We start from the raw sequence: 49,133 nt of genomic DNA on the forward strand, positions 1-49,133 counted from the left end.
GCACACGAGCCCACCCGAAAACGAGCTTGGGCGGCCCCGGCCCTCATGGCCGGGGCCGCCGAGCACGGACCCAACCGTCTGCTGCGCAGGAAGTCGAACAGCCGGTCGCCTGTGGAACTGGCAGGTCGATCGAAAGCGGGGGCTGGAAGGTCCGGGCGTCCGATGGAGCCACAGTCGACGCCGGGATGGACCTTCTACATGACAATCGGGTCAGTGGTCTTCGTGGGAACTCGGCAGAGCCCCTCCGCCGCCTGCGGGGTGGTCGTCCGATCCGTTTTGTGTCCTGGTCCGGGCGATACGAGGGTGTAGGTCATGAAGCCGGAACGCTCGCCGGTCGGGATGAACCCCGCCTTGCGGAGGACGTGGCCGGAGGCGGGGTTGTCGGCGCGGTGTTTGGCGCGGACCTCTGGCAGACCAAGGTGGCCGAAGGCGAGTGCGAGGAGCCTGCGGACCCCTTCGGTTGCGTAGCCCCGGCCCCAGGCGTCCGAGCGCAGGATGTAGCTGATGGCGGCGACCGGGTGGTGCCGGTGGAGCTTGATGACGCCGACGAGGTCTTCGTCCACGGCCAGGCCGAGTACGTACAGCGTTCGTGGCGACTGCGCGGCAGCGGCGACGATGTCGCGCAGTCGGTGGTGGGCCTCGTCGGTGTCCATCGGTGGTCGGCCCAGGTACTTGGTCGACTCCGTGCTGTAGATCCGCAGGAGGGCCTTGGCGTCGTAGGGGCCCAGTTCCCGTAGCTCGATCACCCGTCCACCGCTTCGGTCGACTCGGCCAGTTCGGCGGCGGTGGGCCGGTCGTCGGGGGCGGCCAGCAGGACGTGGCGCAGCCGGGTCTGGAGGGCGGGCCAGGGCATCGCGGTGGACATCGGGACGGTCCGGTGGGCGATGGCCTTGCGGATCTCGTCCACCGGCGTTTCGGTTTCGAGGCCGGCGGTCGCGTAGTCCAGGGGCCATGTGCCGGTGACGCAGGTCCACAGGGTGGCGGCGAGGGCGTAGACGTCGGCGGTGAGGGTCGTTTGGACGGGTTGGGGGCCGTTGATGATCCGGGCGGCCAGTTCGGGTGCGGTGAGGTGGATCATCGTGCCGTTGAAGGTGGTCCACGGGGTGCTGTCGATCCGCCGTGTCCAGGCGAAGTCGAGCAGGCGTACCGTTCCGTCCTCGCCGTGGATGCCGTGCGCGGGCTGGAGGTCGCCGTGCACCCACCCTGCGGCGTGGAGGTCGGCGACGGCACGGCACAAGCCCACGGCGGCGGCCAGGGCTTCTACCTTCCGGCAACCGTCCTTGCGCACCGGGCGGAAGATCTGCCACGTGGAAGGTCCGGTCAGCCACGGGGTGACGTACCAGACGCCGTCGGTGCAGCGGCCGGAGGTCATGGTGTAGCCGGGGAGTTGGTCGAGGACGGAGGCTTCGCGGGCAGTGGCCTCGGCGGCCTCGCCGGTGCCGAGCTTGATGCTCGCCGCGCCGTGCGGTCCGGTGGCCTTCCACACCGCCGAGCCGCGCCGGTCGCTGATCTTCGTCAGCTCCGGCGGCCCGCAGAGGGCCTCCGCGGCCTTCAGTGCTTCTGCCGCCTCGGCAAGGAACTCGCCCATTGTCTGACTGCCTTCCACTCGCAGGGGATGTGCTCGAAGACGTCCCGGCCGTCGTCCGCCGCGATAGCGAGCGCTGCGGCGAGATCGGGCGTCCCCGTGAGGAACTTCGGGTCCAGGGGACGTACTCCCGCCCGCACCGGGAGGAACGAGAACGGCGGCGGCGGGATGTCCTGCCCGCGCCGACCGCGCTCGACGGCGCCCTGGGGGAACTTGCCGAACATGACTCCGACCGGGGCGTACAGGTGCTTCAACGCCCAGTGCGGCCAGGCCATCAACTCACGGTGGTCGACCCCCTCGCAGCGCCCGGTCAGCACCACGTTCTCGCAGGCGAGGATGCCGTAGGGCCGGGGCATCAGCGGGCGGACCCACTCAGCGGCCTGGACACCGGCGTGGAACAACTCGGCTTCCACCGCGTACCGGTGGCTGCCCGGGGCGATCTCGTAGACGGTCCACCCGGTCATGCACCGCCGGACGGACGGCCCGAGGAACGGGCAGTGCTCGGCCAGCCCGGCGAGGTAGCCGTCCACGTCGAAGCCGGCCGGGTTCTCTGTCCGGGCTTCGGTGAGGCGGAGCGCCCCGGCGGTCGGCCGGGACGCCCCGTCGGACAGTGCGGTGATCACAGGTGCGACGCCACCGGGACCAGTTCGTCACCGTCGCCGTCACCCGGCTCGGGCGAGCAGTTCCACTCGGCCCGGACCTCGCCGCTCTCGCGGTAGCGGGCCAGAGCCTCGGCGTTGACCGTGCCGTCGGCGTCGGTGAACCAGACCTCGGGCAGCGGGCCGTACGCCTCCTCGTAGGCGCTCACCCAGGAGACGACGCCGGTACCGGAGCTCTCCACGTGGACGAGCGTGCGGCCGGCGTGCCGGAGCGTGAACGCCTGGTGCGCGGCCGGGTCGGCGGCCAGCCGGTGCCACGCGGCGTCGATGGCGGCGGAGAACATCTCCGGCGCGGTCTGACCGGCGTCGATCCGCCGCGCGGCGACGGTGAAGAACCTGCCCAGCTCGTCCAGCTCGACGCCGGACGTGGTGGAGGTGGTCATGAGCCTCTCCAATCGGAGTCAGCGCTGCCCGCCCGGACGGGGGCGAGCAGCTGTGAGGGAACCCGGCCCGGTATGACTTGTCCTGACGGGCGCCGGATTTCATGGCCGCTCGGGGAGCGAGCGGTGCCGGGGGTAGCTGCATCCAGTGAACGGTGCGGGAGTTGTCGGGAACCAGAGCAGAAGTTGAGCATTGGTCAGGCATAATCAGCTCACTACCCTGCGTGACCTGGAGCCCTTCGAGCCGAGCGGGGGCGGTTGTGACTCCGAGGAGGAAGCGACTCGCGCAGCGCCGCAAGGCACTGGGCTACAGTCAGGAGGCGTTCGCCGGCGAACTGGGAGTGGCAGTCTCCACGGTCACCCGTTGGGAGGCCGGCGCGACCAACCCCCAGGGGTACGTGCACTCCAAGATGGCAAAGGTCCTCAGGGTCACCCCCGAGGGTCTGGCGGACCTCCTCGCACCAGAGGTGAAAGCCCCTGACTGTTCGGTGGCCTACACCGCCGCCCCGCCTCTTGGTGATACTGACGACATGAAGCGTCGCGATGTCCTGAGCCTGCTCGCCACGACCGGCGCGCTCATCGCCCTGCCAAGCGCCGAGAGGCCCTCGCCCCGATCCGGGACGGCCACGTCACTGACAGAAGCCGGGCCGGAGGTGAACGCGCACCTGTGGAAGCTGTTCGGGCTCTCCGACTCCAAGCAGGCCGTGTACCCGATGGTCAAACATCAACTGGGCCTACTCGCCGAGGGGCTGGGGGGAAGCCAGAGCGACGAATCGCGCCGACAGCTCTGTTCGATGGTGGGAGATCTGTATCAGCTCGCGGGTGAGATCTTCTTCGATGCGAACCGGTACACCGACGCGGCTCAGTGCTACACGCTCGCCGCGAGCGCGGGCAGGGAAGCCGGCGCTTTCGACCTGTGGGCCTGCGCGCTGACGCGGCACGCCTTTGTGGAGCTCTATGAAAACCGTTTCGCCGTCGCGGCTCCGATCCTGGCAGCGGCCTCTCAGGTCGCGGAACGAGGAGACAGCCAGCTCTCGACCCGCTACTGGGTTGCGGCGGTCCAGGCGGAGGCATTCGCAGGTCTCGGCGACTTCGAAGCGACCGAACGGGCGCTGGGTACCGCCGAGCAGGTGCACGATCTGTCCGGCCGGCCGCACAACGACGGCTGGCTCCGGTTCGACGGTTCGCGTCTCGCCGAGGAACGCGGCACCTGCTACCTCGCCCTCGGCCGACCGGATCTGGCAGAGCAGGCACTGACATCCGCGCTCTCCCAGCAACTGTCGCTGCGTCGCAGAGGAGCGGTGTTCGCGGAGTTGGCGGCCCTCGGCGTCGAGCGCCGCGATCTGGATCAGGCGAGTCACTACACTCGTGCTGCCCTGGAGTTGGTCGACCGGACCGGCTCGGGTTACCTCGGCAGGAAGTTGCACGCGGTCAGGAGACGCCTCGTTCCGCTCGTGGCCGATGGCCGGGCCTCGGCTCTGTACCAGCAGATTTCGGCGCTCGACAGCGCCGCCTGACGAAGGAGTACCGCATGTCGTCCGACGGGCAGATCTTCCGCGAAGCGTGGATCGCCGGTGTGTCGAAGCACTACCCGGGCGAGCCGAAGGCAGGCTATGTCGCCGCGTGGGCCGAGACTCCCGAGTGGGAGCGCGAGTGCGCGGCCGCCGTCTTCGGCCAGGTCCGTGACTTCATCGTCGTGAGCGGCGGCAGCACGTCCAAGCTCACCCGGGAGCAGAAGGGCCGGTTCGTCGCGACGTGCTGGATCGCCCAGATCCACAAGCACATCGAGAATCCGAAGCCGGGCTATGTCGCCGACTGGGCGGATCTGCCGTCATGGCAGCAGGAGACCGATGCGGACATCTTCGAGGCGATCGAACGCGTCCACGCTTGAGCCCCCTGCTCCCACTGCTGCCCTCGGCCGGCGGCGGGAGCGGCTGCGCGGGGAGTGGGGGGGGGGGCGGTGACGCGGGGGGGGGGGGGGGGGGGGGGGGGGGGGGGGCCCCCCCCCCCCCCCGCGGGGGTGGGGGCGCGCGTGGGGCGGGAGGCCGGGCTTCGCGCGAGAAAGGTTCGCACTCCGCGTAATCGGTGTGCTACTTTCCGCATCATCAACAGAACATAGGAGACCCCGGCGGTGGTGGAACACCCCGGGGTCGGGCACCAGGAGCAGAACCTCCAGATGCAGATTCATCGTAGCGCGCACGTGCGCGCGTTCACCGTTCTTCCCAACGGCCTGTTGCAGGACCGTCGGCTCAGCTACACCGCTCGCGGCCTCCTCTCCGACCTCCTCTCCCGCCCCGACGGGTGGCGGGAGGACGGGCGGCAGATGGCGGACAGCAGTCCGCAGGGACGGGGCGCCGTGCGGCGGGCGCTCAAAGAACTGAAGGACGCCGGGTACTACCGGGTCGACAGGGTCCGGATGCCCGACGGCACCGTCCGGTCCGAGGCCCACGTCTTCGACACCCCGCACCGCGCACCGGCTGTCCCCCGTCCGGACTCCGGCGGAGGAGGCACCGGCGGCGCTGTCACCCCTTCCGTAAAGGACCCGGGACAAGAACCCACCCTCCCGGATGAACGGACGCGGGCCGCCGTGGCCACCCTGTTCCGGGTGATCCGGCCCGAACCCCGTCTGCGCCTCGGCGAGGCCGAGGCGCGGGCGCTGGCCCCGCTCGTCTCGCAGTGGCTGGAACGGGGATGCGGCGAGGCCGAGTTGGCCCACGTCCTGCTCCCCGGGCTGCCACAGCCGATGCACTGCCCGGCGGCGATCCTCCGCGACCGGCTCCAGCGCAAGCTGCCGCCGGAACGCCCCGAAGCGCCCCCGCCGACGCCGTACGCCGAATGCGGCCGCTGCCACGACCCGGTGCCCCGGCCCGGCATCTGCCGCGCCTGCGCGGGCCTCGGTACGAGAACCGTCGCGGTCGGCAGCGGGGCCAAAGCCACCGCCTGCGGCGTCGCCCGGGCCCGGGCTGCCCTGCGCGGGTGCGGGCCCCTCGCTGCGGCGGTCGGCGGCTGAGGCGGGAACGCTCAGCGCATGCGCGGTGAGCCAAGCACGGGAAGTCGGCCCGGCCTACTTTCCGCGCTGAGCGGCCCGCTCTGCCGTTCGTTGCCGCTTCGGCCTGGCCGAAGCGGCAACGGGCAACGGGGTGGGAGGCGGTGTGCACGGTGCTCGGCCGCCGTTGCTCGAAGGTCCCGGAGAACAGCAGGTGTTGGGGCGGACGGCCACTGCGCCGGATCCGCCGGGTTACGGGCGGGTTCCTGCCGCGTCGACGACGGCGCGGGCGAGGACGGCCATCCGGCCGGTGGTGTCGCCCTTCCTGACGGTCGCCGCGTCGGTGAGGGCCACGGTGCGCTCGCCGAGGAAGGCGCAGACGGTGCGGTCGAAGATCCACTGTGACTCGGCCTCCCCGCCGCCGTCCCGTCGGGCGACCGCGCCGTCGGGGATCCTCGCCACCGCCCGGGCGGCCACCGTCACCGCCGGGCCGTTGTCAGTGCCGACCGCCATGATTCCCCCATGATCGAGACCGCAGCCCCGCTCTTCTCCCCGTCCGCGTACGCCGTCGCCGTCGCCACCGCCGTCCGGGCCGCCGCCGCGTACTACAGCGACGGCTCCACCCCGCTCGGGGACGACGAGTACGACGCCCTGCTGCGGGCCATCGCCGCCTACGAGAGCGCCCACCCCGGCCAGGCCCTGCCCGACTCGCCGACCGGAAAGGTCGCCGGCGGCGCCGCCACCGGCGACGTCCCGCACAGCGCGCCGATGCTCTCCCTGGACAACGTCTTCTCCGCCGAGGAACTGGAGTCCTGGGCCGCCGGCCTCGAACGGCGCCTGGGCCGGCCGGTCGCCGCCTGGTGCGTGGAGCCCAAGCTCGACGGCCTCGCCATCGCCGCCCGCTACCGCGCCGGGCGCCTGCAGCAGCTCATCACCCGCGGCGACGGCCTCGCCGGCGAGGACATCACCCACGCCGCCGACGCCGTCCTCGGCCTGCCCGCCGAGCTCACCGAGCCCGCCGACATCGAACTGCGCGGCGAAGTCCTGCTCACCCAGGAGCAGTTCGAGCACGCCAACCGGGTGCGCGCCGAGCACGGCGCCACCCCCTTCGCCCACCCCCGCAGCGGCGCCGCCGGCACCCTGCGGGCCAAGGACCGCCCCTACCGGATCGAACTGACCTTCTTCGCCTACGACGCCGTCGGCCCCGAGGGCCTCGACCACAGCGCCCTGCTGGACCACCTCGCCGCCCTCGGCGCCAACACCGCCGCCACCACCGATGCCCGCCCGCGGCACTGCGCGGGCATCACCGAGGTCCAGCAGCGGATCGAGGAGATCGCCGCGCTGCGCGCCGAACTGCCCTTCGGTATCGACGGCGTGGTGGTCAAGGCCGACCTGGCCGCCGACCGCGCCGAGGCCGGCCTGGGCTCGCGCGCCCCGCGCTGGGCGGTGGCCCGCAAACTGGCCGCCCAGCACAAGGTCACCCGGCTGCTCGGGGTGGAGTGGAACGTCGGCCGCACCGGGATCATCGCCCCGCGCGCCGTCCTCGAACCCGTCGTCATCGACGGCGTCACCGTCACCTTCGCCACCCTCCACAACCCCGCCGACATCGAACGGCGCGGGCTGATGATCGGCGACCAGGTCTTCGTCTACCGCGCCGGCGACGTGATCCCCCGGGTGGAGGCCCCGGTGCTCGACGCCCGCACCGGCGCCGAGCAGCCGATCGCCTTCCCCGAGGCGTGCCCGCGCTGCGGCGACGCCATCGACACCACCGAACAGCGCTGGCGCTGCACGCGCGGCCGCAACTGCCAGGCCGTCGCCTCCGTCCTCTACGCGGCCGGCCGCGACCAGCTCGACATCGAGGGCCTCGGCGGCACCCGCGCCGTCCAGCTCGTCGAAGCCGGCCTGGTCGCCGACCTCGCCGACCTGTTCACCCTCACCCGCGAGCAACTGCTCACCCTGGAGCGGATGGGGGAGACCAGCGCGGACAACCTGCTCGCCGCGATCGCCACCGCCCGCACCCAGCCGCTCAACCGGGTCTTCTGCGCCCTCGGCATCCGCGGCACCGGACGGACCATGTCCCGCCGCATCGCCGCGCACTTCGGCAGCATGACGGCGATCCGTGCCGCCGACGCCGAAACCCTGGCCGGCGTCGACGGCATCGGCACCGAGAAGGCCCGCGTCGTCGCCGCCGAACTCGTCGACCTCGCCCCGCTGCTGGACCGCCTCGCCGCCCTCGGCGTGGGCACCGCCGTCACCGCCCCGACCGCCCCCGCCGCCGCGGCGGGGGAGCGCGGCACCGGCGGCGGGAACGGTACCGGCGAGGGGAGCGACGACGGTGGCGACGGCGGACCGCTGGCCGGTGAGGCCGTCGTCGTCACCGGCAGCATGACCGGCGCCCTCGCCGACCTCTCCCGCAACCAGATGAACGAACTGATCGAACGCGCCGGGGGCAAGGCCTCCTCCTCGGTCTCCAAGCGCACCACCCTCCTGGTCGCGGGCGAGAAGGCCGGCTCCAAGCGCGCCAAGGCCGAGGAGCTCGGCATCCGCATCCTCACCCCCGAGGAGTTCGCCACCCTGGTGGCCACCCACCTCCCGGCCTGACCACCTCCCGGCCTGACCACCGCCCGACCGGCGCCCGGGCCCCGAACGGCCCCCTCCCGCCACCGCCCCCGGCGGGTCCTCGCCCAGGACCCGCCGGGGGCGGCGTCGTTCGCGGGGGCGACGCACGGGCGGAGCAGGGGACGGGGAAGGCCGTGCCCGAGGCCCCGGCACCGTGAGCCGGTCGTGAGGAATTCGTGACGGCCTTGCGCAGGATCGTCTCCGGGCCGGGCGGCGTCCACCGCGTGACGGAGCACCACCGCGCGACGGGGAGCACCACCGCGCCCCGCCCGTACCCGCGCGGTTCCGGTCGCAGGAGTGCGGACCATCCACCCAGAGCACGGAGGAGAACAGATGACCCTCATCCACAGGACGCGCCGGCGGACCCTCGCCGCCTCGGCCACCACCGCCGTCGCCGTCGGCCTGCTGGGCCTCGGCGCCGCCCCGGCAGCCCACGCCGACACCCTCCCGACCTTCTGCAACCCGGCCGTGGACCGCACCACGATGGAAGCCTTCAACGTGCAGGTCACCCCGACGGTCACCGACTTCCTGATCGTCAACGTCGCCCCGGGCACCACCGGACAGCACAGCGACACCCTGAGCCGGGTCAGCTCGGTCACCACCACCGTCGACAACAGGACCGAGATCACCGCCTCGGCGGGCCCGCTGTGGCTCAAGGTCGAGGCCAAGGTCGGCTTCTCGGTCCAGAAGACCACCTCCAGCACCACCAGCCAGACCGTGAGCGACGTCTGGAACCTCAATGACCCCGGGCGCTACGGCCTCTACCGGGGGACCCGCGTCGTCACCGGCCAGTACGTCAACCGCGTCTGCGCCCAGACCGGCGGCCCCACCACCGGCATCTGGGTCACCTCCTCGCCGACCCCCGGGACGTTCACCACCTACGAGTCCCCGGAGATCGGCTCGGTCGGCTGCGCACCCGCCCAACCGGCCGGCACCGTGCGCCGGGCCGCCCAACTCCTCATCAGCAGCTGCTGACCACCGTGCCCACCGACCCGACGACGACGGAGGAAACCGTGACGAACCCGCAGCGACCCGCGACCACCCGCCGGGGAACGGCACTGCGCGCCCTCGGCGCCGCCGCCCTGGCCCCACTGGCCGGCCTCACCCTGTTCACGGCCCCCGCCTCGGCCGCGCCCCAGGGACTGTCCTCGACCGAGTGGCACCACTACGTCTGCGACGACGGCTACTACCGCATCAAGACGCCGTTCGGACAGCTCATGGAGAAGAGCCTGGTCAGCTCCTGGAGCCAGGTGGTCCAGAACCCCGACACCGGCAGCTACAACCAGCAGTGGAAGCTGTGCCACTACGAGAACGACAGCGACCTCTTCATCTTCCGCAACCGGTCGAACGAGGACGCCTGCCTGGGCATCTGGAAGCAGAACCCGACCGACGCGAACGAGGGGCTGGCCGACGGCTCCAACTTCAACGTGTCCACCTGTTCGGGGTGGATCTACGGCAACCTGCAGTTCCGGATGCTGCACACCTCGCCCGGCTCGTCCGAGGTGATCCTGCGGGTGGGCCACAGCGGGAGCTTCGCCGCGGTCGCCGACCCGAACGGCGCCGCCGGTTCGGTCGTCGCCCAGTACTCCTACCGGGCGACGCTGTTCACGCTGGAGCACCTCGCCGCCTGACGTGCCACCGTCCGGGCTCCGCGCCGCCCCCGGCCGCGACCGCCTCCGGCGGGTCCTCCCGAGGACCCGCCGGAGGCGGCGTCGTTCGCGGGGGTGACGCACGGGCGGCGCGGGAGAGCGGCGACGGCCCGCCGGCGCTACGGGGGGTTGCCGTTGGCGGCGAGGCGGGCGCTCATGTCCGCGTGGGCGCGCTCGGAGCGGGTGTTGGCCGGGTCGTGGACGAGGCGCAGGTAGTCGTAGAGGATCCCCACGCACGCGTCGCGGGTGGAACAGGGCGCGTCGGGGACCAGGTCGAGGCCCCTGGTGATCTCCATCAGCCGGCCGTCGGCCGCGGCGTACACCGGGTGCCAGACGAGCCGCACCGCCGGGTCGAGCGCCATGACCACCCGCAGCTGCGGCACCTCCTGCGCGATGAGGACGCTCTCGGGGTCGTAGGCCCGCAGGAAGATGTGGACGGGGCCGCGGGCGCGGCTCACGAAGGCCTTGGACAGGACGTTCCACATCGGCGTCTTGAGCATCCAGTCCGGGGTCAGGGCCAGCCGGTCGACCACGCCGCCGAAGGCGGTGGCCTCCAGCGGGGTGTGGCCCTTGGCGAGGGCGTAGTCGCTGATCTCCCGGCCGCCCGACCACAGGGCCAGCGTCGGCGTGTCGATCTCCAGGTGGTCGCCGACGACCTTCACCAGCTCCTGGTACCAGCTGTTCGACGCGCGGTGGTCGCGCTGGTCCTGGCGCTCGGTGAACCGCGCCATGGCCTCGTCGTTGAGCCGTCCCTGGTCGGCGATGCCGCCGAGGACGAGCTGCCAGGCGATCTCCGTGACATCCCCGGAGAAGCCCGCCCGGGCCATGTCCTCGCGGAACGTGCCCCACTCGCCGTGCCCGGTCGGGTCGGCGGCGTCGCGCCGCGCCTGCTCCCTGACCCCGGGGGCCTCCTGGCGCTGCAGCCGGCGCGTCACGGCCGCGTTGCCCACCGTCCGCTGGAGGGCGGCGAGTTCGGCCGGGTACGGCGCCCTGCCGGGGGCGGCGGGCAGCGCGGCCGGGCCCGGCGGCGTACGCCTCCTCGGCGCGGCCCCGGGCACCGGCGGCACCGGCGGCACCGAGTGTGTCACGGCCTTGCGCACGCTTCCCGGCCCTCCCGTTTCGCCGTCCGGCCCCCGGCCGTCGAGACTACGGCCCCGGCGCGGGCGTCCACGAGGGCCGAAAGGGCAGAGCGGGGGCAGCGCCCGGGGGCGATGCCGACCCGTGGCCGCGCACGGCCGTCCGGGTGGACGTAGGACCAAAAGCCGATGTCCCCGCGCCCCGCGCCCCGGTGGAATGGCCGGATGGATCACGCGCCACACCCCGACCAGCCCCCCGCCGGCCTCACCGCCGCCCAGCGGTCCGCCTACCTCGACCGCATCGCCCTCCCCGACCCCGGAGCGCCCTCCCCGCAGGCCCTCGCCCGGCTCCAGCTCGCGCACCTGCGCACCGTCCCGTTCGAGAACCTGAGCATCCACCTCGGCGAGGGCGTCGACCTCGACCCCGCCGCCCTGCGGACCAAGGTCGTGACCCGCCGCCGAGGCGGCTTCTGCTACGAACTCAACGGCTCCTTCGCCGCGTTGCTCACCTCACTCGGCTACCGGGTCAGCCTGCTGGCCGCCCGCGTCTTCGACGGCGAACGGCTCGGCCCGCCGCTCGACCACCTCGCCCTGCGGGTGGACCTCGACGAGCCGTGGCTGGTCGACGTCGGCTTCGGCCGCTTCAGCCGCCACCCGCTGCGCCTGGACGAGCGCGGCGAACAGGCCGACGCCGAGGGCGCGTTCACCCTCGTCCCGACCGGCGGGCACGGCGACCTGGACGTCCTGCTGGACGGCGTGCCGCAGTACCGCCTGGGCCCGCGCCCGCACGAACTCGCCGACTTCGCCCCGACCTGCTGGTGGCAGGCCACCTCGCCGCACTCCCACTTCACCCGCTCGACGACCTGCTCGCTGCCCACCGCGGACGGCGGCCGGGTGACCATCAGCGGCAACCGCCTGATCACCACCGCCCCGGACGGCGGGCGCACCGAGCGGACCCTCGCCGACGACGAGGCCCTCGCCGCCTACCGCACCCGCTTCGGGATCGCGCTGGACCGACTCCCGGCCCGGCCGGTCCTGCCGGTCCTGCCGGTCGTCCCGGTCTCCTCGGGCTGAGCGCTCGGCGGCCGCCGCCGCGCCGGAGCCGCCCCGGAGCCGCCCGGTTCCGGGGCGGGCGAAAACCGGTTGCCGCCGGGCCGCCCGGCGGCGAGACTGCGGTCCGACCTGCCCGGCCGGTGCGGCCGCCGGGGTGTCCCGCCCGTCCGGCCCGGCCGGATCCGCCCACCTGCGAAACCGGGGTCGCCCACGTGTCCACCGCCCTGCTCCTTCCGCGCGCCCTGCGCCCCGGCGACCTGGTGGCGGTGGCCGCGCCGTCCGGTCCGCTGGACGCCGACGCCCGGCCCTTCCTGACCCGCGGCACCGCCGTCCTGGAGGAACTCGGCTTCCGGGTGCGGGTGTGCCCGTCGGTAGCCGAGGGGCGCCGGCACTGGTGGGCCGCGGCCCGTCCCGCCGAGCAGGCGGCCGAGTTCAACGCGCTGCTGCGCGACCCCGAGGTGCGGGCGGTCGTCGCGCACACCGGCGGGCAGGCGGTGACCGGCTGGCTGGACCAGGTGGACCTGGACGCCGTACGCGCCGACCCCAAGCCGGTGCTGGGCTGCAGCGACGTCTCCCAACTGCTGCTGGCCCTGCACGCCCGCACCGGACTGGTCGGCGTGCACGCCGACATGGCCACCTACGGCCTCGGCGGCTCGTGGAACGAGCGCTTCGCGGGCGGGCCCGGGCAGGGCCCCGAGGAGGACGGCGCGCGCCGGGCCCTGCGCGAGGCGTACCTGCGGGTGCTCACCGCCCCCGCCCCGCCCGGGGCGCTGCCGGCGCTCTCGCCCTGGCAGTGCTGGCGCGCCGGCCGCGCCCGGGGCCCGCTGATCGGCGGTCTGCTCAACCGGCTCGTCGCCCTCCAGGCCACCCCGTACGCCGTCCCCGCAGGCCGCTTCGACGGCGCGGTGCTCTTCTGGGAGGAGGTGGACCGGCCGCTGTCCGCGGTCTGGAGCGACCTGCACGCGCTGCGGCTGTCCGGCGTCCTGGACCGGATCGCGGCGATGGTGGTCGGCACCCCGCACCGGGTCGGCGCCGCCGACGGGACGGAGCCGTCGCTGCGCGAGGTGGTCCTGGACGTGCTCGGCCCCCGCCCGCTGCCCGTCCTCGCCGGCGTGGACCTCGGCCACGCGGGCCCCAACCTCCCGCTGCCCCTCGGCGTGCGGGCCGAGGCCGACGCCACCGCCCGCACCCTCACCCTGCTCACCCCGGCGGTCCGCTGACCCCCGCGGGCCCGAACGGCCCCACCGGCGCAGGGCGTCGGCCCCCTCTGCCCTCGGCGAATCCGCCGCGGGCAGAGCGGCCGCATCCGGGGGCCCTCCCGGGGCGAGAGTGGAGTGGACGGCGAGTTCCGCGCCCCCGCCCCGACAAGGAGTCCCGATGGCCCCGCTCACCACGCCCCCGCCCCGCGCGGCGGAGGGCGACACCCCGCCCAGCGCCTTCGACGACCACCTCGCGGCGCAGCTGCTCGCCCAGCGGATCGTGCTGCTCGGCACGCAGGTCGACGACGTGTCGGCGAACCGGGTGTGCGCGCAGCTGCTGCTGCTGTCGGCGGAGGACCCGCGCACCGACATCAGCCTGTACATCAACAGCCCCGGCGGCTCGGTCACCGCGGGTCTGGCCGTCTACGACACCATGCGGCTCATCCCGAACGACGTCTCGACGCTGGCGATGGGCTTCGCCGCCAGCATGGGCCAGTTCCTGCTCACGGTGGGGGCGCCCGGCAAGCGCTTCGCCCTGCCGAACGCGCGGATCATGATGCACCAGCCCTCGGCGGGCATCGGCGGCACCGCCGCGGACATCGAGATCCAGGCGGAGAACCTCCGGTTCACCAAGCGGGCCATCGAGCGGATCACCGCCGAGCACACCGGGCAGAGCGAGGAGACCATCGCGCGCGACGGCGACCGGGACCGCTGGTTCACCGCCGAACAGGCCAGGGAGTACGGGCTCGTGGACCGGGTGGTGGAGTCGGTCGCCGACATCCGCCCGGCCGCCTCCCGCCGACGGATCGGACTGTGACATGGGCTCGTACACGGTTCCCTACGTCATCGAGCGCACCGCGCAGGGCGAACGCACCTACGACGTCTTCAGCCGGCTGCTGAACGAACGGATCGTCTTCCTCGGCACCGAGATCGACGACTCGGTCGCCAACGTGGTCATCGCCCAACTCCTGCACCTGGAGTCGGAGAACCCGGAGCGGGAGATCTCGATCTACCTCAACTCGCCCGGTGGATCGTTCACTTCACTGATGGCGATCTACGACACGATGACCTTCGTGCAGGCGCCGATCTCCACCTTCTGCGTCGGCCAGGCCGCCTCCACGGCGGCGGTGCTGCTGGCCGGCGGGGACCCCGGGCGGCGGTTCGTGCTCCGGCACGCCCGGGTGCTGCTCGGTCAGCCGGCCAGCGGCGGCCGGCGGGGGACGGTCTCCGACCTCAGCCTCGCGGCCAAGGAGATGGTCCGCATCCGCGCGCAGGTGGAGGAGGTCCTGTCCCGGCACACCCACCACGACGTGACGACGCTGCGCGCGGACATGGACCGGGACAAGGTGCTCTCCGCCGAGGAGGCCGTCGCCTACGGGATCGCCGACCAGGTGCTGAGCCGGCGCTTCGCGTCCGGGTGAGCGGCGCGCGGCCGGGCGAGGACAGGGGGGCGTGCCCCTGCCGTCACCCGGCCGCCGCGGAGCCGCGCCGCGGTCAGGCGACGAGGCAGAGTCCGTCGTACCGCCCCGTGGGCGAGGTGCGGCCCCGGCCCGCGAGGCCCCGGCCCGTCCGGTTCCGGTCCGCCAGGCCCTGGCCGACCCGGCTCGGGGCGTAGCGGGCCAGTTCGTCCTGGGCGAGCGAGAGCAGGTCCGCGAGGCCGAGCCCCAGCGCCCGGGCGGCTGCCGCGAGCACCTCGGAGGAGGCCTCCTTGCGCCCGCGCTCCAGCTCCGACAGGTACGGCATCGAGATCCGGGCCGCCTCCGCGACGTCCTTCAGCGTGCGTTCCTGGGCGAGCCGCTCGCGCCGCAGCACGTCGCCGACGACGTCGCGCCACAGCGGCTCCCGGCGCGCGGGCGTCCGCGGGGGGCGGGACTCCCCGCCGGACGCGGGCGGCGAGGCGTGCGGGCGCAGGGGGATGACGCGGGCTTCGTTCGGCGCTTGAGTGCTCACCCCTTCAGCCTAGGGACCGGGGGCCCGGGGGGAAGAGCGCGGCGTTCTGCCCTGGGTGAATCCGCCGGCCCCGCCTCGCCCGCCCCTCCCCGCCCGGGCGGGCGCCGCCTGGCGGCCGGGTGCTCACCCGCAGGACACCGGACTGTCGCAGGCCCGTGGTAACCATGGGGCCGTGGACACCACGCCGCCGTCGACGCCTCGATCCCGTACGTGTGGATGGACTGCAAGGGCCTGGTCCTCCCGCACATGGCCCGCACCGTCCTGCGCATCGTCGCGGACGAGCTGCGCAGGGCCGGGGTGCGGCAGGCGCACCTGTTCAGCCCGGAGCTCCCGGACGACCGGGACGGGTCCTGAGGCGTCGTCCTGGGCCCGCAGCCGCCCGTGGACCGCGGCGTCGGAGCCCGGGGCGGGCCCCTGTATGTTGATCACTCGCCGATGCTGTCGGCGCCCCGTCCCAGGGGGTTGACGCGCGGGCCCGGCACGAGGGGGCGGCCGTGTCGCGCGGGGCGGGTCGCCGCCGCCGGGGAGCCGGGAACGACCCGAAGAAACCCGGGAACGACCCGGAGGCACCCGGGAAGGTCCCCGCCCCGGGGCCGGACGGCAGCAGCTCATCGTCTCGACGTTTCCGAAGGATCCCGCATGACCGTTCCCGTCCCGCCCGACAGCAGCCCGCGGTCCGCCGGGGAACCGGCTGCCGCCGACCCGTGGGCGCCGCTGACCCCGGGCCGGGGCGAGACCGCGGCCCCCGCGTCCGTCACCGCCCCCGCCCCCGCCGGGGCCCCGGGCGTGCCGCCCGCCCCCGGCGTGCCGTACTGGTACCCGATGCCGATGCCCGCCCCGCAGCCCCGCAACGGCCTGGGCATCGCCGCCCTGGTGCTCGGGATCGTCGGTGTCGTCCTCGGTCTGGTCGTCATCCTGTTCTGGCTGTCCTGGCTGCCGGCTCTGCTCGCCGTCGTGTTCGGTGCCATCGGTCTGGGCTACGCGCGCAAGGGCACGGCGACCAACCGGGGGATGGCCCTGGCGGGCGTGATCCTGGGCGTCACCGGCCTGCTGGTCTCGGTCGGCGCCGGGGCGGTCGTCGTCTCCCGGGTGCAGGCGGTCAACGAGGAGCGGCGGGCCGAGGCGGACGCCGCGCGCGCCCGCTCCGAGGCCGCGACCAAGGCCGCCCAGGAACGGGCCGCCCAGGAGAAGCAGCGGATCGACGCCGAGCTGAAGCGGATCGAGGCCGAGAAGGAGAAGGCGGCCGCGGAGGAGCGGGCCCGGCACCTGTCGTTCGGCCAGACCTACACCTACGGGGACGGGCTGAAGGTCACGACGGCCGCGCCGGAGCCGTACTCCCCGCTCCTGACCGTGTACCAGCCGCCCAAGGACGCCACGATCGTCCAGCTGAGGATCACCGTCGTCAACACCGGATCCCAGGAGCTCCCGCTCAACGGATCGGGACTGCCCACGGTCAGGGACGCCAAGGGTGCCCTGCTCTTCTCGCTGAGCGACGGCAGCGACAAACTGAAGCTCATCACCGGCTCGCTGGCCCCGGGCCAGGAGGCCACCGGCGTGTACGCGTACGCCCTGCCGAACGGCACGGACCGGATCTCGGTCGAGTTCACCTACGGGCTCCTGCTCCAGCGCAAGACCGTCGCCTGGACCGGTCCCACCGGCTGACCCGGCTGACCCGGCTGACCCGGCTGACCCGGCGCCGCCCCGTCCCACCGGCCCCACTGGCACCACGGGAAACACGGTTCCCACCGGTCCGCCCCCGCAGGCAGTCTGACGGCATGTCAGGCGAGTCACGAATTGGCAACCGAGGGCCGGTCCGCGGCGATACGCCTGTGGCGGACCGACCGGTTCCCCTATTCTCCATCCGGCGCGGCGCACTCCCGCCGCGCCGGAGGACTGGGGGCGCGGTGGTTCTGGACGGACGGGCGGCTGTTTTCAAGGACGTCGTTCCCTCGCTGGTCGGCCTCGAACTGTCGGGGCCCGAACCCGGGGGCGGCACCCGGCTGCGCGTCCCGGCCGGGATCCCCCTGCTCGTCGAGTGCTCCGGCGGGCGCCTGACCGGCAGGACCACCCTCCTGAAGACCCTGGAGGTGCGGTACGCCGAGCGCCTGCCCCAGGCCTACGCGGACCTCGGGCGCGCGGACTTCGGCCGTCCCGGCCTCGCCCTGCCCGCCGAGAACGAGGCCCCCCGGCTGAGCAACGCCTCCCACACCTCGGACCTGCTTTTCCACCTGCGGTACGAGTTGAGCCGGCGGGCGAACAGGTTCGGCGCGGGCCTGTCCTTCCCCCGGCTCACCCAGGGCCTGCTGGCGGTCACCAGCTGGCAGACCGTCGGACTCGGTGAACTGGAGGCCGCCGGCCGGCGCCTGGAGAGCCTGCTGCGCGAGAGCCAGCCCGACGCCCAGGTACGCCGGGACAAGGTGGCGAAATGGATCAGGCAGGTCGCCCCGAACCTCGGCACCGCGGCCGGGCTGGGCCCCGGGGTCAACGAACTCGTCGCCTCGCTCGCCGACATCGTCGCCACCGAACTTCTCGGCGCCCGCGCCAACACGAACGGCCTGCGCTGGTGGGCCGAACGGCGGGTCAGCGCCCAGGGCGAGGCGAACGTCCAGCTCTCCGAGCTCGCCCGCGGCTTCCGCGGCAACCCGCACGACCGCGAGCGCGCCGAGCGCCACCTGATGGCCGCCCTCCTGGCGGACATCGACGACCACTACACCTGGGTGCGCCTGAGGAACCGGCTGCCGCGCCCGCTGCTGCTCCTGGACAACGCCCACACCCCGCTCGGCCGCCCGGTCCTGGACATGCTGACCGAGGTCTGGCACGAGGAGACGGTCCGGACGCGGCCGGGCGTGATCGTCACCGTCCTGGCACCGGAACCGGCCACCCCCGACCCCGAGGGCAGCACCGCGACGACACGCAACGCCACCGGCCCGTTCTGGCGCGAGGACCGGCCGCGGACGCCGGCCGGCTGGACCCTGCGGCTGCCGCTGGCCCAGCTGACCCTCGACGAGGTCACGTGGATGTTCGGCACGGACCACCCCGGGCCCGACATCGCCCAGTCGATCCACCGCCTCAGCGCGGGCCGGGCCGGGATCGCCCACGCCCTAGTCCAGGCCGCCCGACGGGCCGTGCGCCTCGGGCAGAGCCCCGACCCGCGCACCCTGTTCGACCTGCCCGCCGAGGACGAGCCCGGCACACCGGCGCACGAGCGGCTGCTGCGCCTGCTGGTCCCCGACGACATCGCCCGGGAGCGCCTGACCAACTTCGCCCCGGCGCTCGACGAGGACGCCGCCCACGCGCTCGACGCCCACTACCCGCCCGGCGACAACGGGACCCTGCGCGTCCAGACGACCAGAGGGCTGCTGCAGCGCGACCACTGGGGCGTCCACCCGTGGCCGGGTATCGGCGCGCCGTTCGTCGGCGACCCCACCCTGCGCGCCCTGCTCGGCCACCGCCTGGTCACCGCGCTCGACGCGACCCCCGGGGCCGAGCGGTGGCACGACATCCACGAGACCCTCTGCGACCGCTACGCCCCGCAGGCCGCCGCCCCGCAGGCCGGAGCCCCGCAGGCCGCCGCCGCCCCGCCCGACGACCGCTTCCTGCACCACTCCCTCGCCGTCCTCGACACGGGCACCGTCGCGCGCGCCCTCCACCGGCGCCTGGCCGACCACGACACGGCCGGCTGGCTCACCGCCCTCAACCTGGTCTGCGCCGCGCCGCACCCGCCCCGGAACCTGACCGTCCTCGCGGCCCGGCCCGAGGACTGCCCGGCCTGCGGGGGCGCCGGCACCCCCGTGCACCAGGCGGTCGAGTTCCTCGTCGACGCGCTGTGGCAGCAGTCGCACCCGCTCGCACCGCCCGACGAGCGGCTGATCGGGAGCGTCCAGCTGCAGCTGCTCACCCTGGCCCAGCTCGCCGGGGCCGCCCACCAGACGGTGTTCTTCCACGCGTACGAGACCTGGCCGCAGCTCCTGCGGCGCTGGGTCCAGGCCCCCCACCTCCCGATCTGAGGAGACCCCGACCATGAGCCTGCTGCCCGAAGGGCCCCTGAACCGCGCGCTGGCGGCCGCCGTGGCCGCCGCCGTCCTGGCCGCCGGGGGCTACCTGGGATACGAGTACCTGCTGGTCGACGACCCCTCCTGCGCCCCCGGCGTGGAGCAGCGCGGGGACCGGCACGAGTGCGTCGGCGTCACCGACGGCGCCTACGTCTTCACCGACGAGCTGAAGCAGGTCACCGCCCGCATCAAGGCCGAGAACGACCGCGTGGCCGACAGCTCGCCCGTCACCGTCGCCCTGATGATCCCGATGACCTCCGCCGCGCCCGCCGAACGGCGCGAACTGGTCGAACAGGTGCAGGGCGCCTACCTGGCCCAGCACTGGGCCAACGACGACCGGAACAAGAACAAGCGGCAGCCCCCGATCCGGCTGGTGCTGGCCAACCCCGGCCGCGGCTACCTGCAGTGGCGCGCCGTCGCCGACCAGCTGGCGCAGGCCGCGACCGACGGGAAGCAGAACCTGCGGGCCGTCACGGGCATCAACATCAGCATCGCCGAGACCGAACAGGCCGTGCGCTACCTCACCGCGGACAAGCACATCCCGGTCGTCGCCGGCCCCATGACCGCGGACGACATCAAGAACACCGCCGCCGACCCGCGCCGCTACCCGGGACTGGCACGCATCGCCCCCGGCAACGCCGACCAGGCCGGCGCCCTCACCTCGTACGGGGCGGCCATCAAGCCCGAAGAGGCCCTGGTGATCGAGGACACCCGCGACAACGACAACTACCTCGCCACCCTGCGCCAGACCTTCGAGAAGCTCACCAAGGGCGCCCCGAACGCCCCGGAGACCTACCAGTCGCCGCCCGACTTCAACGACGAGGGCAACCTCGCCAACGACTTCCACCAGATGGTGCCGAGCATCTGCACCTCCGCCGCCACGACCCTCTACTTCGCCGGCCGCCCGGTCCAACTGCGCCAGTTCCTGGTCGAACTGGGCAACCGGAAGTGCAACAAGCACTACACGGTCATCACCGGCTCGCACGCCTCCACCCTGATGGTCGACGAGAAGTTCGCCGACAAGTGGGACGCCCTCAGCACGGGCGCCGGCATCACCGTGCGCTACACCGCCCTCGCCCACCCCGACACCTTCGGGGAGAAGAGCACCGAGGGCCCCGGCGGCTCCAAGACCGCCTCGAAGGAACTGGCCGACCTGCTGGCCGAGCCCGGCACCAAGGCACCCGACGCGATCGGCCCCGCCGACCTGCGCGACGGCCGCGTGATCATCACCTACGACTCGGTCTCCACCGCCGTCGCGGGCATCCGCAACCAGACGGTGGGGAACGTGACAACGCCCTCGACGGACGACGTCGTCCAGAGCTGGCGACGGCTGCACGGCGACAACCGGGTCGACGGCGTGAGCGGCTGGATCTGCCTCGACCAGTACGGCAACCCGTACAACAAGGCCGTGCCCGTCGTCCACCTCGACCCGGTCACCAGGAACGCCGTCCTGGACGCCCTCGCCTGGCCCCTCGGCCACGCCCCCGACCCCAACTGCTCGATCGGCAGCGACGGCTGACCGGGCCGCGGCGCCGCGGCCCGGCCTGCGCCCGACGGCCCGGGCCCACCGGTAGCCTGCCCGCGTGGACCCCGCGACGCCGCCACCCGCAGCACCGGACCCCGCGACGCCGCCACCCGCAGCACCGGACCCCGCGACGCCGCCACCCGCAGCACCGGACCCCGCGGCACAGGAACCCGCGACGGACCGGCCCGTGCTCTACGAGCGGGCCGGCCACGTCGCACGCGTCACCCTGAACCGACCCCACGTGCTCAACGCGACGGACCAGCGGACGCACGCCGAACTCGGCGCGGTCCGGGACGAGGTCGAACGCGACGACGAGGTGCGGCTGGTCGTGCTGACCGGCGCGGGCGAGCGCGCCTTCTCCGTCGGACAGGACCTCAAGGAACGGGCCCGGCTCGACCGCGAGGGACACCCGCCGACGAGCTGTACGCGCCTCGGGGCAAGAGACTGTCAAGTGCTGAGGGTTTCCGCCCCGTCACGGTCCGCCACCGGCCGGCCCGGTGCCCGCCCCGGCCCCGGCGCGGGAGCGCGGCCCGGGAGAGGCCCCCGGACGGCAAACCCCTTGGGCGGGCGCATGGTTGGCCGTGCGATATCCCGGCGGCCGGGGCGGTGCGGCGCGTACCATCGGACGCCCGCCGTCAGGTCGCGGACCGGCGCGCGGGGCAGCGGGCGGCCGGGGCGGGGACAGGGGTGGCGTGTGACGAAGAGTGATGTCCGGCGGGGCGTGGTGCGGCGCGGGCTGACGGCGCTGGCCGTCTGGTGGCTGTGGATGCCGCTGGTCGCACTGCTGGTACGGCTGGTCAAGCACACCGTGTTCGGCGGGTTCGGGCAGCAGGACCAGAGCTACGTGCTGCTGCTCGAGCGGGAGTTCCTCCCGCACGGCGGCGTGCTGGACGCGGCGCCGCTGTTCTGGCTCTGGGTCGCGATCGGGCTGTGCGGCACGGTGGGCGTGGTCGCGTACGTCGCGCAGGAGTCCGGGGCCGGCTACGGCGGGTGGCGGGTGCGCCTGGCACTGGCGGCGGTGCTGCTGGCGGTGGCCGGCTCGCTGGTGCGCACGGGCACCGGACTGTGGGACGACGACAAGGACGCGGGCCGCTTCTACGCGGCGGCCACCGTGCTCGACGTCCCCGCCGGCGGGGCCGGCACACCGCGCTCGGTCCTGCCGGTGACCGAGCACACCCGCGCGGGCGACGGCGCCCGCTGCGACCTGGTCGGCACCGCCGACGTGCCGGCCTGCGTGAAGACCGCGCCGATGCCGGACTTCGACTTCGAGGCCCGCACCGCCTCCTACGCGGCGGCCACCAAGGCGCTCACCGACAGTGCCGGCCTGACCTCCGGGGTCCACCTGATGGGCCACAGCCTGCACTACCTGCCCGACGCCTCACCGGGCGGCGGCGTCTGGACGGCCGTCCTGGACGGCTCCGGCGAGCAGCCGATGGAGGGCGTCGCCGTCTGGGACGGCCGCTCCAACTCCGTCACCACCTGCGCCTTCCGCGGCGAGCACGCCTTCGGCCGGGCCTTCGCCGGCACCGGGGCCGTCAGCCTGCGCAACCTGCTCGCCGAGCGCTTCCCGGACCTCGTCCACAGCGACCAGGACATCTGGGGCTACTGCGACGGCACCGACCCCCGCACCGCCCAGCCGGTGGTGGTGATCTCGGTGGCCCGGCAGACCGGCTGGCGCCAGCGCACCGTCCTGGAGCCCGCCGGGGTGCTGGTGCTGCGCGGCTCGCCCGACGGCCGCCCGAGCATGACGTACCGGGCGGACGTGGCCCCGGGCGAGCTGCCGGGGGCCGTCTACCCGGCCTCGGTGGTCCGCTCGCAGATCCACGAGATCCAGTGGCTCGGCGGCCGCGGCGCGAAGGACGACCGCGGCTTCGGCTACGCGCACACCTCGGCGTCGACCAACGCCGTCAACCCGGGCGAGTTCCTGCTGCGCTCCAGGGCGGACGGCCACCTGTACTACGTGACGCCGCTGGTGCCGCGGGAGAGCTCCTCGCAACTGGTGGTGGCCTTCGCCGTCCTGCAGGCCGACCGGGTCGGCGGCGGCCTCAACGACCTGCACGTGTACGTGCGCGGCGACGACAGCCCGTCGGTGAACCTGGACGTGCTGGCCAGCCGGATGGTGTCGTACATGGCGCAGCAGACCTCGATCACCATCAGCGCCGGGCAGGGCGGCGCGCTGCAGGAGATCGTCCCGTTCGGCCGGGACATGTGGCGCGGCTTCGTGGACTTCAACGGGCAGACCCAGGACTACATCGACCTGTCGGGCGACGCCACGGTGACCCCCAACCTGGTCTCGCTGAGCGGCGACATCACCGCGCCCGGCGGACGCCCGACACCGACACCGACACCGGCCCCGACACCGGCCGCACCGGCGGCCGGGTGCGGCGGCGACCCGGGGCAGCTGACGACCGGACAACTCGCTTCCTGCGTCGCCGAACTGTCCAGGGCCCTGCAGGGGCGCGTCCAGGACCCGGCACCCGCCCGGCCCTGACGGCCGGGCCCGCCGCCGCCCGTCCGATCGCTCTCCGTCACCCCTGGCGTGGTCTCAACCACCTTGGGAAAAGCCCAGCTTGACGCAGACCGGCCCCCGGGGCGCGTCGGCGCCGTGCCCACGGCGCGGCGGTCGGTCAGGTGCTGCGGTCGAAGAGCTCGACGCGCAGCGGCTCGCGGGCCGGGGTGTCGACCGGTTCCGGCGGGGAGAGGGTGAGGACGAACCCGCCGATCGCGATGACGGCCATGATGGCGACGGCGAGCGGCACGACGAACTGGGAGGCGGGCAGGCCGTCGGCTTGGAACCGCTCGTCCAGTTGGACGGAGACGGCGGCCATCCCGGTGTAGTGCATGGCGGTGACCGCGACCCCGGCGATGAGGGAGGCGGCCAGCGAGGCCGCGAAGCCGGTGATGTTGAGGGTCATCCACAGCGCCGCGGTGGCGGCGGCCACGGCGATGGCGATGGAGACGGCCACCAGCACGGGGTCGTAGGAGACCTCGCCCTCGACCTGCATGGCGGACATGCCGAGGTAGTGCATGGCCGCGACACCGCAGCCGGTGACGGTGCCGCCGATCAGCAGGGACGCCGTCGTCCTGCGGCGGTAGCCGACGTACAGGACGCCGGCGCCGACGACCACGACGGCCAGCAGCAGGCTGCCGAGGGTCTCGGGGACGCGGTAGACGACGGTCGAGCCGGTGACGGCGAAGCCCATCATCGCCATGAAGTGCATGGTCCAGATGCCGCAGCCGAGTTCGACCGCGGACAGCAGCAGCCACCCCAGGCGCCGGGCCGGCGGCAGGGTCAGGGCCCGTACGGTGCAGCGCAGTCCGAGCGCCGCGCCGGTGCAGGCGATGAGGTAGGACAGGAGCGGGTTGATCCAGCCGTAGTGGAACCCGTCGATGTGGGCGGTGTGGGGATGCATGGCCACCTGGGGTGCGTTCTTGCGGAGGGGGGCGGAGCGCTCTCCTGCCCGGGGCGCCGGCGACCGTGGGGTTGCCGTTCCGGCGGGGGATCAGGATCCGATTCCCGATGGATCGTATAGCGATCAATTTGATTCCGCGAAATCGGCGGCCGACGGAATTGCTGAGGGGTTTTCAGGGAAATCCGCCGATGACGGCGGTTCATGATCGACATTGCGCCGGGCCAGGCCGTTCCCGCGACTGGGACGTCAATTTCCCTTTTGTGAAACACCTTGAACAATTCCGTCCGACGGCGGGGGTGCCCCCGCCGAACGGCGGGGGCACGGAAAACGCCGCGGAATTCACCCGCGCGGAAAAGCCGGCCCGCCGCACACCGGGGCCGGGGCCGCCCGCTACCGCCCGAGCGCGGCCTGCGCGATGACGGCCCGCAGACGGGCCTGAACGGCCTCGGCGGCCTCGCGGGTGACCGGGTCCTCGCTCTCCAGCTGCGGGGCGATCAGCTCCGCGGCGGCCACCAGGAGCGGCAGGGGCACCTCCACGCTGCGCAGATGGAGGAGCTGGGAGGCCGCCCGCTCACCGGGCGTGGCCGGTGCGGGGGCGACGGGGATCAGGGCGGTGAGGCCCCGGGGGAGCGGCTGAGTGCTGGTCACCCGGCCCATTCTCCCGTGCGGGCCCGGGCGGTCCGTGCCGGGGACGCCGGCGTGCCGCTCGGCGACCGGGGCGGCGGCGCGGACCGCGGCCACCGGGTTGACCAGGTCGCGCCCGGCCGGGTCGTCCCGGGGGATTCCGTCCGTGACTGTGCGCAGCGTCGCAGGCTCGTGGCACCGCGTCCGCCGGCCCGCGAGGAACCGCCGCCCGGGGAGGGTGCCGTTCTGGCCTCGTTCACGACGCAGCCGCCACACGGCGGGGGCGGTTCGGGTTGTACGGGAAGTGCCGTGATCTGATTGGTACAGACCACTGATGGTTCGTTGTGATAGAACCTCAGCTCTGGGCCGCACGTGGTCCCGTGACGTGCGCCCCGGAGCCGAGCGAAGGGCGCCGAGGGGAGTGGCGGATGGTGCTGGCGGGGGTCGGGCGCCGGATCGGGCGGCACGGTGCGGTACTGGCGGCCGTGGCCGTGAGCATCCTGGTGGCGACGGCGGTGCTGTCCGCGGTGGCCGGGCTGGCGCAGTCGGCCGCCGCGGCCGGGGTGCGCCAGCGCCTCGCCGCCGACGCCGGCCGCTCGGTGGAGGTGTCCGCGCGCTGGACGGCGCAGGGCCTGCCCGCGGCCGACCGGGCGGTGCACACGGCACTGGTCCGGGCGATGGCCGGCGTCCCCTTCCGCTCCGAGACCGCGCTGCGGGCCGGTATCGCCGTGGACCTGCCGCTGCCGCTCGCCGCGCGCCGGCAGGCCACCGAAACCGGGCTGCCCGGGATCCCGGTGGCACTGCCCGACCCGGGCCGCTACGCCCGGCTGAGCAGCGGCAGTTGGCCGGACGCCGCCCCCGCCCCCGCGTCCCCCGCCGCGTCCTCCGCCACTGGCGCCGATGTCCCCGGGAACGCCCTGCGCGTCGCCCTCCCCGAGACCGTCGCCGACCGCCTCGGCCTGGCGGGCGGCAGCACCGCGGTCGTCCCGGACCCCGCCACCGGCGGCCCGCTCACGCTCACCGTGACCGGCGTCTACCGCCCCGACCCGGCCGCCGACGCCTTCTGGAGCGGCCTGGCCGGCGCCGACGGCGCGGACCGCGCCCTGCTGCTGGCCGACGGCGCCCAGCTGACGGCCCTGCCCACGTTCGGCAGCCGCACCCGGGCCGTCTGGCTGGCCCTGCCCGACACCGGCCGCTCCAGCCTGTCCGAACTCGCCGCGCTGCGCGACCGGGTGGCCGTCCTCGCCGGCTCCGACACCGCCCGCTCGGTCTACCGCGGCGCGGCCCCGCCCCTGGCCGACACCAGGGTGCGCAGCGCGCTGCCCGCCGCGGTCGACGGCCAGGCGGTGCCGGCCCTGGCCGCCAGGGCCGAGATCGCCGTTCCGCTCGCCCTGCTCGCCGTACTCGCTGCGGTGGTACTGGTTCTGACGGCCCGTCGGCTGGCCGACGCGGTCGCCGTCGAGCAGGCGCTCCGGCGTTCCCGGGGAGCCGGCCCGGCGCGGCTGCTCGCGGTGGCGGCCGGCGAGTGGGCGGTGGCCGCCGTGCCGGCGGCGGCCTGCGGGCTGCTGCTGGTCGAGCCGCTGCTCGCCGCCGTCCTGCGCGGCGCCGGGGCGCACGGCCTGACCGCGGCCGACGGCCGAACCGCCTGGTGGGCCGCCGGGTTCGCGCTCGCGGTGCACGGCGCGGCCCTGCTGCTGCCGCTCGCCCGGCAGGCCTGGGACCCGCACGCCCGGCAGGCGCTGCGCCGGCGCCGCCCGCGCCGGCCGGGCCTGCAGCGGGCCGGAGCGGACCTGGCGCTGCTCGCCGTGGCGGTCCTCGGCTTCCTCCAACTGCGCCACTACCAGGGCGTGGTGGTGCCCGACGCGGGTGCGGGCCTCGACACCGGAGTCGACCCGGTCCTGGTGCTCGCCCCGGCGGCGATGGCGGTGGCCGGCGCGGTGCTGGCGCTGCGGGCGCTGCCGCCGGCCGGACGGCTGCTGGAACGGGCGGCCGCCCGCTCCCGCGGACTGGTCGCGCCACTGGGCGCCTGGCGGCTGAGCCGCGACGCCGGCCGCCAGGCGGTCCCGGTCCTGGTCACGCTCCTGGCCGTGGCCTGCGCCGGCCTGGCTGCCGGGGTCCTGGCCGCACTGCCGGCCGGCGACCGCGACCGGGCCGCCTTCACCGTCGGCGCCGACCTGCGGCTGTCCGGGGTGACCGGCCCGACGGCGCAGCGGCACAGCGCACTGGCCGCGCTGCCGGGCGTCACGGCCCTCACCCCGGTCGCCGACCAGTCCGCCTACGTGGGCAGCGCCGTGGTCCGGACGGTCGCCATCGACACCGCCGCCGCCGCGGCCTCCGGCACCCTGCCGGCCCTGCGCCCCGACCAGGCCGACCGCCCGGCACCGGCGCTGCTGGCCCCGCTGACCGCCCCGCCCGCCCAGGGGCTCGCGATCCCCGGCGAGCCGACCGCCCTGGAACTGACCGTCCAGGCCACCGCCGACCCCGCACTGCCGGACCAGGGCCCGAGCCTGCTGCTGTGGATCCAGGACGCCGACGGGCTGACCGAGCAGCTGGCCCTCCCGCTGACGGCCGACGGCCGCCCCCACCCGCTGACCGTGAACCTGGCCGACGGCGGACGGCGCAGCTACCCGCTGACCCTCAGCCGCGTCGGCGTCCACTTCCCCGCCCCCCTGGCCCGGCGCACCACCCTGGACCTGGACCTGTCACGGATCAGCGCCGTCACCGGCCCACAGCGCACCGACCTCGCCCCCGCACCGGGACAGTCCTGGGCCCGCTCCGGCGCGCCCTTCGTCAGCCCCACCACGCTCGGCTGCCCCGCCGGCGACCCGGCCCCGGACGCCCGCCCCGCCTCGGTGCTCGACCGCGGCACCTACGACGGCCAGGCCACCGCCTGCACCTGGCACAGCCGCGGGCCCGGCCTCCTGCACGCCGTGCTGCGCTCCCAGAACCCGGCGAGCGCCCTGGACCCGACCGCCCTGGACACCTACTTCGCCGTGCGCCCCCCGACCGGCACCCCGGACGGGAGCGCCCCGCCCGTCCTGCCCGCGATCGCCGACCGCACCCTGCTCGACGCGGTGAACGCCAAGGTCGGCGACACCATCCGGCTCAGCTGGGACCACGACAGCGACCAGAACGTCCGCATCACCGGGGAGGTCGACGCCCTGCCCGGCTACGGCCGCGGCCAGGGCCACCTGCTGCTGGACCTGCCCGCGCTCGCCGCCAACCGCGCGCTCACCGGCGCGCCGCCGCCCGTCGACACCCACTGGTGGCTGGCCAGCGACGACCCCGCCGCCACCTGGGCCGCCGTCGACGGCCACAGCGCGTTCGGCCGCGCCCAGAGCGCACAGCGGCTCGCCGCCGACCTGGCCGACGACCCGTTCCGGGCCGGACTGCGCTGCGCCTGGCTGCTGGTCATGGCCACCGCCCCGCTCTTCGCGGTGACCGCCCTGACCCTGCACGCCGTCGGCGCGGCCCGCTCCCGGCAACGGGAGTTCGCCGTGCTGCGCGCACTGGGCGCACGGACCGGCGAACTGACGGCGATGCTGCGCGCCGAACAGGTGGCGGTGACGGTGCCCCCGGTGCTGCTCGGCGGCCTGCTGGGCCTGCTGCTGACGGCCCTGCTGCTGCCGCTCACCGTGCTGGACGACAGCTCCGGCCCGGTCTTCCCGGCCCTGGCCACCGCCCCGGGCCGGCCGGCCACCGCGCTCACCACGCTCGCCAGCGGCCTGCTGCTGGCCCTCACGGTCCTGGTCCTCACCCGGCTGCTGGCCAGGGTCGACCTGGTCCGGGCCCTGCGCGCGGGGGAGGACGGATGAGCCCGACGCCACCGCGGCGGCCCGGCACCGTACCCGGCACCCCGCCCCGCAACGGACGCTTCGACGGCGGGAGCCCCGCATGCTGACACTGCGCCTGATCCGACGGGAGGCACGGATCGCCTGGCCGGTGGCGGCCGGGCTGGCACTGCTCTCCGTCCTGCTCACGGCGATCCCGCTGAGCTGGCCGCCGCGCTTCGACCGCCTCGCCGCCGGCGCGCTCGCGGACCGGGTCGCCCGCGCCCAGCTGTCCGGCCCGCTGATCACCGCCACGTCCACCACCGTCCCGCTGCCGTCCAGGCCCCGGATCACCCCCGGCGCCCTCGACCGCGACCTCGACCGGGCCGGCCACGCGGTGCGCGCCGCCGCCGGCCCGCGACTGGCCGCCGCGCTCGGCACACCGAAGGGCCGCGTGAGCGCCCCCTCCGCCGTGGCGGAAGGACCCGGAGTCCCCACCCCCTACGGCCGGCCCCCGGGGCTCAGCCTGGTCCACGCCCAGCCCGACGACGCCCACGGCCCGGTCGAGTACGTCCAGGGCCGCGCACCCCGGCAACCCGCACCCGACCCGACCGACCCGCCCGGACAGCCGCCCGCCGTCGAGGTCGCGGTCTCCGAAACCACCAGGGACCGCCTCGGCCTGACGACGGGTCAGCGATTCGGTCTGGCCGGCACCGGCTGGTCCACCCCGGTGCTCCTGGTCGGCGTCTTCCGCACCGACCACGGCGCCGACCGCCTCTGGCAGCAGTTCCCGATGCTCGTCGCCCCCTGGACCGTCCCGGCCGAGACCGGCCAGCAACTGGTCGGCCAACTCCTCACCAGCGCCGAAGGGATCGAACAGGTCGCGGGCCGCGGCACCGTACCGCTCGAACTGGCCTGGGACCTGCCCGTGGCCACCGACCGGTCCGGGCCCGCCGCCACCGCCACCGGGACCGCCGAACTGCGCGCCGCCCTCGCCGGGCTGCGCGCCGCCGACACCGCCCAGCGCTGCGGGGACGAATCCGGCGGTCTCTGCACACTCGCCGGCCAGATCGTGTCCAAGATCGCCGTCACCGACCGGCTCACGCCCGAACTGGACGCCCACGCCGCCCAACGCGGACGCGCCCAACAGCTCCAGGGCTTCGCGCTCGTCGGACTGCTCGCCGTGGTCGTGGCCACCGCCGTCGCCACCGCACGGCTCGGCGCCCGCCGCCGGGCCGGCGCCTTCGCCCTCCAGCTCTCCCGCGGCGCCGGGACCGCCGGGATCGCCGGCCGCCTGCTGGCCGAGGCCGCGGTCGCGGTCGGCGCCGGCGCCGCGGCGGGCTGGGCGATCGCCCGCGCCACCACGCCCCAGGGCACCGCCCTGGGATCCGCCCTGCCGGCGGCCGTCGCCGCCCTGCTGGTCTGGTGCGCCCCGGCCGCCACCCTGCTCACCACCGCCCCGCGCACCCGGCCCCCGGCACGCGCGCGCCGCCTCGTCCTGGAAGCCCTGGCCCTGCTGCTGGCCGCGGGCGCACTGACCGCGCTGCGCACCCGCGGCGCCCTCGCCGGCTCCGGCCCCGACCTCCCGCTCGCCCTGACCCCGGTCCTGCTGGCCCTGGTCGCGGCGCTCGCCCTGCTCCGGCTGCTGCCCCCGCTGCTGCGCCGGGCCGCCCACTGGGCGCGCCGCTCGCGCGGCCCGGTCCCGCTGGTGGCACTCGCCCAGGCCGGCCGGCACACCGGCACGGCCGCACTCGCCCTGCTGGTCCTGACGCTGGCCATGGGCTACGGCGTCTTCGGCGCCGGGATCTCGCGCACCGTCACCGACAGCCGCGCCCAGAGCGCCGACTGGCGCACCGGCGGAGCACCGCTCGCCCTGGTCGGACCGCGCGACCGACTGCCCGAGGACCTCTCCCACGTCCCCACCGTCGGCCACCAGGTGACCGTCACCGGCGCGAGCGGCGAACTCACCTCGCAGGACGACGGCACCACCTTCCCCGGCGCACAACTCGTCGGACTGGACGCCGCCGCCCTGTCCGCCGCCCGCCCCTCCTCCCCGGCCGCCCGCGCCCTGCTGGCCGCCGACGGGGCCGACGCACCGGTGCGGCAGACCGGCGAGAACGGCACCGAACCGCTGCTCACCGCCCTGGCCGACCCCGCCCTGGCCGCCCGCTTCCCCGACGGCACCTTCGAACTGTCCGCCCTGGGCACCGGCCGCGTCCTGGTCCACGTGATCGGCGCCCTGCCCGAGGACGCCCTGCGCGACCCGGTCCTCGGACCGGTCCTCGGCAACGGGCCGCGCCCCGGCGCCCTGCTGCTGTTCACCGGCCCCTCCGCACAACGCCTGCCCGCACAGCCCGGCCACCCCTCCGCACTCCTGCTCCACCCCGCCGCCGGCGCCCCACCGCTGGACCGGGCCGCCGTGCGCACCGCGGCCACCCCGCAGCTCGCCCCCACCGGCAGGACCGGCCCGCGGGTCGAACTGCTCGACCACGCCGCGGAGTTCGAGGCCCTGCGCACCGACGGACTGGTCCGCTCGGTCCAGCTCGCCTTCCAGGTCACCACCGCACTCGCCCTGCTGCTCGCCCTCGGCGCCTTCGTCCTGGACCTCCTCCTCAGCGCCACCGAACGCGCCCGCGTCACCTCCTACCTGCGCACCCTGGGGCTCACCGGCCGCTCGGTACTCGCCCTGCAGCTGCTGCACCCGCTGCCACTGCTGCTGACGGCCGCGGCCGGCGGCATCGCCCTGGGCCTGCTGCTGCCCGGGGCGCTCGGCCCCGGCCTGCGGCTGCAAGCGCTCACCGGAGCGCCCTTCGAACCCGCCGCACACACCGACTGGACCACCACCACGGCGCTCGGCCTCGCCCTGACCGTGCTGGTGACGGCGGCCGGTGCCCTGGAGACCGCGATCGCCCGCCGCCGCGCCCTGGGCGCCGTCCTACGACTGGGGGAGGCCCTGTGACCACCCGTGAGAACGAACGACCCGCCGCCGGGACCGACCGGCCCATGGTCCACTGCGAGAGCCTCGTACGGATCTACCGCACCGGCACCACCGCCCGCGGCGGCGTCGAGGTCCAGGCCCTGCAAGGACTCGACCTGACCGTGCGCGAGGGCGAACTGACCGCCCTGGTCGGGGCCTCCGGCTCCGGCAAATCCACCCTGCTCGGCATCCTCGCCGGCCTGGACACCCCCAGCGCCGGCACCGCCACCGTCGACGGCACCGACCTGGGCGCGCTCAAGCGGCGCGAACGCACCGCCTACCGCCGCCGCACCGTCGGAACGATCCAGCAGCAGACCGCCGCCAACCTGCTGCCCTACCTGACCGCCCGCGAGAACGTCCAACTGCCCATGGGCTACGCCGGCGTACCGCGCCGCCGCCGCGCCGCCCGGGCCACCGAACTGCTCGACCTGATGGGCATCGCCCAGGCGGCCGACCGCACCCCCGCCGCGCTCTCCGGCGGCGAACAGCAGCGGGTCGCCATCGCCGTCGCCCTCGCCAACGAACCCCGCCTGCTGCTCGCCGACGAACCCACCGGCGAACTGGACACCGCCACCTCGCAGGAGATCTTCACCGCCCTGCGCACCGCCAACAGCGAACTGGGCACCACCGTCCTGATCGTCACCCACGACGCCCTGGTGGCCGACCAGGTCCGCCGCACGGTGCGGATCCGTGACGGGCGCACCTCCACCGAAGTGCTGCGGGGCCCCGCGGCCGCCGACGGCGACGGCGCACCCGTCGAGTACACGGTGCTGGACCGGGTCGGCCGGCTCCAACTGCCGCGCGACTTCACGGAATCCCTCGGTCTGGCGCACCGCGTGCGACTGGTCCTCGAACACGACCACATCACCGTGTGGCCCGACCGCGACCGCCCGCCGGGCGCCGGACCCACCGCGGACGGCGGCTGACCTCCGCCCGCCCTTCAACGCGCCGCCCGTCCGCCGCCCAACCCGCCGTCCGTCCGCCCGCCGACCGACAGGAACACCCGTTCTCCCGGCCCTGTCAGGGAACTGGACAGCGGTGCGGGAGTCGACCAGTCTCACCACCATGACGTTCCCCCAACACTCTCCCTCCGCCACACGCACAGCGCTCCTCCAGGCCGTCACCGCGGTCGGCGACGAAGCCGTCCCCCTGCTCGCCGACTGCCGCGGCGACATCCGCATCCCCGGCGCCGAGTGGACGGTCGCCGAGGCCGCCGCCCACCTCGCGATGGCCAACGAACTGATGGCCGCCCTCGCCGCCGGGGAGGAACGCCCGTACGGGGACGGCACCCCGGGCGCGCTGGCCGCGGCCAACGAGGTCTCGCTGGCCGCGCGACCCGAACGCGACCCGGCCGTACTCGCCGAGCAAATCGCCCGCCAGGCAGGGGAGTTCGCGGCGGCGGCCGGCCCGCGCACCGGCGCCGAGCCGATGCTGACCCCGCTCGGCCCGATGGACCTGGACACCCTCGGCGCCTACCTGCTGACCCACATGCTGGCCCACCTCTACGACGTCGCCGTCGCGCTCGGCCGGCCCCACCCGATCGACCGGCAACGCGTCGGGCTGACCATGCCGTTCCTGCGAACGGCCATGCCCCTGGTGGCGGACGCCCGCACCGCGGCCGGCCACAGCGCCTGCTACCGGCTGCGGCTGCGCGGCGCGGGCGGATTCGCGGTCACCTTCACCGACGGCGCCGTCTCGGTCAGCCAGGAGCCGCCCCGCCGCCCCGACTGCACGATCCTCGTCGAGCCGGTGGCGTTCTTCCTCCTCGCCCTGGGCCGCTGCTCCACCGCCGGCGCCATCGCCCGCGGCAAGGTGCTCGCCTGGGGCCGCCGGCCCTGGCTGGCCCCGTCCTTCCCCGGACTGTTCACAGCCCCCTGAACCCGCGCGCCGGCCCGGCGCCGGCGGCCACCGCGCCCCCCTCGGCCTCGCGGCACGCCCCGCAGGCGTTCCACTGGGGCCCGCCGGGTGCGGGGGAGCGGCGAGGGGCCAGGGTCATGTCGGAGGTGCTCAGGCCGCACAGCGTCAGGGGGCCGCAGGCGCCGGAGGCCTCCGCGGGGGCGCAGTGCGCCAGACGCACCGGGTCCCCGGGGTCCGCCGGCCCGCGGTCGGGGCCGAGGATCCGCACATTGGTCGGCGTATCGGGTTCGAGCACGATGACGGTGTCCATCTCCACAACCTCGCCGCCCGACCCGTCCGCTGCACCCGCACCGTGGCATCCGGCCCAGCCACCCCACCCCTGACACCCTGCCCGGCGCCCTCCCGGCGACGGGCCCGGCCGGGGCCGCTAGCATCGCGCGCATGCTGGCGCTGCTCCACACCTCCCCGGTCCACGTCCCCGTCTTCGACGCGCTCCGCGACCGCGAGCACCCCGGGCTGTCCCTGCGGCACGTCGTGTCGGAGGGGCTGCTGGCCAGGGCCCTGGCCGAGGGGCCCGAGGCCGTCGCGGGGGACATCGACCGGGCTCTCGCCCCGGCGATCGCCGCCGGGGCCGCGGCGGTGCTGTGCACCTGTTCGACGATCGGGGGCGTCGCGGAGGCCCGGGCCGCGGCGCTGGGAGTGCCCGTGCTGCGCGTCGACCGTCCGATGGCGGCGGCCGCCGTCGCCGTCGCACCCGGCGGCGGCCGAGCCGCGACACGCATCGCCGTGCTCGCCGCACTGGCCGGCACCCTGGGTCCGACCACGGCCCTCGTCGACGAGGAGGCCGCCCGATCCGGCCGGCCGGTCACGGTGACGGCCACGGTGGTCGACGGCGCCTGGGACCGGTTCGAGAGCGGTGACCGCGCCGGCTACCTGACGGCGATCGCGGCCGCCGTCGAGGCCGTGGTCGACGCGGACGCAGTCGTCCTCGCCCAGGCGTCCATGGCGGACGCCGTGCGGCGGACCGCGGTACCGGTCCTGTCCAGCCCGGCCCTCGGGCTGCGCGCCGCCGCTGCCGCCGCCGCGGTGTCACGCCCCGCGGAGGCGCCGCTTGAGTATCCGTACTCAGGCGGCGCTGTCGGTGCCGGATGACACTGTGCGGGTACGTCGGGACGCCCGGGCCCGGCACCACGGAGGGGATCACCATGAGGCGTGCGAGTTTCGCCTGGACGACGGCGGCCGCGGCGATGGCGGCGATCGCGGTGACGGCCGCCCCGGCATCCGCCGGACAGGCCGGACAGGCCGGACAGGCCGGGGAGCCCGGGCACGGGACGCCGGGGACGGGCGAGATCCTGCCCTACCCCGGGCAGGAGGGGCTGATCTGGATCCCGGACTGGATCGGTGACGGCGGGGCGGTCACCGGCGGCGCCTACACGGCCGGTCCGCCCGTCACCGTCACGGTCGGCTGCCGGGGCGGCAGCGGCGGCGCGGGCGAGGTGCGGGTCACCTTCACGCCGTACTACGGCGACACCACCCCGGTGGAGTTCACCGTGCCCTGCCCGGCCGAGGCCGTCGACAGGGGCTCGGCGTTGGTGACGGCCGAGCAGGGCCGGTCCTTCCACGTCGGGGTGAAGGCGTCGGCCCCCGACGTGCACTGGGGGTTGACGGTCACCCAGCCGGACGCCTGACCGGCCGGGGACGGGAACCGCCCGCCGGCCGCAGCCCTCGCGGGTGCGGCCGGCTCCCGTACGGAGCGGGTGCGGGCCGGCCCCACCGCCGGGGCCCGCCTCGCTATACATGCCATGTATACATGGTGTGTATAGTCCTTGATCATGTCACTCGGACAGATGCTCCTCGGGTTCCTGGAAGCCCAGCCCCGCCACGGATACGACATCAAACGCCTCTACGACGAGCACTTCGGGCGCGACCGCTCCCTGCACTACGGGCAGGTGTACGCGACGCTCTCCCGGCTGCTGAAGAACGGCCTGGTCGTCGTGGAGGGCGTGGAGGCCGGCGACGGCCCGGACCGCAAGCGGTACGCCATCACCGACGCCGGAGTCACCGACCTCGCCGACTGGCTCAACCAGCCGGAGGACCCGCAGCCGTACCTGCAGAGCACCCTCTACCACAAGGTCGTGCTCGCCATCCTGACCGGACGCTCCGCCGCCGACGTCCTGGACACCCAGCGGGCCGAACACCTGCGGACCATGCGCGAACTGACCCGCCGCAAGCTCGCCGGCGACCTCGCCGACGAACTGATCTGCGACCACGCGCTGTTCCACCTGGAGGCCGACCTGCGCTGGCTGGAACTGACCGCCGCCCGCCTCGACGACCTCACCGCCCGCCTCACGGAGACCCCACGTTGACCAGCGCCGGACCCCTGCTCACCGCCCAGGACCTGCACAAGTCCTTCGGCCTCACCCCGGCCCTCGCCGGCGCCTCGCTCACCGTCGCCGCCGGCGAACTCGTCGCCGTCATGGGCCCCTCCGGCTCGGGGAAGTCCACCCTGCTGCACTGCCTCGCCGGCATCACCCGCCCCGACCACGGCACCATCGGCTACCGGGGCCGCGACCTCACCACCTGCACCGACGCCGAGCTCAGCGCCCTGCGGCGCACCGAGTTCGGCTTCCTGTTCCAGTTCGGCCAACTCGTCCCGGAACTCTCCTGCCTGGAGAACGTCGCGCTGCCGCTGCGCCTGAACGGCATGCGCCGCAAGGCCGCCGAGGCCCGCGCCGCCGAGTGGCTGGAACGACTGGAGGTCGCCGACGTCGCCGCCAAGCGCCCCGGCGAGGTGTCCGGCGGCCAGGGCCAGCGGGTGGGGGCCGCCCGCGCCCTGATCACCGGCCCCAAGGCGGTGTTCGCCGACGAGCCGACCGGCGCCCTCGACACCCTCAACGGCGAACGCGTCATGAAGCTGCTGACCCTCGCCGCGCGGGAGACCGGCGCGGCCGTCGTCCTGGTCACCCACGAGACGCGGGTCGCCGCCTACGCGGACCGCGAGGTCGTCGTCCGCGACGGCCGCACCCGAGACCTGGCGGGCGCCCGGTGAGCGCCGCCGACCCGAAGGTCCGCCGACCGGCCCTGGACCAGCTCGCCCTCGGCGCCCGACTGGCCGTCACCAGCGGACAGGACGGCTGGGGCCGACTGCTGCTCACCGCCTGCGGCGTCGGCCTGGGAGTGGCCCTGCTGCTCTTCACCGCCTCCTTCCCCGGCATCGTGCACCACCGCGACCAGCGCCTGTACACGCAGAACGACACCTTCCGGGACGAGGACCTGCCCACCCCCGGCGACCGGACGGTCCTCGTGGCCGTCGCCGACACCACCTTCCACGGCACGCCCGTCCGCGGCCGGATCGTCCAGCCCGAGGGCCCGAACGCGGCGCTGCCGCCCGGGGTGGCCGCCTACCCGAAGCCCGGCGAGATGGCCGTCTCCCCGGCCCTGGCCGACCTGCTGAAGGACCCCGCCAACCAGCTGCTGCGCGAGCGCCTGCCCCACCCCGTGGTCGGCACCATCGGCCCGGCCGGGCTGCTCGGACCCGGCCAGGCCGACTTCGTGCTCGGCGGCGACCGCCTCTCGGTGGACACCGGCGCCGTCCGGATCACCGAGTTCGGCCACTTCTCACCGCCCAAATCCATGGACCCGAAGCTGATCCTGCTCAACGCCGTGGGCCTGACGGTGATGCTGGCCCCGGTCGGGGTCTTCCTCGCCGCCGCCGCGCGCTTCGGCGGCGAACGGCGCGACCGCCGCCTCGCCGCCCTGCGGCTCGGCGGCGCGGACCGCCGGATGACCGCCCGGATCGCCGCCGGGGAGTCCCTGGTGGGCGCGGTGCTGGGCCTGGCCGCCGGGGCGGCGCTCTTCCTGATCGGCCGGCAGGCGATCGGACGGATCCGGCTCGCCGGATTCAGCTTCTACCCCGAGGACGTCGCACCGCAGCCCGCCGTCGCCGCCGCGATCGCCGTGGTCGTGCCGCTCATGGGCATCGGCGTCACCCTGCTCGCGATGCGCCGGGCGACCGTCGACCCGCTCGGCGTGGTCCGCCGCTCCGGCCCCGGCCGGCGCCGGATCGGATGGCGCCTGATGCTGCCGCCGGCCGGCCTGGCCCTGACGGTGTTCGCCCTCGCGCTCTTCGACCCGGGGAACGGCACACACGGATCACTCCTCGTGGCAGTCGGCGTGATGCTGATGCTGACCGGCCTCTGCACCCTCCTGCCGTGGCTGGTGGAGGCCGTCACCCGACGGGCCGGCGGCGGCGGGCTTTCCTGGCAACTGGCCACCCGCCGCCTGCAGTTGGGCTCGGGACCGGCCGCCGCGGCGGTCAGCGGCGTCGTGGTGGCGATCGCCGGGGCGATCGCCCTGCAGACGCTCTTCCTCGGTATCAGCACACAGTACGAGAGCATCACCCGGGGCGTGCCCGCCGCCGGGCCGTACCAGCAGTCGGTGTCCTTCCCCGGCGGCGCGCCCACCGCCGACGGCATCGCCGAACGCCTGGCGCACAGCGCCGGGGTCAAGGCCACCGCGGCGTACACCGAGTTCTCCCTGGAGAGCGGGACGGCCAGGTCCTGGCAGCTGCCCTCGGTCCGGATCGCCTCCTGCACCGTGCTGCGCGGCTTCGCGACCCTGCCCGACTGCAAGGACGGCGATGCCTTCGCGGTCCAGGGCCCGGCCGGGCGGCCGGACGCCGAACCGGTCCGGCCCGGGACGACCGTCCACGCCGCCTACTTCCGGGGCACCGGCGAGCCGGCCCCCTTCCCGCTGCCCGCCGTGACGGCCACCGTCACCGCCGTCGAGGGCGCGGACCCCAACGGGCGGCTCGGATCCGGCCTGCTGCTGCTCACCCCCGCCGCCGTGCCGGCCGAGGCGCTGCGCGGACAGCCGGCGACCGTCCTGGTGTCGCTCGCCGACGGCCTGACGGACCCCAAGGAGCAGCTGACCACCGCCGTGATGGCGATCGACCCGCAGGCCCGCACCGGGTTCCCGCTCGACAACACGCTCGACCCCACCTACCTCGCGGTCAAGCGCCTGCTGACGGCGGGATCGGCGATCACCCTCCTGCTGGTCTCCCTCAGCCTGCTGGTCGGCCAGCTGGAGCGCTTCCGGGAACAGCGCCGCGTGCTCGGCGTGCTGAACGCCGTCGGCACCCGCCGCCGCGTCCTGGGCCTGTCGGTGCTGTGGCAGACGCTGCTCCCGATGGCCCTGGGCCTGGGGTTGGCGGCCGTCGGCGGCCTGCTGATGGGGACGGTGCTGCAGTACGCGGCGGGCGTCCCGTGGAACGTGGACTGGGGCTCGATGCTGGCCATGTCGGGAATCGCGGCCGGCGCGGTCCTCCTCACCACCGCCCTCGGACTGCCGCAACTCCTGCGGCTGATGCGGCCCGACGCCCTGCGCTACGAGTAGCCCGGATCCCGCGCGGCGCCCCGACGCACCCCGGCCGGTCCCCGCGAGGGGCCGTCTCCCGCGCCGGGGCGGGAGACGGCCGCGGAGACGGCCGCGGAGGCGGCCCGGGACGGTCAGCCGCCGACGGCCGACCCGTCCGCGACGGGCCGCCAGGGGGAGAGGTCGACGGCGCTCTGGACGTAGCCGGCCCGGTCCCAACTGCCGTTCGCGTGACGGATGGTGTGGTAGAGCGAGCCGCTGTTGGCGCAGGTCTCGAAGAGCAGCTGCAGCTCGTTGTTCACATTGGCGCCGTCGGCGCCGCACACGTAGAAGGGCTGGGTGAGGATCTGCTGGCCGATGGGCCCCCAACCGGCCCAGTTCCCGTCGGAGTTGCGGATCGTGTGGTAGACGGCGATCTGGCTGTTGTTCACCACGGCGACCTGCAGCGCGCCGTTGATGCCCACCGCGACCACGTCGTGCGGCCAGCCCCAGGGGGAGGGGGTCCCGGCCGCGCCCATGATGTTGCCCCAGCCGGCCCAGGTGCCGTCCGCGTGCCGGATGGTGTGGAGCACGCTGCCGTCGTTCCACATGGTGGCCACGATGTGCAGTTCGCCGTTCACCTCGGCCGTCGCCAGGCTGAAGAACCTGTCCGAGCCGAGTCCCGGAGGGGCGCTGATCGCCCCCCAGGGCTGCCAGCTCCCGTCCGGGTTCTCGACGGTGTGGACGAGCCGGCCCGCGGGGTCGACCGCCGCCAGCTGGACCCGGCCGTCCACCATGGCCGCGCCGGCCGTGCCCAGCTGGAAGTACTCGCTGGAGACGGGCAGTTCCGCCAGGCCCCGCATCGGGGCCGGCGCGGACCAGCTGCCGTCGGGCTGCTGCGTCGACTGGACGAACTGCACGCTCATCGGGCCGGAACTCCGGAGCCCGAACAGCCGCAGCCGCCCGGAGTCGACGACGGTCGTCCAGTACCGGAAGCCGCCGAACTGCGGGATCTCCCTGGCGGCGTCCCAGGTGCCGTCCGGCGCCCGGCGGGTCTGGACGACCTTCCACGGATCGGCGCGCAGCATCAGGTTCAGCCCGGCCGTCGGGGCGGCGTCGCTCCCGGTCGAGCGGGGCGCGGCCCCGGCCGGCGCGGCCGTCATCACGGTGGCGAGCGCCACCGAGGCGGCCAGCAGCGAAGCGACGCGTACCCGGCGTCGGCGGGTGGTCCTCAGCACGAAAAAATCCCCCTGTTCAGGTGGCCCCGATCGGGCCAGGTGCTGTCATACCAGAGCCAGGAGAGCAAGGGGAAGCGGAAATTCCGCCGGCCGCGGCCGCGGCCGCTGGCGGGGGCAGGGGCGGGGGAGAGCGGCCGGGCCGGCGGACGTCACCCCAGCGCGGCCGCCTTGCGCAGCAGCACCGACCGCTCGCGGGAGTTGCGGCACAGGCGGGCGGCGAGTTCCAGCTCGGCACGGGCCTCGGCGGTGCGGTCGAGGCGGAGCAGCAGTTCGCCGCGCACGCCGGGGAGCAGGTGCGACCCGGACAGGCGGCCGGAGGCGGCCAGGTCGTCGACGATGGACAGCGCCTCCCGCGGTCCGCCCGCCATCGCGACGGCCACCGCGCGGTTGAGGTCGACGACGGGGGAGGGGGCCACCCGGCCGAGCGCCTCGTACAGGAGCACGATGCGGTCCCAGTCGGTCTCCGGCACCGAGGGCGCCGTCGCGTGGCAGGCGGCGATCGAGGCCTGCAGACCGTATGGTCCGAGTCCCCGCCCGAGGGCGGCGGCACGGCCGAGCGCGGCCAGACCGCGCCGGATCGCGGAGCGGTCCCACCGGCGCCGGTCCTGGTTCTCCAGGAGCACCGCCTCGCCGTCGGGCCCGGTGCGGGCCGGGAAGCGCGCGGCGGTGAGCTCGAACAGCGCGAGCTGGCCGTGCACCTCGGGCTCCCCGGGCAGCAGGGCGGCCAGGACCCGGGCCAGCCGTACGGCCTCGTAGGCGAGGTCGGGGCGCAGCAGGTGGTCGCCGGCCGTCGCCGTCGAGCCCTCCGTGAAGACCACGTACAGGACGCTCAGGACGGCGCCGAGCCGCCCCGGCCGTTCCTCGGGCTGCGGCAGCTCGAACGGCACGCGGGCGGCGGCGATCGTCTTCTTGGCCCGGGTGATGCGGGCCTGCACGGTCGGTACCGGCACGAGGAAGGCGCGGGCGATCTCCTCGCTGGACAGGCCGCCCACCACCCGCAGCGTGAGTGCCACCCGGGCCTCGGGCGACAGCACCGGGTGGCACGCGACGAACATGAGGGACAGGACGTCGTCGTCGACCCGGTCCGGGTCCCACGGCAGATCGCCGGACGGCCCGGGCGGGCCGGCCGCGCCCGAGCCGGACCGGCCGTCGGCGAGCCGGCCGGCGAGCTCGGCGTACCGCTCGTCGAGGGCCGACCTGCGGCGGAAGGCGTCGATGGCCCGCCGCCGCGCGGTCGCCAGCAGCCAGCCCACCGGGTTGGCCGGCGCACCGTCGCGCGTCCAGGTGACGAGTGCCTCCGCCAGCGCCTCCTGCGCGACGTCCTCGGCCAGCGCGAAGTCCCCGGTGTACCGGGCCAGCGCCCCGACGATCCGTGCCGACTCGATCCGCCAGACGGCCTCGACGGCCCGCCGCGCCGACTCGGCGACCGGCGGGCCGTCGGTGGCCCCGGCTGTCACAGCTGGCCGGTCCGCTCGCGCCACGCCCGCTCCTTGACGATCCACTCGTTGTCCTGCGGGAACTCCTCGATGCCCGGCACGCGGCGGACCTCGCACTTCGAGCCGGGCAGCGCCGGGAGGCGCTTGGCCCACTCGACGGCCTCCTCCTTCGAGGCGACGTCGATCACGTAGAAGCCGCCGAACAGCTCCTTCGTCTCGCCGTACGGTCCGTCGGTGACCACCGGGGTCTCCCCGCTGAAGTCCACCACCACGCCCTGCGAGGGGTCGTCCAGCCCCTCGGCGGCGACGAGCACGCCCGCCCGGATCAGCTCCTCGTTGAAACGGCCCACCGTTTCGAGCATCTCCTCGAACGGCGTCTCCATCATCTTCGCGACGGACTCGTCGGTGCCCCGCATGATCAGCATGTACTTCGCCATCTCCGGCCTCCTCGTTCGGGGGTCGCCTCTCGACCCTTCCGGTCCCAGGTCGAACGGCGCGGTCGCGGATCGACACGGTGGACGGACCTGGATCATTTTCTTCGCGGCGGACGCCCGCGCCACATCGGGGGCCGGGGGCCCGGCCGGATCAGGGCTGCCGGCGGGCGCGTTCGGTGATGTTGCGGGCCATGCCCCCGAACACCACGGTGTGGAACGGCGCGACGGCCCACCAGTACGCGTGTCCGGCCAGGCCGTGCGGGTGGAACAGGGCCCGCTGCCGGTACCGGGTGCCGCGGTCCCCGTCCGGTGCGACGGAGAGTTCGAGCCAGGCCAGCCCGGGCAGGCGCATCTCGGCCCGCAGGCGCAGCAGCCGGCCGGGTTCGATCTCCTCGACGCGCCAGAAGTCCAGGGAGTCGCCGACCCGCAGCCGGGCCGGGTCGCGGCGGCCCCGGCGCAGTCCGACGCCGCCGACCAGGCGGTCCAGCCGGCCGCGCAGGGCCCAGGCGAGCGGGAAGGAGTACCAGCCGTTGTCGCCGCCGATGCTCTCGATCACCCGCCAGACGGCGGCGGGCGGCGCGGTCACGGCGCGTTCCCGGACGTCCTGGTAGAGGCTGCCGCCGGCCCAGTCGGGATCGGTGGGCAACGGGTCGCTCGGGGCGCCGGGCAGGGAGGCGGAGGACCAGCGGGTGGCGACGTCGGCGTCCTTGATCCGGCGCAGGGCGAGCGTGACGGCCCGGTCGAAGCCGGTCAGGCCCTCCGGCGGGTCGGGCACCCAGCGGGCGATGTCGTGCTCGCCGCAGACGACCTCGTGGCGCAGGGACTCGACGAGGGGGCGGGCGATGGAGTTCGGCACGGGGGTCACCAGGCCGACCCAGTGGCTGGAGAGGCGGGGGGTGAGGACCGGCACGGGGACGATGAGACGCCGGCGCAGCCCGGCGATGCGGGCGTAGCGCCGCATCATCTGCTCGTAGGTGAGGACGTCGGGGCCGCCGAGGTCGAAGGTGCGGTTCAGCCCGGGCGGCAGGTGGGCGGCGCCGACGAGGTAGCGCAGGACGTCCCGGACGGCGATCGGCTGGATCCGGGTGGAGACCCAGCGCGGGGTGACCATCGCGGGCAGGCGTTCGGTGAGGTGGCGCAGCATCTCGAAGGAGGCGCTGCCGGAGCCGATGATCACGGCGGCGCGCAGTTCGGCCGTGGGAACACCGCCGGCGCGCAGGACGCGGCCGACCTCGGCGCGCGAGCGCAGGTGGGGGGAGAGGTCCGCCTCGGGCACCCCGGCGGGGACGAGGCCGCCGAGGTAGACGATCCGGGTGACGCCGGCGGCCGCCGCGGCCGCCGCGAAGGCGCGGGCGGCCTCCCGGTCGGTCGCCTCGAAGGAGGGTCCGGTGCCGAGCGAGTGGACGAGGTAGTAGGCGACGTCGACGCCGTCGAAGGCCCCGGCGAGGGTGGCGGGGCGGGTGACGTCACCGGTGGCGGTCTCCACCCGGGCCCGCCAGGGCTGGTCGCGCAGCCGCCGGGGATCGCGCACCAGACAGCGCACGGTGTGCCCGCGGGCGAGCAGTTCGGGCACGAGCCGGCCGCCGATGTAGCCGGTCGCCCCGGTCACCAGGCAGCGCAGCGGGGCGGGCCGCAGCGGTTCCATGTCGACTCCTCCTCCGGAAGCGGCACCCGCGGGGTTTCCGCCGGGCCGGGCCTCCGCCGGGCCGGGCGGAATGACGCAACCAGCGTCGCGCACGGTGTTCGGAGCCGGCGCGACGACGGATGGGCCGGCGCCGTGGCCGGTCACTCCCGCGCGGCACCTCGTCCCGCGGCTCCTGGTGGAGCCACCCGGGCTCCGTCCGGTGCCCGGGCGGCAGGTAGTTCTCGTCCGGTTCCACGTTCCCGCACCAGTGGGCCCGGCGCGCCCGCTGCGGCTCCCGCAACCACCCGGGCCGGGCCAGGGCCGGTTCGCGGACCCGGCGGGGGCCGGGATCGTCGCGGTGGACGCGACGGCGTACTCCTCGGGCGGCCGGTCGCACAGCTTCTCGGCGAGCCCCGGCCCCGTCCCCGGCCCGCGGCCCCCGCGCCCGGGACCGGAGGGCAGGGCGGCGCTCAGTGGCAGACCAGCTTGTTGCGGGCGAGTTCCTGCACGGTGCCGGGCGAGACCGGGGTGTCGCAGGAGACCGTGCCCTCGATCTCGGCGTCGAAGGTGCTGTAGACGGGGTGGTACCCGAAGACGTAGGCCCAGCGCCCCTTGCTCGGGTCGCTCCCGATGGGCCCGTCGACGACGCAGGTGAAGGCGTCGGCCGTGCCCTGGACGCGGTGGGTGCCCTTGAAGACCGCGTAGTCGCCGGGGCGGGAGAAGTTCAGGGTGATCTTCTGGGACCAGCTGCTGGTGGTGGACTTGCCGGTCTGCACGGAGAAGCCGACCTTGACGGAGACCTTCGCGAAGAGCGCGCCCGCCGAGGCGCTGATCTCGGTCGAGGCGTTGAACGTGGTGCTGACGGCCTGCACCTCGGAGACGGTGGTCTCGATGGAGCCGGTGGTGCCCGGGGCGATGGTGATGCCCTTCCAGTGCGTCAGTACCGGGTCGACGGTGGCGGTCGCGACCTCGAACAGCTGGGTCTGCGGCACGCGCGGGTCGCACGGGTCGTTCAGCGAGTCCGCGTGGGCGGTGCCCGCGCCGAGCGCCGACGCCGCCGCGGTCAGGACGGTGAGGGCGGCGGGTAACGCTGTTCGCCGCATGAACGTGTTCGTCAAGGGGACTCCTCGGGGGAGGGATGTGTCGGACCGTCATGCTACCGACACACGGAACGGCCCCATCGGGGCCGGAGCGGTCCATCGCCCGCTGCCCGCAGCGCATCTGACCGAATGTCACGATCTGATCTTCATCCTGTCCTGACGATTGTGACGCTGTGCATGCCACCAAAAGCCGTCGACCGACCGTCCTGTGAGGTGTCCACGCACATCAGCACGCACCGTCATCGGGGAGCCACCATGTCCGTCCGCCACCGTCACCAGCTGCTCGCCTCCGCCGCCCTCGTCGTCGGAGCCGGCCTCGCGCTGACCGCCTGCGGGCCCGACAACACCGACACGGCCGGCGGCCCGGGGGCCTCCGCGGCCGCCACGGTGGCCGTCACGCCCCCGACGGCGGGCGGCCCGGCCTCCGGCGCCCCCACGGGCGCACCGGCCACGGGAGCGGCGACGAAGCCCGCCCCGCAGAAGCCGTCCGGCGCGAGCACCCCGGGCGGCACCAAGTCCGACGGGGGCAGCGCCGGCGCCGCCGCCCACCCGTGCGACATCAAGAACCTCTCGATCAAGGTGACGGCCCGAGCCGGGGCGGCCGGCCAGCGGGTGATCGAGGTGCGCAACACCGGTGCGAGCGCCTGCAGCCTGAGCTCCTCCCCGGGGGTCGACCTCGGCGACTCCGTCTCGCCCGACCAGAGCAAGAACGTCAAGCCGATACTCGCCAGCGGCACCGAGCGCTTCACGGTCCCGGCGGGGCAGAACGCCTACGCGGTGATCGACCTCGACCCGAGCGGCGCCACCACCGGCACCACCCCCGGCATCAACGAGATCAACGTGCTGGCCGACGACGAGGGCACCAACATGCCCCTCGCGAACACCCAGAACTTCCCGCTCGACAGCGGCGTGCGGGTGCTGAACCCCAAGATGGGCAACTACCGCTCCAGCGTGGCGGATGCCGTCGCCTCCATGACGGCCGCCCCCAAGTAGTCCCGGACCGGCCCGGCCGGCACGGCGGCATCCGTCGCCGCGGCCGGGCCGGGCGGCGAAAACCCCGCGCCCGGCCGGCCCGGGCGGGGGCAGAATCGCCCCATGAAGGACATGCGGGTGTTCCGGGAGGCGGTCATCGGCTGGGCCGCGGGTGCGGACGGCGGGCCGGCGGGCGAGCTGGCAGACCGGCTTCGGGTACGGACGGCGGTACTGCTGGAAGGCCCGAGCGACCTCGCGGCCGTCGAGGCGCTGGCCGCCCGCCACGGCCGGGACCTGGCCGCCGAGGGGGTGTGCGTCGTCCCGATGGGCGGGGCGATGAGCGTCGGCCGATTCGCCGGCCTGCTCGGTCCGGCTGGACTGGGCCTGCGCCTCGCCGGGCTGTGCGACGAGGGCGAGCAGGGCTTCTACGAGCGCGGTCTCGAACGCGCCGGCGGTCCGTGCGACGGGATCTTCGTGTGCGCGGCGGACCTGGAGGACGAGCTCGTCCGCGCGCTGGGCGTGCCCCGGGTCGAGGAGATCCTCCGGGCCGAGGGCGACCTCCCGGCCTGGCGGACCTTCGTGCGCCAGCCCGCCCAGCAGGACCGGCCGCCGCACCAGCGCATGCGCCGCTTCCTCGGCACGAAGAAGGGCCGCAAGATCCGCTACGGCCGCGTCCTGACCGAGGCCCTCGACCCGCAGCGGGTCCCCGCCCCCCTCCAGGGCCTGCTCCAGCACCTGTGACGGCGCCCCGGTCCCGCCCCGGCCATCGCAGTCGCCATTGCCATCGCCGTCGCCGTCATTGTCGACAACGTCATCGTCATCAGGGCTGTTCGGCCGGTCCCCCGGCGGGCCGCTCCCGCTCCGGCATCCGGGTGAAATGAAGCGGAGTCGCCTGGCGCGAATGGAAGCCGGGTCCGACGCTGCCAGAATGCAATTTCCTCGGGTCCACCTGCACAGGCGGTGCCACCGGACAGCTGGAGCGGAACATGCGAATCATTCGACCACGCAATAGTCCGGAAAGGGAGACCGGCGCAGGCGCCGGAAGCCTCCCGTGGACACTCATGTATCACTCGGTGACGTCGACGGTCGAGGACCCTTATCTGATCACCGTCGATCCCGCGCGGTTCCGCCGCCAGCTGCGCTGGCTGTCCGCCCGCGGGCTGCGCGGGGTGTCGGTGGGCGAGCTGATGCGTTCCCACCGGGACGGCACCGCGGCGGGCCTGGTCGGGCTCAGCTTCGACGACGGGTACCGCGACTTCCTGGAGGAGGCCATGCCCGCACTGGCGGAGTACGGCTTCACCGCGACGGTCTACGTGGTGGCCGGCCGGCTCGGCGGATGCAACGACTGGGACCGACAGGGCCCGCGCAAGCCGCTGATGACGGCGGACGAGGTCCGTGAAGCCGCTGCCGCCGGGGTGGAGATCGGCTCGCACGGGCTGACCCACCGGCGGCTGGCGGGCCTGGGCGGGCGGGACCTCGCGGCCCAGGTCACCGACAGCCGCCACGTGCTGGAGGACCTCACGGGCCGGGAGGTCGACGGGTTCTGCTACCCGTACGGCTCGCTCGACGACGCCGCCGTGGAGGCGGTGGAGCAGGCCGGCTACGCGTACGGGTGCGCGGTCAGCCCCGGGCCCCACAGCGGGGTGTACGCGCTTCCCCGATGTTACGTCGGAGACCGGGACGGACCGCTGCACCTGACCGCGAAGCTGGTGCGCGACCGCTTGCGGCGCTGACGGCCGCTCAGCGGCCGGCGGCGGAGGGTTCCGCGGCGGGTTCCAGGCGCAGCCAGGACTCGTGCCACAGCAGGGCGCAGCGGCGGTCGCAGCCGGTGGGGGCCGGCTCGCCGCCGCAGCGCAGGCCCTGGAGGATGAACCAGCGCCCCCCGGTGGGGTGCTGCCACCAGGCCAGGGACCGGTGACGCAGCTCGGTGGCGCCGTGCCGGGTGCCGGCGTGGAGCTCCATCCCCGGCTGGAAGGGGACGCCGTGCAGGCGCCCGTCGGAGCCGAGGGTCGCGTGGATCTCCGCGAGGCTGCGCACCGTCGCCCACAGGGCGACCGGCCGGGCGGCGGGGACCGGCGCGGGGGCGGGCTCCAGCCATTCGTCGCGGAACAGCAGCGCGCACTCCATGCCGCAGCCCTGGGTCCCGTCGGCGCCGTGGCAGGTGGCGCCGGCCAGGGCGACGGTGCCCGACAGGCGCCGCACGCGGTAGTGGTCGTCGATCATGCGGCGCACGACGCGTTCGACCTGGTAGACGCCGCCGCAGAACGACCATTGGCTCCGGGTGAACCACAGGCCGCGGTGGCGGTCCTTGGCGTCCAGGGTGGCGCGCACCACGGCCTCGTCCTTCACCCGGACCCAGTCCCCCTCGGCGAAGCGGGAGGGCCGGCCGGGCGCCGGAATGTCGGCGCGGCGCTCACGCAGGCCTTCGCGGACGATCCGCGCGCGACGCACGACACCGAGCGGCGGAAGGTCGCGCAGGGGCAGACTCTTGTACTGGCACCGGTTCGTGGCGGATTCGCCACGCAGCTCCGTGATACGGGTGAACCGTGATTCCTCGACGGCCATCAATGAAATCCCATCGGGTTGGAGATATCGGCACAGGCTAGCGCAACATGACTTTCCCCGGGTCGGCCTCCGGGCCCTTTCGGCGCCATGTCGAGAGAAATAACACTAGAAGCATTAAGAGCCTTCCGGAGTGAAAATCCAGCACTTCCGGAGAGTTCCGGTTCATACGTGTGTAATGTTTCCACCGTTGTCGAGGTGGAGTGGCCGAGTGGCGAGGCGACGGTTTGCAGGACCGTTCAGACGGGTTCGATTCCTGTCTCCACCTTTTCTCCTGTCCGCCGGTGCCGGGGTGTGTCCCGCCGGCCGTCCCCGTGTCGGCCGGCGGTCCGTCGGCCCACCGCAGGAACAGCCCGGCTGCCGCCCCCGACCGGACGGCGAGGCCCGGGCCGGGGGCCTCCCCGGGAGCGCTGACCCGGCATCAGCCCCGGCGGCTCCGGGCCGCCCGGCCGCGCACGGCAGGCCGCCGCTCACCGGCCCGCAAGGCCCGCCGACCCGCGGTGGGAGCCCGGCGCCGACGGCGGTCCCCGACCGTGGCATGCTGCCCGGCATGACCGACAGCCCGGACACCGGAGCCCCGGACGGGACCCGATCCTTCGCCACCGCGCGCGAGCCGGCCGAGTTCCCCGCCGTCGGGATCCAGGGGGTGCCCGGTGTCCTGCACGCCGGGGACCTGAGCCGCGGCAGGCCCCGCACCCTGTGCGGGCTCCGCTGCTTCAAGGTCTTCCTGTGCCGCTTCGAGCCCGGGGGCCCGGCCTCGTGCCGGAAGTGCCGGGCCCTGGTCGGGGCCGCGCCGTCCCGGTAGGGCGGGCAGGAACGCCCGCACGACCTGCTTCCGCGCGAGGCCGGTGACGGGTCGCTGCGGCACGGATCTGCTCGCCGCGCCGCGCCGGGGCCCGCGGATCGCGATCCGGCAACACCGGCCCGGACCGAGGGCGCCGACCACCAGGACCTCGTCCGGCGCCCCGGCGCCCGGTCACGGCACCGGCAGTGCCGGCAGTACCTGCGGAACCGAAAACCGGACCGCCCGGGTGCCGGCTC

The 49,133-nt window shown here is 74.8% G+C and carries 44 protein-coding genes, 1 tRNA gene and 2 pseudogenes; 31 read left to right on the forward strand and 16 right to left on the reverse strand.

The window, feature by feature from the left end:
* Window positions 1-194: 194 nt before the first annotated feature.
* Genes ACWGJO_RS24300 through ACWGJO_RS24315 form a run of 4 tightly spaced genes read right to left on the reverse strand, consistent with a single transcriptional unit; the run spans window position 195 to window position 2,627 of the window.
* Window positions 195-746, reverse strand: coding sequence for a GNAT family N-acetyltransferase (locus tag ACWGJO_RS24300; protein WP_452186790.1), 552 nt, complete (start codon window positions 744-746; stop codon window positions 195-197).
* Window positions 743-1,588, reverse strand: coding sequence for a protein kinase domain-containing protein (locus ACWGJO_RS24305; protein WP_452186793.1), 846 nt, complete (start codon window positions 1,586-1,588; stop codon window positions 743-745). The genes ACWGJO_RS24300 and ACWGJO_RS24305 overlap by 4 nt, the downstream gene beginning before the upstream one ends.
* The gene (locus tag ACWGJO_RS24310; RefSeq protein ID WP_452186795.1) at window positions 1,552-2,208 is read right to left on the reverse strand and encodes a hypothetical protein; all 657 of its coding nucleotides are present in this window, start codon (window positions 2,206-2,208) and stop codon (window positions 1,552-1,554) included. The genes ACWGJO_RS24305 and ACWGJO_RS24310 overlap by 37 nt, the downstream gene beginning before the upstream one ends.
* A complete protein-coding gene (locus tag ACWGJO_RS24315; protein ID WP_452186797.1) occupies window positions 2,205-2,627 on the reverse strand; it encodes a hypothetical protein in 423 nt (140 codons plus the stop codon). Before ACWGJO_RS24315 ends, ACWGJO_RS24310 begins: the two co-directional genes overlap by 4 nt.
* Window positions 2,628-2,884: 257 nt before the next feature.
* On the opposite strand from ACWGJO_RS24315, the pseudogene ACWGJO_RS24320 reads away from it, so the two are divergent.
* The 4 genes and pseudogenes from ACWGJO_RS24320 to ACWGJO_RS24335 form a co-directional block, all read left to right on the forward strand.
* Window positions 2,885-3,067, forward strand: a pseudogene (locus tag ACWGJO_RS24320) (helix-turn-helix transcriptional regulator); the annotation flags it as partial.
* Between the two features lie 87 nt (window positions 3,068-3,154).
* Window positions 3,155-4,141: a transcriptional regulator gene (locus ACWGJO_RS24325; protein ID WP_452186863.1), complete on the forward strand. Its 987-nt coding sequence runs from the start codon at window positions 3,155-3,157 to the stop codon at window positions 4,139-4,141.
* Between the two features lie 14 nt (window positions 4,142-4,155).
* Window positions 4,156-4,515 (forward strand): hypothetical protein, encoded by a 360-nt coding sequence (locus ACWGJO_RS24330; RefSeq protein ID WP_452186799.1) that lies wholly within the window; start codon window positions 4,156-4,158, stop codon window positions 4,513-4,515.
* Window positions 4,516-4,755: 240 nt separating this feature from the next.
* Window positions 4,756-5,634 carry a hypothetical protein gene (locus ACWGJO_RS24335; protein ID WP_452186801.1) on the forward strand — a complete coding sequence of 293 codons (879 nt, stop codon included), beginning with the start codon at window positions 4,756-4,758 and terminating at the stop codon, window positions 5,632-5,634.
* A gap of 228 nt (window positions 5,635-5,862) precedes the next feature.
* Here ACWGJO_RS24335 and ACWGJO_RS24340 read toward each other — a convergent pair whose 3' ends face one another.
* Window positions 5,863-6,123: a hypothetical protein gene (locus ACWGJO_RS24340; RefSeq protein ID WP_452186802.1), complete on the reverse strand. Its 261-nt coding sequence runs from the start codon at window positions 6,121-6,123 to the stop codon at window positions 5,863-5,865.
* A gap of 9 nt (window positions 6,124-6,132) precedes the next feature.
* Here ACWGJO_RS24340 and ligA point away from each other — a divergent pair, with 9 nt between their 5' ends.
* The 3 genes from ligA to ACWGJO_RS24355 all read left to right on the forward strand — a co-directional run bounded on the left by ligA (window position 6,133) and on the right by ACWGJO_RS24355 (window position 9,860).
* Window positions 6,133-8,211 carry an NAD-dependent DNA ligase LigA gene (gene ligA, locus ACWGJO_RS24345; protein WP_452186804.1) on the forward strand — a complete coding sequence of 693 codons (2,079 nt, stop codon included), beginning with the start codon at window positions 6,133-6,135 and terminating at the stop codon, window positions 8,209-8,211.
* A 351-nt stretch (window positions 8,212-8,562) separates the two neighbouring features.
* Window positions 8,563-9,204 (forward strand): hypothetical protein, encoded by a 642-nt coding sequence (locus ACWGJO_RS24350; protein WP_452186806.1) that lies wholly within the window; start codon window positions 8,563-8,565, stop codon window positions 9,202-9,204.
* Between the two features lie 38 nt (window positions 9,205-9,242).
* Window positions 9,243-9,860, forward strand: a complete 618-nt coding sequence (locus ACWGJO_RS24355) for an RICIN domain-containing protein (protein WP_452186808.1) — start codon at window positions 9,243-9,245, stop codon at window positions 9,858-9,860.
* Window positions 9,861-9,997: 137 nt separating this feature from the next.
* Here ACWGJO_RS24355 and ACWGJO_RS24360 read toward each other — a convergent pair whose 3' ends face one another.
* Window positions 9,998-10,978, reverse strand: coding sequence for a hypothetical protein (locus tag ACWGJO_RS24360; RefSeq protein WP_452186810.1), 981 nt, complete (start codon window positions 10,976-10,978; stop codon window positions 9,998-10,000).
* A gap of 201 nt (window positions 10,979-11,179) precedes the next feature.
* On the opposite strand from ACWGJO_RS24360, the gene ACWGJO_RS24365 reads away from it, so the two are divergent.
* The 4 genes from ACWGJO_RS24365 (at window position 11,180) to ACWGJO_RS24380 (ending at window position 14,627) form a co-directional block, all read left to right on the forward strand.
* A complete protein-coding gene (locus ACWGJO_RS24365) occupies window positions 11,180-12,028 on the forward strand; it encodes an arylamine N-acetyltransferase family protein (protein WP_452186812.1) in 849 nt (282 codons plus the stop codon).
* 191 nt (window positions 12,029-12,219) lie between these two features.
* Window positions 12,220-13,227: a S66 peptidase family protein gene (locus ACWGJO_RS24370; protein WP_452186814.1), complete on the forward strand. Its 1,008-nt coding sequence runs from the start codon at window positions 12,220-12,222 to the stop codon at window positions 13,225-13,227.
* A gap of 157 nt (window positions 13,228-13,384) precedes the next feature.
* Window positions 13,385-14,023 carry an ATP-dependent Clp protease proteolytic subunit gene (locus ACWGJO_RS24375; protein WP_452186816.1) on the forward strand — a complete coding sequence of 213 codons (639 nt, stop codon included), beginning with the start codon at window positions 13,385-13,387 and terminating at the stop codon, window positions 14,021-14,023.
* A 1-nt stretch (window position 14,024) separates the two neighbouring features.
* Window positions 14,025-14,627, forward strand: a complete 603-nt coding sequence (locus tag ACWGJO_RS24380; protein WP_452186818.1) for a ClpP family protease — start codon at window positions 14,025-14,027, stop codon at window positions 14,625-14,627.
* 73 nt (window positions 14,628-14,700) lie between these two features.
* Here the strand turns inward: ACWGJO_RS24380 and ACWGJO_RS24385 are convergent, their stop codons facing one another.
* Window positions 14,701-15,156: a helix-turn-helix domain-containing protein gene (locus ACWGJO_RS24385; protein ID WP_452186819.1), complete on the reverse strand. Its 456-nt coding sequence runs from the start codon at window positions 15,154-15,156 to the stop codon at window positions 14,701-14,703.
* 216 nt (window positions 15,157-15,372) lie between these two features.
* Here ACWGJO_RS24385 and ACWGJO_RS24390 point away from each other — a divergent pair, with 216 nt between their 5' ends.
* From ACWGJO_RS24390 to ACWGJO_RS24415, 6 genes and pseudogenes are all read left to right on the forward strand, one after another.
* Window positions 15,373-15,510, forward strand: coding sequence for a hypothetical protein (locus tag ACWGJO_RS24390; protein WP_452186821.1), 138 nt, complete (start codon window positions 15,373-15,375; stop codon window positions 15,508-15,510).
* 285 nt (window positions 15,511-15,795) lie between these two features.
* Complete coding sequence (locus ACWGJO_RS24395; protein ID WP_452186823.1) at window positions 15,796-16,818, forward strand: DUF4190 domain-containing protein; 1,023 nt, start codon at window positions 15,796-15,798, stop codon at window positions 16,816-16,818.
* 242 nt (window positions 16,819-17,060) lie between these two features.
* The gene (locus tag ACWGJO_RS24400) at window positions 17,061-19,163 is read left to right on the forward strand and encodes a hypothetical protein (protein ID WP_452186825.1); all 2,103 of its coding nucleotides are present in this window, start codon (window positions 17,061-17,063) and stop codon (window positions 19,161-19,163) included.
* Between the two features lie 13 nt (window positions 19,164-19,176).
* Window positions 19,177-20,727, forward strand: coding sequence for a hypothetical protein (locus tag ACWGJO_RS24405; RefSeq protein WP_452186827.1), 1,551 nt, complete (start codon window positions 19,177-19,179; stop codon window positions 20,725-20,727).
* Window positions 20,728-20,920: 193 nt separating this feature from the next.
* A pseudogene (locus ACWGJO_RS24410) lies at window positions 20,921-21,130 on the forward strand (enoyl-CoA hydratase-related protein); the annotation flags it as partial.
* Between the two features lie 297 nt (window positions 21,131-21,427).
* The gene (locus tag ACWGJO_RS24415) at window positions 21,428-23,224 is read left to right on the forward strand and encodes a hypothetical protein (protein WP_452186867.1); all 1,797 of its coding nucleotides are present in this window, start codon (window positions 21,428-21,430) and stop codon (window positions 23,222-23,224) included.
* A 136-nt stretch (window positions 23,225-23,360) separates the two neighbouring features.
* Here ACWGJO_RS24415 and ACWGJO_RS24420 read toward each other — a convergent pair whose 3' ends face one another.
* Both ACWGJO_RS24420 and ACWGJO_RS24425 read right to left on the reverse strand, forming a co-directional pair.
* On the reverse strand, window positions 23,361-24,146 hold the full coding sequence (locus ACWGJO_RS24420) for an MHYT domain-containing protein (protein WP_452186829.1): 786 nt from the start codon (window positions 24,144-24,146) through the stop codon (window positions 23,361-23,363).
* A gap of 390 nt (window positions 24,147-24,536) precedes the next feature.
* On the reverse strand, window positions 24,537-24,794 hold the full coding sequence (locus ACWGJO_RS24425) for a hypothetical protein (protein WP_380357037.1): 258 nt from the start codon (window positions 24,792-24,794) through the stop codon (window positions 24,537-24,539).
* Between the two features lie 404 nt (window positions 24,795-25,198).
* On the opposite strand from ACWGJO_RS24425, the gene ACWGJO_RS24430 reads away from it, so the two are divergent.
* The 4 genes from ACWGJO_RS24430 to ACWGJO_RS24445 all read left to right on the forward strand — a co-directional run bounded on the left by ACWGJO_RS24430 (window position 25,199) and on the right by ACWGJO_RS24445 (window position 33,395).
* The gene (locus ACWGJO_RS24430; RefSeq protein WP_452186832.1) at window positions 25,199-28,585 is read left to right on the forward strand and encodes an FtsX-like permease family protein; all 3,387 of its coding nucleotides are present in this window, start codon (window positions 25,199-25,201) and stop codon (window positions 28,583-28,585) included.
* Window positions 28,586-28,664: 79 nt separating this feature from the next.
* The gene (locus ACWGJO_RS24435) at window positions 28,665-31,499 is read left to right on the forward strand and encodes a hypothetical protein (RefSeq protein WP_452186834.1); all 2,835 of its coding nucleotides are present in this window, start codon (window positions 28,665-28,667) and stop codon (window positions 31,497-31,499) included.
* A gap of 44 nt (window positions 31,500-31,543) precedes the next feature.
* The gene (locus tag ACWGJO_RS24440; RefSeq protein WP_452186865.1) at window positions 31,544-32,443 is read left to right on the forward strand and encodes an ABC transporter ATP-binding protein; all 900 of its coding nucleotides are present in this window, start codon (window positions 31,544-31,546) and stop codon (window positions 32,441-32,443) included.
* A 139-nt stretch (window positions 32,444-32,582) separates the two neighbouring features.
* Complete coding sequence (locus tag ACWGJO_RS24445) at window positions 32,583-33,395, forward strand: maleylpyruvate isomerase family mycothiol-dependent enzyme (protein ID WP_452186836.1); 813 nt, start codon at window positions 32,583-32,585, stop codon at window positions 33,393-33,395.
* On the opposite strand, the gene ACWGJO_RS24450 is transcribed toward ACWGJO_RS24445, so the two are convergent.
* A complete protein-coding gene (locus ACWGJO_RS24450; RefSeq protein WP_452186838.1) occupies window positions 33,382-33,684 on the reverse strand; it encodes a hypothetical protein in 303 nt (100 codons plus the stop codon). The two genes, ACWGJO_RS24445 and ACWGJO_RS24450, sit on opposite strands and share 14 nt — an antisense overlap.
* Window positions 33,685-33,815: 131 nt before the next feature.
* Here ACWGJO_RS24450 and ACWGJO_RS24455 point away from each other — a divergent pair, with 131 nt between their 5' ends.
* From ACWGJO_RS24455 to ACWGJO_RS24475, 5 genes are all read left to right on the forward strand, one after another.
* A complete protein-coding gene (locus tag ACWGJO_RS24455) occupies window positions 33,816-34,526 on the forward strand; it encodes an arylsulfatase (RefSeq protein ID WP_452186840.1) in 711 nt (236 codons plus the stop codon).
* 53 nt (window positions 34,527-34,579) lie between these two features.
* Window positions 34,580-35,062, forward strand: a complete 483-nt coding sequence (locus ACWGJO_RS24460; protein WP_452186842.1) for a hypothetical protein — start codon at window positions 34,580-34,582, stop codon at window positions 35,060-35,062.
* Window positions 35,063-35,206: 144 nt separating this feature from the next.
* Entirely contained in the window at window positions 35,207-35,740 is a 534-nt protein-coding gene (locus tag ACWGJO_RS24465) for a PadR family transcriptional regulator (RefSeq protein ID WP_387695155.1), read from the forward strand.
* On the forward strand, window positions 35,737-36,423 hold the full coding sequence (locus tag ACWGJO_RS24470; protein ID WP_452186844.1) for an ABC transporter ATP-binding protein: 687 nt from the start codon (window positions 35,737-35,739) through the stop codon (window positions 36,421-36,423). The genes ACWGJO_RS24465 and ACWGJO_RS24470 overlap by 4 nt, the downstream gene beginning before the upstream one ends.
* On the forward strand, window positions 36,420-38,768 hold the full coding sequence (locus ACWGJO_RS24475; RefSeq protein ID WP_452186846.1) for an ABC transporter permease: 2,349 nt from the start codon (window positions 36,420-36,422) through the stop codon (window positions 38,766-38,768). Before ACWGJO_RS24470 ends, ACWGJO_RS24475 begins: the two co-directional genes overlap by 4 nt.
* A 113-nt stretch (window positions 38,769-38,881) precedes the next feature.
* Here ACWGJO_RS24475 and ACWGJO_RS24480 read toward each other — a convergent pair whose 3' ends face one another.
* From ACWGJO_RS24480 to ACWGJO_RS24500, 5 genes are all read right to left on the reverse strand, one after another.
* Window positions 38,882-39,964, reverse strand: coding sequence for a hypothetical protein (locus ACWGJO_RS24480; protein WP_452186848.1), 1,083 nt, complete (start codon window positions 39,962-39,964; stop codon window positions 38,882-38,884).
* Window positions 39,965-40,113: 149 nt separating this feature from the next.
* On the reverse strand, window positions 40,114-41,445 hold the full coding sequence (locus ACWGJO_RS24485) for an RNA polymerase sigma factor (protein WP_452186850.1): 1,332 nt from the start codon (window positions 41,443-41,445) through the stop codon (window positions 40,114-40,116).
* Entirely contained in the window at window positions 41,418-41,837 is a 420-nt protein-coding gene (locus ACWGJO_RS24490) for a YciI family protein (RefSeq protein ID WP_401049898.1), read from the reverse strand. The genes ACWGJO_RS24485 and ACWGJO_RS24490 overlap by 28 nt, the downstream gene beginning before the upstream one ends.
* A 148-nt stretch (window positions 41,838-41,985) precedes the next feature.
* Window positions 41,986-43,479 carry an SDR family oxidoreductase gene (locus tag ACWGJO_RS24495; RefSeq protein ID WP_452186852.1) on the reverse strand — a complete coding sequence of 498 codons (1,494 nt, stop codon included), beginning with the start codon at window positions 43,477-43,479 and terminating at the stop codon, window positions 41,986-41,988.
* Window positions 43,480-43,928: 449 nt separating this feature from the next.
* The gene (locus tag ACWGJO_RS24500) at window positions 43,929-44,576 is read right to left on the reverse strand and encodes a hypothetical protein (RefSeq protein ID WP_401049903.1); all 648 of its coding nucleotides are present in this window, start codon (window positions 44,574-44,576) and stop codon (window positions 43,929-43,931) included.
* 237 nt (window positions 44,577-44,813) lie between these two features.
* Here ACWGJO_RS24500 and ACWGJO_RS24505 point away from each other — a divergent pair, with 237 nt between their 5' ends.
* The 3 genes from ACWGJO_RS24505 to ACWGJO_RS24515 all read left to right on the forward strand — a co-directional run bounded on the left by ACWGJO_RS24505 (window position 44,814) and on the right by ACWGJO_RS24515 (window position 47,263).
* Window positions 44,814-45,551 (forward strand): DUF4232 domain-containing protein, encoded by a 738-nt coding sequence (locus ACWGJO_RS24505; protein WP_359915091.1) that lies wholly within the window; start codon window positions 44,814-44,816, stop codon window positions 45,549-45,551.
* Window positions 45,552-45,653: 102 nt separating this feature from the next.
* A complete protein-coding gene (locus ACWGJO_RS24510; RefSeq protein ID WP_452186855.1) occupies window positions 45,654-46,271 on the forward strand; it encodes a TOPRIM nucleotidyl transferase/hydrolase domain-containing protein in 618 nt (205 codons plus the stop codon).
* Window positions 46,272-46,591: 320 nt separating this feature from the next.
* Window positions 46,592-47,263, forward strand: coding sequence for a polysaccharide deacetylase family protein (locus tag ACWGJO_RS24515; RefSeq protein ID WP_452186857.1), 672 nt, complete (start codon window positions 46,592-46,594; stop codon window positions 47,261-47,263).
* Between the two features lie 7 nt (window positions 47,264-47,270).
* Here the strand turns inward: ACWGJO_RS24515 and ACWGJO_RS24520 are convergent, their stop codons facing one another.
* Window positions 47,271-47,981, reverse strand: a complete 711-nt coding sequence (locus tag ACWGJO_RS24520; RefSeq protein ID WP_452186859.1) for a hypothetical protein — start codon at window positions 47,979-47,981, stop codon at window positions 47,271-47,273.
* Between the two features lie 308 nt (window positions 47,982-48,289).
* On the opposite strand from ACWGJO_RS24520, the gene ACWGJO_RS24525 reads away from it, so the two are divergent.
* Window positions 48,290-48,360: transfer RNA gene (locus ACWGJO_RS24525), tRNA-Cys, on the forward strand.
* A 282-nt stretch (window positions 48,361-48,642) separates the two neighbouring features.
* Window positions 48,643-48,897 (forward strand): hypothetical protein, encoded by a 255-nt coding sequence (locus ACWGJO_RS24530; protein WP_452186861.1) that lies wholly within the window; start codon window positions 48,643-48,645, stop codon window positions 48,895-48,897.
* Window positions 48,898-49,133 lie beyond the last annotated feature (236 nt).

This window comes from Kitasatospora sp. NPDC054795 (genome assembly GCF_053611565.1).

Coding starts and splice junctions, on each gene's coding strand:
- ACWGJO_RS24305 (WP_452186793.1), bottom strand. CDS start 1,588: ATGGGCGAGTTCCTTGCCGAGGCGGCAGAAGCACTGAAGGCCGCGGAG.
- ACWGJO_RS24315 (WP_452186797.1), bottom strand. CDS start 2,627: ATGACCACCTCCACCACGTCCGGCGTCGAGCTGGACGAGCTGGGCAGG.
- ACWGJO_RS24325 (WP_452186863.1), top strand. CDS start 3,155: ATGAAGCGTCGCGATGTCCTGAGCCTGCTCGCCACGACCGGCGCGCTC.
- ACWGJO_RS24330 (WP_452186799.1), top strand. CDS start 4,156: ATGTCGTCCGACGGGCAGATCTTCCGCGAAGCGTGGATCGCCGGTGTG.
- ACWGJO_RS24340 (WP_452186802.1), bottom strand. CDS start 6,123: ATGGCGGTCGGCACTGACAACGGCCCGGCGGTGACGGTGGCCGCCCGG.
- ligA (WP_452186804.1), top strand. CDS start 6,133: ATGATCGAGACCGCAGCCCCGCTCTTCTCCCCGTCCGCGTACGCCGTC.
- ACWGJO_RS24350 (WP_452186806.1), top strand. CDS start 8,563: ATGACCCTCATCCACAGGACGCGCCGGCGGACCCTCGCCGCCTCGGCC.
- ACWGJO_RS24365 (WP_452186812.1), top strand. CDS start 11,180: ATGGATCACGCGCCACACCCCGACCAGCCCCCCGCCGGCCTCACCGCC.
- ACWGJO_RS24375 (WP_452186816.1), top strand. CDS start 13,385: ATGGCCCCGCTCACCACGCCCCCGCCCCGCGCGGCGGAGGGCGACACC.
- ACWGJO_RS24380 (WP_452186818.1), top strand. CDS start 14,025: ATGGGCTCGTACACGGTTCCCTACGTCATCGAGCGCACCGCGCAGGGC.
- ACWGJO_RS24390 (WP_452186821.1), top strand. CDS start 15,373: ATGGACTGCAAGGGCCTGGTCCTCCCGCACATGGCCCGCACCGTCCTG.
- ACWGJO_RS24395 (WP_452186823.1), top strand. CDS start 15,796: ATGACCGTTCCCGTCCCGCCCGACAGCAGCCCGCGGTCCGCCGGGGAA.
- ACWGJO_RS24405 (WP_452186827.1), top strand. CDS start 19,177: ATGAGCCTGCTGCCCGAAGGGCCCCTGAACCGCGCGCTGGCGGCCGCC.
- ACWGJO_RS24420 (WP_452186829.1), bottom strand. CDS start 24,146: ATGCATCCCCACACCGCCCACATCGACGGGTTCCACTACGGCTGGATC.
- ACWGJO_RS24430 (WP_452186832.1), top strand. CDS start 25,199: ATGGTGCTGGCGGGGGTCGGGCGCCGGATCGGGCGGCACGGTGCGGTA.
- ACWGJO_RS24435 (WP_452186834.1), top strand. CDS start 28,665: ATGCTGACACTGCGCCTGATCCGACGGGAGGCACGGATCGCCTGGCCG.
- ACWGJO_RS24440 (WP_452186865.1), top strand. CDS start 31,544: ATGGTCCACTGCGAGAGCCTCGTACGGATCTACCGCACCGGCACCACC.
- ACWGJO_RS24445 (WP_452186836.1), top strand. CDS start 32,583: ATGACGTTCCCCCAACACTCTCCCTCCGCCACACGCACAGCGCTCCTC.
- ACWGJO_RS24450 (WP_452186838.1), bottom strand. CDS start 33,684: ATGGACACCGTCATCGTGCTCGAACCCGATACGCCGACCAATGTGCGG.
- ACWGJO_RS24455 (WP_452186840.1), top strand. CDS start 33,816: ATGCTGGCGCTGCTCCACACCTCCCCGGTCCACGTCCCCGTCTTCGAC.
- ACWGJO_RS24460 (WP_452186842.1), top strand. CDS start 34,580: ATGAGGCGTGCGAGTTTCGCCTGGACGACGGCGGCCGCGGCGATGGCG.
- ACWGJO_RS24465 (WP_387695155.1), top strand. CDS start 35,207: ATGTCACTCGGACAGATGCTCCTCGGGTTCCTGGAAGCCCAGCCCCGC.
- ACWGJO_RS24490 (WP_401049898.1), bottom strand. CDS start 41,837: ATGGCGAAGTACATGCTGATCATGCGGGGCACCGACGAGTCCGTCGCG.
- ACWGJO_RS24495 (WP_452186852.1), bottom strand. CDS start 43,479: ATGGAACCGCTGCGGCCCGCCCCGCTGCGCTGCCTGGTGACCGGGGCG.
- ACWGJO_RS24505 (WP_359915091.1), top strand. CDS start 44,814: ATGTCCGTCCGCCACCGTCACCAGCTGCTCGCCTCCGCCGCCCTCGTC.
- ACWGJO_RS24510 (WP_452186855.1), top strand. CDS start 45,654: ATGAAGGACATGCGGGTGTTCCGGGAGGCGGTCATCGGCTGGGCCGCG.
- ACWGJO_RS24515 (WP_452186857.1), top strand. CDS start 46,592: ATGTATCACTCGGTGACGTCGACGGTCGAGGACCCTTATCTGATCACC.
- ACWGJO_RS24530 (WP_452186861.1), top strand. CDS start 48,643: ATGACCGACAGCCCGGACACCGGAGCCCCGGACGGGACCCGATCCTTC.